The organism is Rhodopirellula sp. SH410 (assembly GCF_055811895.1).
Genome location: NZ_CM147949.1, coordinates 8,022,501 through 8,080,171 on the forward strand (window position 1 = coordinate 8,022,501; position 57,671 = coordinate 8,080,171).

36 protein-coding genes are annotated in these 57,671 nt (G+C 58.3%); 23 read left to right on the top strand and 13 right to left on the bottom strand.

What is annotated here, in order from left to right; translation table 11 throughout:
* Positions 1-167: 167 nt before the first annotated feature.
* From aspS to SH410x_RS29630, 5 genes are all read left to right on the top strand, one after another.
* Entirely contained in the window at positions 168-1,946 is a 1,779-nt protein-coding gene (gene aspS, locus SH410x_RS29610; RefSeq protein ID WP_473673380.1) for an aspartate--tRNA ligase, read from the top strand.
* Between the two features lie 106 nt (positions 1,947-2,052).
* Complete coding sequence (locus SH410x_RS29615; protein WP_473673382.1) at positions 2,053-2,679, top strand: peptidylprolyl isomerase; 627 nt, start codon at positions 2,053-2,055, stop codon at positions 2,677-2,679.
* Between the two features lie 7 nt (positions 2,680-2,686).
* Positions 2,687-3,154 carry a hypothetical protein gene (locus tag SH410x_RS29620; protein WP_473673384.1) on the top strand — a complete coding sequence of 156 codons (468 nt, stop codon included), beginning with the start codon at positions 2,687-2,689 and terminating at the stop codon, positions 3,152-3,154.
* A 387-nt stretch (positions 3,155-3,541) separates the two neighbouring features.
* A complete protein-coding gene (locus SH410x_RS29625) occupies positions 3,542-4,777 on the top strand; it encodes an acyltransferase family protein (protein WP_473677436.1) in 1,236 nt (411 codons plus the stop codon).
* A gap of 256 nt (positions 4,778-5,033) precedes the next feature.
* Positions 5,034-5,867, top strand: a complete 834-nt coding sequence (locus SH410x_RS29630) for an OmpA/MotB family protein (RefSeq protein WP_473677437.1) — start codon at positions 5,034-5,036, stop codon at positions 5,865-5,867.
* A 130-nt stretch (positions 5,868-5,997) separates the two neighbouring features.
* Here the strand turns inward: SH410x_RS29630 and SH410x_RS29635 are convergent, their stop codons facing one another.
* From SH410x_RS29635 to SH410x_RS29650, 4 genes are read right to left on the bottom strand one after another with little or no spacing between them, the layout of a single operon-like run.
* Positions 5,998-8,874, bottom strand: coding sequence for a protein kinase domain-containing protein (locus tag SH410x_RS29635; RefSeq protein WP_473673386.1), 2,877 nt, complete (start codon positions 8,872-8,874; stop codon positions 5,998-6,000).
* Positions 8,861-9,520: an ECF-type sigma factor gene (locus SH410x_RS29640; RefSeq protein WP_473673388.1), complete on the bottom strand. Its 660-nt coding sequence runs from the start codon at positions 9,518-9,520 to the stop codon at positions 8,861-8,863. The genes SH410x_RS29635 and SH410x_RS29640 overlap by 14 nt, the downstream gene beginning before the upstream one ends.
* Positions 9,520-10,515: a CAF17-like 4Fe-4S cluster assembly/insertion protein YgfZ gene (gene ygfZ, locus SH410x_RS29645; RefSeq protein ID WP_473673390.1), complete on the bottom strand. Its 996-nt coding sequence runs from the start codon at positions 10,513-10,515 to the stop codon at positions 9,520-9,522. Before ygfZ ends, SH410x_RS29640 begins: the two co-directional genes overlap by 1 nt.
* A 5-nt stretch (positions 10,516-10,520) precedes the next feature.
* A complete protein-coding gene (locus SH410x_RS29650; protein WP_473673392.1) occupies positions 10,521-11,681 on the bottom strand; it encodes an LOG family protein in 1,161 nt (386 codons plus the stop codon).
* Between the two features lie 350 nt (positions 11,682-12,031).
* On the opposite strand from SH410x_RS29650, the gene SH410x_RS29655 reads away from it, so the two are divergent.
* The 3 genes from SH410x_RS29655 to SH410x_RS29665 all read left to right on the top strand — a co-directional run bounded on the left by SH410x_RS29655 (position 12,032) and on the right by SH410x_RS29665 (position 15,872).
* Positions 12,032-12,616: a hypothetical protein gene (locus SH410x_RS29655; protein WP_473673394.1), complete on the top strand. Its 585-nt coding sequence runs from the start codon at positions 12,032-12,034 to the stop codon at positions 12,614-12,616.
* Positions 12,617-14,542, top strand: coding sequence for a DEAD/DEAH box helicase (locus SH410x_RS29660; RefSeq protein WP_473673396.1), 1,926 nt, complete (start codon positions 12,617-12,619; stop codon positions 14,540-14,542).
* A gap of 280 nt (positions 14,543-14,822) precedes the next feature.
* Positions 14,823-15,872 carry a ThuA domain-containing protein gene (locus SH410x_RS29665; protein WP_473673398.1) on the top strand — a complete coding sequence of 350 codons (1,050 nt, stop codon included), beginning with the start codon at positions 14,823-14,825 and terminating at the stop codon, positions 15,870-15,872.
* A 76-nt stretch (positions 15,873-15,948) separates the two neighbouring features.
* Here the strand turns inward: SH410x_RS29665 and SH410x_RS29670 are convergent, their stop codons facing one another.
* The 3 genes from SH410x_RS29670 to SH410x_RS29680 all read right to left on the bottom strand — a co-directional run bounded on the left by SH410x_RS29670 (position 15,949) and on the right by SH410x_RS29680 (position 22,660).
* Positions 15,949-17,436, bottom strand: coding sequence for a DUF1501 domain-containing protein (locus tag SH410x_RS29670; protein WP_473673400.1), 1,488 nt, complete (start codon positions 17,434-17,436; stop codon positions 15,949-15,951).
* 61 nt (positions 17,437-17,497) lie between these two features.
* A complete protein-coding gene (locus SH410x_RS29675; RefSeq protein ID WP_473673402.1) occupies positions 17,498-20,638 on the bottom strand; it encodes a PSD1 and planctomycete cytochrome C domain-containing protein in 3,141 nt (1,046 codons plus the stop codon).
* A 429-nt stretch (positions 20,639-21,067) separates the two neighbouring features.
* Positions 21,068-22,660: an aldehyde dehydrogenase (NADP(+)) gene (locus SH410x_RS29680; protein WP_473673404.1), complete on the bottom strand. Its 1,593-nt coding sequence runs from the start codon at positions 22,658-22,660 to the stop codon at positions 21,068-21,070.
* Between the two features lie 103 nt (positions 22,661-22,763).
* On the opposite strand from SH410x_RS29680, the gene SH410x_RS29685 reads away from it, so the two are divergent.
* A complete protein-coding gene (locus SH410x_RS29685; protein ID WP_473673406.1) occupies positions 22,764-23,735 on the top strand; it encodes an RluA family pseudouridine synthase in 972 nt (323 codons plus the stop codon).
* Here the strand turns inward: SH410x_RS29685 and metX are convergent.
* Positions 23,723-25,597: a homoserine O-acetyltransferase MetX gene (gene metX / locus SH410x_RS29690; RefSeq protein ID WP_473673408.1), complete on the bottom strand. Its 1,875-nt coding sequence runs from the start codon at positions 25,595-25,597 to the stop codon at positions 23,723-23,725. The two genes, SH410x_RS29685 and metX, sit on opposite strands and share 13 nt — an antisense overlap.
* A gap of 3 nt (positions 25,598-25,600) precedes the next feature.
* Positions 25,601-26,920, bottom strand: coding sequence for an O-acetylhomoserine aminocarboxypropyltransferase/cysteine synthase family protein (locus tag SH410x_RS29695; RefSeq protein ID WP_473673410.1), 1,320 nt, complete (start codon positions 26,918-26,920; stop codon positions 25,601-25,603).
* A gap of 356 nt (positions 26,921-27,276) precedes the next feature.
* Between SH410x_RS29695 and SH410x_RS29700 the strand changes: the two genes are divergently transcribed.
* Positions 27,277-28,851: a prenyltransferase/squalene oxidase repeat-containing protein gene (locus tag SH410x_RS29700; protein WP_473673412.1), complete on the top strand. Its 1,575-nt coding sequence runs from the start codon at positions 27,277-27,279 to the stop codon at positions 28,849-28,851.
* A gap of 184 nt (positions 28,852-29,035) precedes the next feature.
* Here the strand turns inward: SH410x_RS29700 and SH410x_RS29705 are convergent, their stop codons facing one another.
* Complete coding sequence (locus SH410x_RS29705; RefSeq protein ID WP_473673414.1) at positions 29,036-30,607, bottom strand: aspartate:alanine exchanger family transporter; 1,572 nt, start codon at positions 30,605-30,607, stop codon at positions 29,036-29,038.
* Positions 30,608-30,987: 380 nt separating this feature from the next.
* Here SH410x_RS29705 and SH410x_RS29710 point away from each other — a divergent pair, with 380 nt between their 5' ends.
* The 5 genes from SH410x_RS29710 (at position 30,988) to SH410x_RS29730 (ending at position 38,577) form a co-directional block, all read left to right on the top strand.
* Complete coding sequence (locus tag SH410x_RS29710; RefSeq protein WP_473673416.1) at positions 30,988-32,502, top strand: YeiH family protein; 1,515 nt, start codon at positions 30,988-30,990, stop codon at positions 32,500-32,502.
* A gap of 5 nt (positions 32,503-32,507) precedes the next feature.
* On the top strand, positions 32,508-34,499 hold the full coding sequence (locus tag SH410x_RS29715) for an ABC transporter ATP-binding protein (RefSeq protein ID WP_473673417.1): 1,992 nt from the start codon (positions 32,508-32,510) through the stop codon (positions 34,497-34,499).
* 75 nt (positions 34,500-34,574) lie between these two features.
* Positions 34,575-36,653, top strand: coding sequence for a redoxin family protein (locus tag SH410x_RS29720; protein ID WP_473673418.1), 2,079 nt, complete (start codon positions 34,575-34,577; stop codon positions 36,651-36,653).
* A 145-nt stretch (positions 36,654-36,798) separates the two neighbouring features.
* Entirely contained in the window at positions 36,799-37,686 is an 888-nt protein-coding gene (locus SH410x_RS29725) for a dienelactone hydrolase family protein (RefSeq protein WP_473673420.1), read from the top strand.
* Between the two features lie 294 nt (positions 37,687-37,980).
* The gene (locus SH410x_RS29730) at positions 37,981-38,577 is read left to right on the top strand and encodes a thioredoxin family protein (RefSeq protein WP_473673422.1); all 597 of its coding nucleotides are present in this window, start codon (positions 37,981-37,983) and stop codon (positions 38,575-38,577) included.
* A gap of 144 nt (positions 38,578-38,721) precedes the next feature.
* On the opposite strand, the gene SH410x_RS29735 is transcribed toward SH410x_RS29730, so the two are convergent.
* Positions 38,722-40,122, bottom strand: a complete 1,401-nt coding sequence (locus tag SH410x_RS29735) for a S1C family serine protease (protein ID WP_473673424.1) — start codon at positions 40,120-40,122, stop codon at positions 38,722-38,724.
* A 460-nt stretch (positions 40,123-40,582) separates the two neighbouring features.
* On the opposite strand from SH410x_RS29735, the gene SH410x_RS29740 reads away from it, so the two are divergent.
* The 8 genes from SH410x_RS29740 to SH410x_RS29775 all read left to right on the top strand — a co-directional run bounded on the left by SH410x_RS29740 (position 40,583) and on the right by SH410x_RS29775 (position 54,714).
* Positions 40,583-46,264 (top strand): cadherin domain-containing protein, encoded by a 5,682-nt coding sequence (locus SH410x_RS29740; protein WP_473673426.1) that lies wholly within the window; start codon positions 40,583-40,585, stop codon positions 46,262-46,264.
* A 52-nt stretch (positions 46,265-46,316) separates the two neighbouring features.
* Positions 46,317-47,189: a ThuA domain-containing protein gene (locus SH410x_RS29745; protein ID WP_473673428.1), complete on the top strand. Its 873-nt coding sequence runs from the start codon at positions 46,317-46,319 to the stop codon at positions 47,187-47,189.
* A 521-nt stretch (positions 47,190-47,710) separates the two neighbouring features.
* Positions 47,711-49,789, top strand: coding sequence for a S46 family peptidase (locus SH410x_RS29750; RefSeq protein WP_473673430.1), 2,079 nt, complete (start codon positions 47,711-47,713; stop codon positions 49,787-49,789).
* A gap of 268 nt (positions 49,790-50,057) precedes the next feature.
* Entirely contained in the window at positions 50,058-51,590 is a 1,533-nt protein-coding gene (locus tag SH410x_RS29755; RefSeq protein WP_473673432.1) for a phytoene desaturase, read from the top strand.
* 94 nt (positions 51,591-51,684) lie between these two features.
* A complete protein-coding gene (locus SH410x_RS29760; RefSeq protein ID WP_473673434.1) occupies positions 51,685-52,362 on the top strand; it encodes an ABC transporter ATP-binding protein in 678 nt (225 codons plus the stop codon).
* 76 nt (positions 52,363-52,438) lie between these two features.
* Positions 52,439-53,326 carry a DUF58 domain-containing protein gene (locus SH410x_RS29765; RefSeq protein WP_473673436.1) on the top strand — a complete coding sequence of 296 codons (888 nt, stop codon included), beginning with the start codon at positions 52,439-52,441 and terminating at the stop codon, positions 53,324-53,326.
* A 352-nt stretch (positions 53,327-53,678) separates the two neighbouring features.
* A complete protein-coding gene (locus SH410x_RS29770; RefSeq protein WP_473673438.1) occupies positions 53,679-53,867 on the top strand; it encodes a hypothetical protein in 189 nt (62 codons plus the stop codon).
* Positions 53,868-54,030: 163 nt separating this feature from the next.
* A complete protein-coding gene (locus tag SH410x_RS29775; RefSeq protein WP_473673440.1) occupies positions 54,031-54,714 on the top strand; it encodes a transposase in 684 nt (227 codons plus the stop codon).
* Positions 54,715-55,119: 405 nt separating this feature from the next.
* Here the strand turns inward: SH410x_RS29775 and SH410x_RS29780 are convergent, their stop codons facing one another.
* Together SH410x_RS29780 and SH410x_RS29785 are read right to left on the bottom strand one after the other, a co-directional pair.
* Positions 55,120-56,475, bottom strand: a complete 1,356-nt coding sequence (locus tag SH410x_RS29780; RefSeq protein WP_473673441.1) for a Gfo/Idh/MocA family protein — start codon at positions 56,473-56,475, stop codon at positions 55,120-55,122.
* A gap of 244 nt (positions 56,476-56,719) precedes the next feature.
* Entirely contained in the window at positions 56,720-57,649 is a 930-nt protein-coding gene (locus tag SH410x_RS29785; RefSeq protein ID WP_473673442.1) for a dihydrodipicolinate synthase family protein, read from the bottom strand.
* Positions 57,650-57,671 lie beyond the last annotated feature (22 nt).

The following is a 57,671-nucleotide window of genomic DNA, read 5'->3' on the forward strand; positions in this document are numbered from 1 at the left end:
CGTTCGTGTCATGGGTGTGTTTGGTGGCCAAGTTGACTGCCCTTTTCTCATAAACGCCAGCGGGTACTCTGAGCTCGCCGGTGTGGCGCTTGCGGATTTATGGTTAGCGTTTATTCTACGCGTTGATTTCTGGTTCAATTTCCCTCTGTTTTTTCGGTTTCCTCGTCGTGCTTCGTACCCATACCTGCGGCCAACTCCGCAAATCCGATGTCGGTTCGCCTGTCACCCTCTGCGGCTGGGTCGAGAGCAAACGCGATCACGGCGGCGCCGTTTTCATCGATTTGCGAGATCGTTACGGTCTGACGCAGGTCGTCATTGGTCCTCCCGAAGCGGGCGAGGCCATGATCGATGCAGCGGGCCACGTTCCCAACGAGTCCGTCGTACTGATCCGGGGTCAGGTGGCCGATCGGCTTGAAGGGAAAATCAATACGAAACTCGAGACGGGTGAAATTGAAGTTCGCACCGAGCATTTCGAGATTCTGTCGATTTCGCAGACGCCGCCCTTCACGCCGGGGCAATCGGTATTGCCCGGCGAGGATTTGCGGCTGAAGTATCGTTATCTCGACCTCCGCCGCAAAGAGATGCAGGCGGGATTGATCCGCCGCAGCGAGATCATCAAGTGCATGCGGGATTACTTTGCCGAGCACGACTTCATCGATGTGGAAACCCCGATTTTGGGACGCAGCACGCCCGAGGGAGCACGCGATTATCTCGTCCCCAGCCGAGTGCACCCGGGCAGTTTTTATGCGTTGCCGCAATCGCCCCAGTTGTACAAGCAGATTTTGATGGTGGCCGGGTTCGATCGCTATGTGCAAGTCGCCAAGTGTTTCCGCGACGAAGATTTACGAGCCGACCGCCAGCCTGAGTTCACGCAGCTCGACATGGAAATGTCGTTCGTCGACGCCGATGATATTATTGGGTTGATCGACGGCTTGGTTGCCAGAACGGCGAAACAGGTGCTGGGCAAAGACATCACACTTCCGCTGCCACGGCTGACGTACGAGGAAGCGATGCGGCGGTTCGGCAGCGACGCACCCGATTTGCGATTCGGTTTGGAGATTGTCGACGTCACTTCGGTAGCGGCAAAGACGGAGTTTCGCGTGTTCCGCGGCACCGCTGATGCGGGCAAGTTCGTTCGCGGCATTCGCGTCCCCGGTGCGGCCACGTTGTATTCGCGGCGTCAAATCGACGAGTTGACCGGATATGTGCAACAGGATTTCGGTGCCAAGGGGTTGGCCTGGTTCCGTGTCGAAGACGACCAAACCTTGTGGAGCCCGATCGCCAAGAATTTCACGCCTGAGCACCTGGCGGAAATTCGTGATTTGATGGGTGGCGAACCTGGCGATTTGCTGATGTTCTTGGCGGACTCTTGGGAAGTCACCTGCAAGGGTTTGTCGGGGCTTCGCAAGCGACTTGCCGCGGAACTCAAGCTGTACTCGCCCGGTGACTTGAATTGCAGTTGGGTAACAGAGTTCCCGATGTTCGAGCGAGATGAAGAGAGCGGTCGCTATGTTGCGATGCACCACCCCTTCACGGCGCCGTTGGCCGAAGACCTCCCGCATTTGAAGGAATCGCCTGAGAAATGCCGTGCCCAAGCCTACGATCTCGTGATCAACGGTAGCGAGGCGGGCGGGGGCACGATCCGAATCCACGACAGTGAAATTCAATCGCAGGTTTTCGAGTTGCTCGGCATGGACGAAGAGACGGCCCAAGACCGCTTCGGTTTCTTGCTCGACGCACTCCGGTTCGGTGCTCCGCCGCACGGCGGCATCGCCTTGGGAGTCGATCGCTGGGTGATGTTGTTCGCGGGACTGGACAACATTCGCGAAGTGATCGCGTTCCCGAAAACGCAGAAGGCCGCCGACTTGATGACTCAGGCACCGGGCGAGGTGGATGCAGCCCAGCTCAACGAGCTGCAGCTCCGTACTGTTTCGGTGAAAACCTAGTTGGGTTGGAAGCAACGTGGATGATCTGGTAAATAGGGAGATGATACGATAGAGCAGTCCCAGTGTTGGGACTGCTGATTGCACCCCTCCGGAGATATGTCCTAAGATGGTTTACCGTAATTTCACGTTCATGCTGGTCGCGCTGTTCGCATCCGCATCCTCGTTTTGCTCGGCCCAGGCACCCACGGCCCAGGCATCTGATGCCACCAAGGCCGAGGTGACCAACAAGGTATACTTCGACGTTTCCATCGGCGGCGAACCTGCGGGGCGGGTCGTCATGGGCTTGTTCGGCAAAGACGCGCCTAAAACGGCCGAAAACTTTCGCGCGTTGTGCACCGGCGAAAAGGGCGAAGGTAAGTCGGGAGTGCCGCTCGATTATGAAGGCAGCGCGTTTCACCGAGTGATCCCAGGTTTCATGCTGCAGGGCGGCGACTTTACCGCCGGCAACGGAACGGGCGGCGAAAGCATCTATGGTCGCACCTTCCCCGATGAGAATTTCAAGCTCAAGCATTCCACGCCCGGCTTGCTCAGCATGGCCAACGCGGGACCGAATACGAACGGATCACAGTTCTTCATCACGACAGTACCGACCCCCCATCTCAATGGCATGCATGTTGTCTTTGGACGTGTGATCGAGGGCATGGATGTGGTGAAGAAGATCGAAGCCCAAGGCACGAACTCCGGTCGTCCCCGCAGTCTGATTAAGATCACCGAAGCGGGCGAGCTGAAATAGTCACCCGATGAAACCAGCATCGATCAGCGAACTCAAACGGGCACTCGCCCCGTTGCCGCGTGAAGAATTGCTCGATGCGTGTTTGCGATTGGCCAAGTTCAAGGTCGACAACAAAGCGTTGTTGACCTATTTGCTGTTGCAGTCCGGCGACGAAGCGGGTTATGTCGATGAGGTTTGCGCTGAGATCGACGAGCAATTGCCTGCCCATCGGTTGGTCCACAAGAAGACGCTGCGGAAGATTATCCGCACCATGGATAAGTGCATCCGTTTTTCAGGCGACAAAGAAACGGAGCTTCAAATCCGGATTCACTTCTGCCGCGAGGTGACCGATCGTGATTTGCATTGGGGCCGCTGCCGGGTGAGCGAAAACATGTATTTCGCCCAGCTCAAGAAGATCGAGAAAGCGCTCGAGAAGCTACACCCGGATCTGCAGTACGATTTTCGGCAGCAAATGCAGGGGTTGGATCGGCGGTAGCTGCGGCCATCGTCCCGAGCCGGCGGCCTCGTTTCGCTCTGGTTCTCGCGGGGATGCATGGTGTAGAACATCTGGCGAGCGGTGGCTTGTAGTTGGTCTCTTTGAGACCGGCATCCGAATTGCCCCACAAACATTAGTGCAGCGGACTTTTCAGTTTTCCGAAACGACAGCCATTTTGGCGTTCGCGGCCTGTTCCAGATTTCGTGCACGCGTGACTCCAGTTTGGCAACGGATATGCCTCCTACTGCTTCGATTCGAGACCCTCTCATGTCGCGGGAGATGGGGGGGGTGGATGCATCGGACCGGCGGAGCGCGCGGTCGACAATTCCCGTATCGGACGGGCGGAGGGGTCGGTCGCCAAGGATCTCGGCTCAACATTTTGCGGGGATTGATGCGCTCCGCGGCTTGGCAGCGGTCGCGGTGGTGCTGTTGCACGCTTGTGTGCCATATGCTCGGCCATCGATGGCGGGGTTGAGCTGGAGTGTTCAGGACACCACCAGTGGCGCGGTCACCGTCCTGTTCTGGGCCATTGAGCTTGTGGTCATGCCGATTTTTTTGGTGATCGCAGGATTCTTTGCCGCCCGCAGCATCTCGGTATGCGGTGGTTGGCCGGTAGCGATGACTCGGCTCCGGCGGTTGGGCCGGCCATTGATGTTGGCGATGATATTTCTATTGCCGATCGAATTCTACATCTGGATGCTGGGATGGCTCGCCGAGGGGATGGTTTCGCTACACAGCATCCGTCGAATCAAGTTTGAAGCGGGAATCGATCGCAATTTGTGGGGCCTGAGCCATCTTTGGTTTTTGCAGTACTTGATTACCTACACCGTCGTTTTGGCGGCCGCGTGGCCGCGGCTCCGCAGTTGTTCGGGGCGCACGATCGTTCGCTATGGTTTGCCGGTCATGTTTGTCGCGGCGGTCATCTCGTTAGCGATGCGTCCCGAGGTGGTGTGGGGATTCCAGCACTCGTTTTTGCCAGTCTTGTCGAAGTGGGTGTACAGCGGCGCGTTTTTCGCTGCGGGCGTGTTTTGGTTTCAACTCGATCCGCGGTTGGTTCGGATCGCCGCGAGCGGCCAACGATTGCTCGGCCCTGGAGTGTTGTTGAGTGGGGCGGCAGTGAGCATGGGGATTTGGTGGTTGAACGCGGCCGGTGATTCTCAGGTTTGGTTGTCTGGCGGCTGGGCAGATTCGTCCGCGATGAGCGTCTCGGCTACGCAGACTGCTGGGTTTCCGATTGGAGGCGTGTGGGTTCGTGGCTGCCTCGCGCTGTTGACTGTCGCTGCGGCGACCCTGATGACGTTTGCACTGATCGGGCTGGCATCGACTCGCGTGCGTCCGCTCGGGCCTGTGCTGTCGTCGTTAGCGGCCGGCTCGTTCTTGATTTATCTGTTGCATCATCCCTTGGTCAGCTTGGCCCATATCGCGGCCAAGTTCGCGTTGCCGGATGTTTCACCACTGGCAAAAGTCACGCTGGCGACGACGCTAGGGGTGGCCGCCGGATGGTCGGTGAGTTGGCTGGTCGTACGCCGTCGCGAGCGGTTCTTGGAGCAGGCCGACGAGATTCGTTCGATCGAGTTCCCACGTGCGGATGCGGTGGGCGAGCGAAGGAGCAGGGCGGCATAGCGGTCATGGGAGTGGATCCCTATGTGACCACCATCGTTTTCCGGCATAACGCAGTATTCGTTTGATTCTCTGGTGTGTCGGCACGTGCTCAGTCAATGAGCGGGACAGATCGCTATTGTGACGAAATCCAAATTTTGTCTAAAGTCCGTTTGTGTTCGAGTTTTTCCTTTCCAGCCGGCTCGCAGTCATGCGTTTGAATCATCCGCGCACTACGATACTCCCGATGATCGAGCGGTCACCTCGCGTGCATCGTTCGATGGTGGGTCTCGTCGCGCTCGGTGTCTCTGCGATGGCGTTCTCGATGATCGTGGGATGCAGTCAAAACCCCTATTTGGCCACTGGGGGTGGGGCCTCGGTTTGGCAAGCGCCGCCCCCTGGTAGCGAGTTGACGGCGGTGCAGTCGCAAGTCGCTGAATTGAATCGACGCGTCCATTTACTCGACGACAACAATCGGCAGTTAACGACACAGTTGGCCCAGAGTGAACAGCAGGCCCAGGTCTACCGAGACGAGTTGAAGCTCGTCCGAAATCAGCTTGCCGATACCGCCCAGCAATACGAGGCGGCCAGGATCGCGGCGAGCAATGCCCAGAGCTCGGCGCGCAATTTCCAAGCGTCTGCCCAACTTCGTGGTGGTGCCACGATCCGTGCCAATACGAATTTGACACAGCTCGCTGGCCGACTTCAGTTGGGCAATTTGCAGGTCCAGCCGGATGGTGAGGTCATTCGAATCATTGTGCCATCGGACCAATTGTTTGCTCCCGGCACCGCCCAGCTACAACCCCAATCCAGTGCTGTCCTCGATCCGGTCGCGGCCCAGTTGCGATCGATCTTCCCGCGGCAACGCATTGGGATCGAGGGGTACACCGACAATTCGCCCATGTACGGCGGCGCCGCAGGCAGCCCGCATCAACTCACCTCCGCTCAGACCTCTGCGGTGCTCGAGATGCTAACGCGGCGCAGTGGGTTGCCGGCCGATCAGTTATTTATCGTCTCGCAAGGCGCGAACAATCCGCGTGGCGACAATGCCAGTCCCACAGGCCGGGCATCCAACCGGCGGATTGAATTGGTCATCTATCCTGAGACGTTCTAAGCACCGGCGTGCAAGTCAGCTAGTCTTGATGAGCTAGCGGCGTGTTGATTTTGTGAGCCGAGGCGCGTGAGCCGGCCGGGTGGCTCGTGTTACCCGATGCCTCACGGCATGCCTCTCAATCAACAGCCTGCTAGACGAAACGCAGAACGCTATAGGTCTCGATGGCTTGTTCGAGTTGCCTCAGCGGCTTTGCTGCGGGGTGTTTGCAGATCACCAGTGGCAGCATGGGCAATTGGGCTGCGATCAGCCGCGCGAGCAATTGTTCGGACGTTTCGTCACTCACGAGATCAGGGTGGCGCAGCTGCAGAATGGCAGCGTTGATGGTCGGGCCAAAGGGACCGTAAGGCAGTTCACCGATCCGTTGCTGGCGGGCGGAATAGTATTCCGCCGCATTCTGGGTTGGTTTCCACTTCAAACTGGGGTCCAGTTTCGCGGCCTCGGCGAGATTCCCCGATTGCTCGTGCATATCGATCAACAAACCGCGAGGAAAGTGTTCGTCCTCGCTGGTGACCGTTTTTCCACCCAACAAACCGGTTGCGGATTGGATTGCTCGATCGTTATTCCCACGAAACCACTCGGCGCGTGCCAGTTCGGTTTTTAAGAACCAGGAGGTCGGATGCCGTCCGACCGCCCACCGCATGAATTGCAACGCTCTGAATTCCTCAGACCGAATCAGACTCAGCCAAGCGGCTTGATGATGGATTTGCCAGTGGTTGGAACTCGCTGGCGTGAGGGCACTGAGGGTTCTCGCCGCGTGGTCGAAATCGGCAAGGATTTGATAGTCCAGCATCGCCTGGGCCAAGAGGGCATCTCGATTATTCGGTGCCAGCGACAGCGCCCGAGCGGTCGCCTCTTGGCTCAGTGCGATCAGCTCGGTGGCACGCTGGTCATCGACGCGAGCGGCCAAGCTGATCGCCGTCAACGCGATCCCCGCGTGGGCATCGGCGTAGCTATCGTCGACGGTGGCGGCGTGTTCGAAGCACGCCAACGCCGTCTCCATCGCTTTGACCGTATCCGGGTTGGACAATGTTCGACCTTTGATGAGACAGCTAAACGCCTCCGCTTTCTTTCGGTGTGGATGTTCACTGCTCTGGGCGAGTTCGCGACCGATCGCATCCGCAATTTTCTGAGCGAGGGCGGATTGCTCGATCAAGTTATCACCGGCTGCGGTCGACAGCACAAAACCCTCGAGTAGTTTTCCGGTCGTGCCAGAAACGATGTCCACGTTCACGGTCATTTTTTGTCGTGCGGGATCTTGTCCCTGCTCCGAAGCATCGGGCGTGGCCAGTGCGAACGTTCCGGAAACCAGTGCGTCGACTTCGAGCCGTTTGGCCATCTCGCGAAAATCTTGAGGTTTCGCCGCCGTCAAGGAATCGTATTTGGGCACCGTGATGCCTTCGAGCCGCGAGAGTTCGTTGGCAATCAGTCCCGAGAGCAAGTCGGATTGATCGATTTGCCGATCAGCGGCGGGGCGGTCGTCATTGACCTCGGCGCTCGCACCGGTCGATTCAAAGCGGAGCACTCCGAGCGATCGAATCGAGCCCAATTCGCTGCCCCGCGTCTTTGGCAGAAGTGCGGCCCCGATCGCCCCGCCGACCACGGCGCCGCCGACCATTTCGATCAACCGCCGGCGACTAATGGCAACAGGATCTCGCGCCGCTGCATCGGAGGAACCGGCACCGGGCAAGTCGCGTTGCAATCTCGCCAGCACGTCGGCCGCGACCGGTCGCGAGAGCGGTTCCTTGTCCAGCATGGCGAGGATCAGTTCCGATAGGACGGCATCTTCGCGGCGGCGGGCGGGGTCTGCAAGCGGCTGCTTCTCCAGTACCGCCGCAAACCGTTGCGTCGCCGTTGCACCGGAGAACGCAGCCCGGGAGAACATGGCTTCAAAGAGCACGCAGCCAAGCGAAAAGATGTCCGCTGCTGGCGTGATGACGCCACCTCGTGCCTGTTCCGGGGCCATGTACCCCGGCGTGCCCAAGATCATGCCGATGCGAGTTGACGAATCGCTATCGGACAACAGTTCAGCGATCTGGTCGCTCGAACCATCGCCGGTCTGTTCCGTTTCGCTCTGAAAGCGGCTGGAGCCGACACGGGAGAGGCCAAAATCAAATAGTTTTACGCTCGAACCGCTTTCCGTTGCACCGCGTTGACTGACGCGTTCATTGTCATTGCCTGAACGTTGAGGATGGGGACGATCCATCACCATCACGTTTTCAGGTTTGATGTCGCGGTGGATCACGCCTTGAGCGTGCGCAGTCACGAGTGCATCGGCGAGTTGAATCCCCCAGTTCCGGACCTGCTCCGTCGAAACGGGATCGTCCGCGATCCGGTCCGGGCGCATCCGTTCGAGCAGCGTTTCGCCCCGCAAGTGTTCCATCACAACATACGGCATTCCGTCGTACACACCGATGTCGAACAATTCGACGATATGCGGGTGCGTCAAACCCGCAACGGCTTTGGCTTCGCGTTGGAATCGTTCGATTAGTGATTGCGATTCACGGCCATGGAGCGATAGCATCTTGATCGCGACACTACGGTCCAATCGCGTGTCGGTGGCACGGTAGACGATCCCCATGCCGCCACGGCCGAGCACGCTGGTGATGAAGTAGGGTCCAATTCGGTCACCCAGGGTCGGTAACGCGACCGCTTCCGTGGTGGACCTTGGTTTTTCGTTGAGCACCTGGGTGAGGGCTGCATGAGTGGGCTCATCGCCGGCGCCTGCCGGAACCGTGCTCTTGCTTTTGCTAAAGTTCACTTTGGCAGCATGGCTGATCAGCGCTCGGTCGCGCTGCTCACGCTGCAATTCCTGGACAATCGCATCGAGCTCGCGGCGTAGCAGCATCCTGTGCTCGCCGCCATAATTTTCGACGATGGTATCGATCCCATCGACCACGTGTTCGCTGTCAACGCCTTCGTGCAGTGAATCGCGCAATCGAGATTCAAACTCGAGACAAATCGCATCGAGCCGCGCAAGTTCGCGAGCGGGCAAGTCACCGAGTTCCATCGTTGTCCTCTGCGGATTCACGCTGTTCGGACCACGTTTTGCGGATCAATTGCAAACGTCGTTCGACGGCTCGTTTACTGATTTCCAAGCGGTCTGCAATTTCGTCGACGAGATAACCATCCATTCGCATTACGGCAATTTCTCTGAGTTGGGCATCGGGCAGGTCGTCGAGCAACTGTTCGCAGGCTTCGGCCAGCTCCGCCCGCACATCCGGTCGCATGGCATCCTCGCCTCGGCCTTGGGAGCCCATCTGTTCCATCCCACCGGCGGCGAGCTCTCCTTTGGAATCGAGGAAAACGGACTCGCCCCGCACATTGCCACCGCCCCGTTTTTGTCGGGTTTGACGACGCAGGTGAGCATGTACCTTGCGGCTGGTCAACGTGATCAACAACCCCCACAAATTGTCGGGACCGGCAAGATCCGGGAATTGATCGCGTCGCACACCCGCGATGAAACTATGGAACGCAGACAAGGCAATATCTTCTTCGTCGCTGGTGCGGCGAAGATTCTTCGGTAGTCGCGCACCCGCCAAACGCACGAGCGGTTGGAAGTAGCGTTCCCATAAAATGGTGGTCGCCTGTTCGTCTCCGCCACGAACTTCGTCGAGTAACTCCGCAAACTGTTCGAGCGATAGGTCCGTTGACATTATGCACGCTCGACTTTGGCGAAAAACGGTGTTTCAGCGATCGTGCCGGTCGCTTCGCAACCGGCCTCAAAATGACTGCGACGGGCAAACCCCAACGCCAGCACGCGGGTGCTCTCTTCGCCGCAAAGCAGTTCGTGGGCCACGCTCGTCAAGCGACCGACGGGCTTCTCGCCGCCCGCAAATAGCTTCGTGTCCACCGCTGGAAGCGTCCCGGAGGGGAGGTCCGCGATGGACCACAGGACCAGCTTTTTCTGTACTTGACCGAGGGCGTCCAAGCGGGCAATCGTTTCTTGCCCGAGATAACAACCCTTGGTGAAGGAAATAGTTTCGGTTTCGCGATTGACTTCTTGAGGCAAATGCGAGTCATTGAAATCGGTTCCGTACCACGGATACCCCGCCGTCACGCGGAGGGCGTGATACTTCTCGGCCGCATCCTGAGCGTTGACCAGTTGCAGTAAATCAGCGTTTTCGATGGCTGTGGACTGTCGTAAATGGTCCGCGGTGTCCTCCGCCGACCAGCCGTCCGCGGTCGCAGCGAGGACCAACCTCCCGCATCTGCCCTGCGGCGTGTCGACCCACGGCACACCATAGCTTGGCAGACAGGTGCCCGGCTCGCCAAGATCCTGAAACGCTAGCGGCTCAGCAATTCGTCGCCCGGCAACGAGGTACGGCTGGACTTGATCATCGAGGATTTGCGGTTCGGCTTCTTCGCGAATGGTATAGCGATCGATCTGAGCGGCGATGACGTCGGATTGACCTGGCGCGCCGATCAAACGGTACCCCTGATCGGTGCGAAACACCAACACGTGCCCAATGCATTTCCCTTTGACGTTCGTGATGAAGGTTTCGGCGCCTGGTCCATTGACCTGCAATGACTTCACTTCGTTTGTCGTCAAATTGTGCAGAATCGCCGCGGCGTCTTTCCCGACGAGATCGAGTACGCTGAGGGCCGGCAGTGGCAATATCAAACTGGGATCGTTCACATTTGTACTCATGGTGATCAGCGTGCGGAAATCGTCGTATTGCTGGTCAACGGATGACGACCATTGATATCATCGATCAACATTCTCAGGCGTCCGAGCGAGCGACGATTGAAACGGAAGACCAACCGAGGGAAGGCGGCGAGTTCTTTTTCGCCGGACTCTTCGGGGAGCGGTTTGCGCAATTCGAATTTGCCCGAAACGAGGATGTCAGCAAATTCGGTTTGCAGATGCTCCATGTGCTCGTCGCTCAGGGAGGTTCGCAATCGGAGCACCAGCTCATCGCGGACATACCGCATCGAATGATACACGTTGTAGAACGTCAGCAACTCATCGACGGCTTCGTCGACCGAGTTGGTCACCTTGTACAGCGATTGGTCACTGGGGCTAATCATGCCGTTGCCCAAAAGTTGTTTTTTGAAGAACTCACCGACATCGCTCCAGTAACTGCCCTCGGGATGATCCAACAGCACGAGTGGGATCATGGTTTGTTTGCCGGTCTGGATGAGCGTCAGCGTTTCACAGGCTTCATCGAGCGTCCCGAAACCACCGGGCAAACACACCACACCGCTGCATTCCTTGACGAACATTAGCTTACGCGTGAAGAAGTACTTCATCGTCACGAGTTTTGGGTCGTTGAGGATGTATTGATTGGCCCCCTGTTCGAAGGGGAGCATGATGTTCAGCCCCATCGAGGCATCCCGACCGGCACCCTGGTGCCCGGCCTCCATGATACCACCCCCGGCGCCGGTAATGATCATCCAGCCGTGAGCAGCCATTCGGCGGCCGAGATCGACGGCAGCTTGATAACTCGGATGGTCGGGTGCGGTGCGGGCCGAACCGAACACGGTGACTTTCCGCCGCCGCCGATAGGGGCGAAAAACCTGGAACGCATACCGCAGTTCTCGCAGCGTTCGGGAGAGGATCTTGATATCGCCCCGCGCCGTTTCGTCCTTTTCGAGTCGGTCGATCGTGTGCCGCATCATTTTGAACAAATCCTGCGAATCGACTCCCGAAATCGGCTCGTCGGCCGGTTGGGGGCGATGCAGCTCGTCCTCGCCGATCGCCTCGCTCGGCAACCGGTTGATCTCCTCCTGGGTATCCTTCGGCGTCGATCGGCGGCCGCGCTTGGAGGAGGGGAGCGGCTTCGGGCTGGAATTCGAGTCAGGCAAGCGATTCATAAGTAGTTCTTTCAAATTCGTCCGCGTATTCAGTTTCCCCGGGGCGATTCTACCGGGATTGCCGCACCAGCTACAGACGCACGGACTGAGTTTAAGGCGGGCCGCCAACTTAACGATTGAGTGAAAAGTAGTGGATACGCAGCCCGGCGAAGATTGAACTGAGAAAACCCCCCAATTTCCTCGATTTTCACTGGACTTCTCGAAACTCCAATCCGAGGCTCAAGTTTGACCGAAATCGGTGCCGATGGACCTGATAGTACCGATGAGGCAAGAAATCTTGTCGGTGCTGACGAGCAGCGAGGAGGGAACCTCGCTGACGCACCCTCACCCCACGGGAACGACAACCAGGTATGGGATCAAGCAAGGACGCCGCGGCGGCCACCACGATTGGCTACTATACGACCGTACAGTCCGAACGCACCGGCTGGACAGGGGGGCTGCTTGTACTCAATGGTACAGGCAGGCCGCTCGAATTTCAGTGTACCTTACCGATTCGTCCCTCGCGGGCTCACGAAATCCTGTTCGGCACGACACTTCCTCAGCATCTGATCAGCGAGGTCATTGGACCCACGCTGCTGCAGAAGTGTCGTACCCCGATCTCGCTATTGTGCTGTACCCAGGCCGAAGCGATATCGCTGCAGGAGCATCTGCCCGCCAAAACCAATGCGGCAGGTCATGCGAGCAGTGCATCGACGATCGTTGCGATCGTTCAAGATGAAAATGACGAGGCGTCCAGTCGTGCCAATCGGCAGGGGCTGGCCGGACACGACCGGGTCACGCTCGGAAATGCGACGCTGTGGGTTGCCGCCGAGCTCGTCGAAGCGGCGGAGCAAATCGCTGCCAATCTCAGCGACATCGTTGACACCTGGGAACCATTCGAGCGCATCACCGAAGCGATCCGGGAAGCCCAGAGCCAGATGGCGAGGGCTTCTTGAATGTGGTTTTCGGCTAAAAAGACGCCTGGGGACACTCCCGCACCGGAGTCGTCCGGATTGTCCACCGAGGGTGCGGCAAAACCGTCGCTGGCCCGCCCCAGGCTGACGTGCGAAATCGACACGACGCTGAGTTGGTGCGGGCATCGCGATGAGGCGTTGACCGTCGACGATCAGGCGGGCGATATCGAGATATTTCAATCCGGTGGGTTTGTCGTCCACACCCAGACGCTCGTTTGCCCGCCACTGCAAACGACGAGGGTGCCGATCAAGTTGCCGCCGCTGCGAGCCAAGACGAACGGGTTTCTCTTTCCCGAAGCCGCGTCGTGGATCCCCGTCACTCCGCCGCAAGACAAATCCGCCGTTGCGGGCCGGATTGGAGCCACCGACGCGGCTGCCGATCCCGAGGCAAAATCACGTAAACGCAAGCCCGGCAAACACACGCGGATCAAACCACCCAACGACATCGTCAAACTTCAAGATCGGTTGTACTACCTGCTCCAGCCACCGCTGGATCTGCTCGTCGGTAGTGGCCAAATGAATTTTCCTTTCGAGCCGTTTCCTTATCAACTCGATGGGATCGCGTTTCTCTTCCCGCGGTACGCCTGTGTCCTCGCCGATGAGATGGGGCTCGGGAAAACCATGCAGGCAATCAGCACGATGCGGATGCTGCTATGCAGCGGTGAAATGCGCAACATCCTGCTGGTCTGCCCGAAACCACTGGTCAGCAATTGGTTGCGTGAGTTCAGCGTCTGGGCACCCGAGATCCCCGTGATGGCCATCGAAGGCAACGCGGCCAAACGGGAATTTCAGTGGCGGGCGACGAATGCCCCGGTCAAGATCGCCAACTACGAACTGTTGATGCGCGATAAAGAGATCGTTCTCGAAGGCGGACTGCACTTCGACCTCGTCGTGCTCGACGAGGCGCAGCGAATCAAGAACAGCAACAACACGACCAGCGAAATCGTTCGCGCGATCCCCCGCACTCGATCGTGGGCTCTGACGGGCACGCCTGTTGAGAATTCGCCCGACGATCTCGTCGGCATCTTCGACTTCCTCTCGCCCGGTTACTTGACCGCCGGGATGCCGCTGCCGCAGATGGCCAGGGCCGCGAGTGACTATATTCTTCGCCGCACCAAAGACATGGTGCTCGAAGATATGCCACCGAAACTGTTTCGTGACGCTGACATCGACCTCACGCCCGAGCAATGGTCACGCTACGAATCCGCTGAAACCGACGGCATCATTCATTTGGAAGAGCTCGAAGAGTCCCTGACAATCCAGCACGTCTTTGAGCTCGTTTTACGGCTCAAACAAATCTGCAACTTCGATCCTGTCACCGGCGCGAGCGCGAAACTGCAACGGCTCGAAGCCGACATGGAAGAAGTCGCAGCCAGCGGTCACAAGGCGATCTTGTTCAGCCAGTGGACGAAGACGATCGAGAAAATGAGACCCGCGATGGAGCGTTTTGGCGCCCTCGAGTATCACGGCAAGATCCCGCACAAGAAACGTGAAACCGTCATCGACCAGTTCAAGAACGATCCCAAGTCACGGATCATTCTGATGAGTTATGGGGCCGGCAGCGTCGGTTTGAACCTGCAGTTCTGTCGTTACGTGTTTCTGTTCGACCGCTGGTGGAACCCCGCGATCGAGGATCAAGCGATCAATCGGGCGCACCGCATCGGCGCCGCCGGCAGCGTCACGGTCACGCGGATGATGGCTGCGGGGACCATCGAACAACGCATCGCGGCCGTGCTCGATAAGAAGCGTGAAATGTTTGATGCCCTGTTCGCCACCCAACACGCCGATGACGAGCGGATCACCGCGCCGGCGAGCAACAGTCCACTGTCGCGAACCGGTGGACTCAGCCGTGACGAAATCTTCGGCCTCTTCGATCTCCGCGCCCCTGGCGGCAAGAAAGTCGCCTAGCTGGGGCGATCACGGATCCCACCGGCTCATGAGCCGGGCGCCGGCCGCCGGGCGTGAGGGGCGCCGGGCGTGAGGGGGGGGAATTGGGATTGGATGCACAGGACCTCTTCACCCGAGTATCATGTCCGTTGCGATCGCAGTGGATTTTGCGATCGCAGTGGATTTTGTGAGCGGACTCATTGCGTGGGCCGCGTGCGTCACCCAGGTCGATTTCATCGGCAGCTCGCAAAACCTCCTCTGCAAAGAAACCGCTCGCCTTCCCCTCACCACCAAAACCATTATGAGAATTGCTCTCCTTGCTGTCGCCGCGTGTTTTGCCTTTATCGGCAGCGTCTCCGCTGACTACAAACCGCTCGTCTATGAGGGCACCTCGGGGGTCGGTCACGGCAAACACATCGTGTTCCTCGCCGGTGATCATGAGTATCGATCCGAGGAATCGTTGCCCGCACTCGCCCGCATCCTGGCTAAACGCTATGGATTCAAATGCACGGTGCTATTTGACATTGATCCCGATACGGGTGAGATCGTGGCTGGAATGCCCGCGAATATACCGGGTATGGAAGCACTCGAGACCGCCGATCTGGCCGTCGTGTTTCTCCGTTTTCAGAACCTGCCTGGGGAGCAGATGAAGCACTTTGAGGACTACCTCGAGCGTGGTGGCCCGGTAGTCGGTTTGCGAACCTCCACGCACGGCTTCCGCATCCCTGCGACGAGTGAATTCGCTAAGTACTCCTATGACTCCAAAGTCGATGGCTACGAACTCGGGTTCGGTCACCAAGTCCTCGGTCAAACCTGGGTGGGCCATTACGGAAAGAATCATGTGCAGAGCACCCGCATCGAGATCATCGACGCGATGAAAGACCACCCGATTTTGCGAGGCGTCAAGGATGTCTGGGTGCAAGCGGGTGGCTATGTGGGAGAACCCACCGATGGTGAGATTTTGACGATGGCCCAACCGCTCGACGGCATGACAGCGGACTCACCCGCGTCGAAAACCCAGCCGCCGATGCCGTCGGAGTGGACACGGACCTATCACAGTGAATCCGGAAAAGATGGCCGTGTCTTGACGTCACTCTACGGCACCCCCGAGGACTTGACCAATGACGGATACCGTCGCATGATCATCAACGGCATCCTATGGGCCGTCGGACTGGAGGACGACATCACCTCGGACATGAACGTCGACTTGGTCGGCCCCTTCCATCCCAACACGTTCGGCAACCAGACGCATGCCCGGGGTATCCATCCCCAAGACTATGCTGGTTACGACAGTCCCATCCCGGCCCACAACGACATCGGGAAGCCTGCTGCGAAGAAGCGGAAGAAATAAGGCTCCTTTGGCGGGAGACGTAACGTGAAGGGTTGCCAACGAGATCGTAGGGCAACACGGACGTGCTGCGTGAACCTTACACGAGAATATCGTTGACAACGTCGCCATGCACATCCGTCAAGCGGAAGTCACGACCTTGAAAACGATAGGTCAACCGCTCGTGGTCGATGCCGAGCAGGTGCAACATGGTCGCGTGCAAATCATGCACGTGCACGGGATTCTCCGTAATATTATAGCAGACCTCGTCGGTTGCTCCGTACGTCAATCCGCGTTTGATCCCGGCACCAGTCATCCATAAGGAGAAGCAGCGAGGATGGTGGTCACGGCCGTAGGTCTCGGCGTTGAGTGCCCCCTGGCAATACGATGTCCGCCCGAACTCCCCGCCCCAGACCACGAGCGTATCATCCAGCATGCCGCGTTGTTTCAAATCGTTGATGAGCGCCCGCGTTGGTTGATCCGTATCGTGACACTGGCCAGGCAATTGCTTGGGCAACGTAATGTGTTGGTCCCAGCCCATATGGAACAGTTGCACGAACCGCACATCGCGTTCGGCCAACCGCCGGGCGAGCAGGCAGTTGTAGGCATAGGTCCCACGTTTCATCACGTCGGGCCCATAACTATCGAGCACATGCTGGGGCTCGTCCGAAAACTCAGTCAACTCGGGTACTGAGGTTTGCATCCGATACGCGAGTTCGTATTGTTTGATCCTCGTACTGATTTCCGGGTCGGCAAACTCGTCGAGTTTGTCTTGATTGAGCCTGGCGAGATCGTCGAGCATCCGGCGCCGCGCAGTACCATCGAAACCCGCCGGATTGCTCAAATAGAGGACCGGATCTCCGACACTCATCAATTTGACACCGGCGTAGTTGGACGGCAAAAAACCGCTGCCCCACAAGCGATCGTAAAGCGGTTGGCAGTTGGGGCGTCCGGTTCCCCGCGATACCATCGTGATGAAGGTAGGCAGGTTATTGTTGAGCGTTCCCAATCCATAGTGCAGCCACGACCCCAGGCTCGGCCGCCCGGGAAGCTGGTTACCCGATTGAAAGAACGTCATCGCCGGATCATGATTGATCGCTTCGGTATGCATCGATCGAATCAAGCAGATGTCGTCGGCAAGGGTCGCGATGTGCGGTATGAGCTCACTGCCGAGTTCCATGCCACATTCGCCATGTTTTGCGAATGAATAGCGGGTCCCGGCCAGCGGGAACGTCTTCTGGCCGGCTGTCATGCCCGTCACGCGTTGGTTCATGTCGACGTAGTCGCGAAGATCCTTTCCCTCATGCTGCTGCAGCGCGGGTTTGTAGTCAAACAGTTCTTGCTGCGATGGTGCACCGCTTTGAAACAGGTAAATGACCCGCTTCGCTTTGGGCGGGACATGATACTCGCGCATGGTCCCGGTCGGCGGTGGGATTTCCGAGGTGGGCGCAATCGCTGGTTCCGCAGCGATTCCCGTATCGCCACCCAGTATCGAGGCCAGTGCTGCGATGCCAACACCGGACGCCGAGCGACCGAAGAATCGGCGCCGAGTGAGGTGCAATCGATGGTCGTGCAGGAGGGTATTCATGTGACGGGTTACCAGGATTTCAAGAAATCATTGTGAATGGTGACGCCTGCGCCGCGGCGGGCTATTCAATACAGATGAACTCATCCAAGTTCATGATCAGGTGAGCGGTCGCAGTCATCGCGGCATGTTCGTTGGCGTCGAGCGGTTCATCACGGGATGATTCACCAACGGTTAACAGACTCGTCGCTTGCTTGGGGCGGGACGCGTAGTACTCGCGGAAGTACGCCAGATTCTCTTCGAGCACATCGAGGGTCCTGTCGCTCGGTGGATGAACCAGGGCTTGCTGGTACATGCTCGCCAGACGCTCTCGATCCTCTACTTTTGAATCGTGCAAGGTGTTCTCGGCCAGGTGCCGCGCCGCCTCAATGAACGTGGGATCGTTCATCAGCACGAGCGCCTGCAATGGCGTGTTGGTACGGCGAACACGAACATTGCACACCTCTCGGCCCCCAGCATCAAAGATCGTTTGCCGAGGTGGGTTGACCGCTCGTTTCCAGTATGAGTACATGCTCTTACGATACAGGTTTTCGCCAGAATCGGTGTTGTACTCCGTGCCCACATTCGCCGCCACGACCGCCCATAACCCATCGGGTTGGTACGGTTTGACAGACGGGCCACCCAGTTTTTCGGACAACAGTCCACTGACTTGGAGCGCCACGTCACGAATCATAAAACCGTCGCCACGGTAGCGAGGACCATGGGCGAGTAGTCGATTCCCAGGGTCAATCGAGTTGAGTTGTTCGTTGGTGAGCGACGATTGTCGATAAGTGCGACTGGTCACGATCAAGTCGTGCATCGCCCGCATGTCCCATCCCGACCGAATGAATTCCAATGCCAACCAATCCAATAACTCAGGATGACTCGGTGGTTCACCTTGTAGGCCAAAGTCTTCTGTCGTCTTGACGAGGCCGGTGCCGAAGTGGTCCTGCCACATGCGATTAACAATCACCCTCGCGGTCAGTGGGTTTTCATCGGACACCAACCACTCAGCAAGTTCCAGTCGATCGTTCGGTTGCGGTGAGTCATCATTCGCCAATAAGGCGTTGGGTACTCCGCGGGGTAGCGACTCGGATTGATCGGCCGCGTCGTAGGCACCTCGGTCCAATCGGTATGCAGGGGCGCGTTCGCCCTCCTTTTCGTTCATCACCATCACGGTAGCGCGGGGGATGCCTCGATCACTGAATTCCTTTTCCACGGCCGCTTTCTCAGCGATGGCCGCACGCAACGCGGGGTCAATCGATTCATAGTGCGATTTGATGTCGTTGCGTTCGCGTTTGGAACGCTTGTCAGCCGGTTTGCGAATCGCCGCCAGCATCTTGCTACCTAAGCCGAACGACTTCGGCAGCCCGCCGTCGGGCGACTGTGTTAATTTTAACTGCAGTTTCCCGATCGAATGGCCTTCATAATCGCCACCAAAGTACAGCTGCACCGTGACCTTGTCCGATGCCTGCACGGCAAGCGGTTTTGCGAAAGAGGCAACCGCTTGCACGGGTTCCGGTTCGACGCCTGATCCGAATACCGCCCAGCCCGATTTTCGATCATCGTCAATGGCATTCGCAACGGGGAACCCGTCTTGTTCAAAACTCGCCGCAACGGATGCAATCTCGATAGGTTGCCCATTGAGCAGCACTTTCCAATCCGTCAGTACGAAGTTCCCGTTGACGCTCGGCGCGAGTTGCCGTGGTTTCGCGAACCGGTCGTCCGGCAACGCTTCAATCATGATTGCCGATATCGTTGGGTCCGCAGCGCGGACGTCAATTCGGTAGGTCACGTCGCGTGAATCGCTGCCTGTAAACGACAATGACTGATCACGGTTCTGTTCCAGTTGGCCCTGGCCATCGAGTTCATGCGAATCAATCTCTCCGACGGTCCATGCGTTGGATTCCTCGCCGAGTTCATCGGCCAGCGACTGCTCCCACCCCGCCATCCGCTGGTTCAGCATACTGCGCGCCGCCGCGATTGAGTTTTCCGCTGCTTCGCGTTTGGCGATCAAGTCTTCTGGAACGCTCATCAACGGGGAGTACGACTGCATGGTGGGATTGGCACTCGTACCGGGGCCAATGCCGCGTTCGCCAATGTTATTGAAGTAGGCGTAGAGCGAAAAGAATTCTCGTTGGCTGATCGGGTCAAACTTGTGATCGTGGCACCGTGCACAGCCCGTGGTGAGCCCCAGCCAAACGGTTGACGTTGTCTCGACGCGATCGATCACGTTCTCAACGATAAACTCTTCGGCGAGCGCGCCTGCTTCGGCGTTCTGGCGATGGTTGCGGTTGAACGCCGATGCCAGACGTTGGGAGTCGGTCGCGTTGGGCAGCATATCGCCGGCGACTTGCTCAATGGTGAATTGGTCAAACGGCATGTTCTCGTGGAACGCCTGAGTGACCCAGTCTCGGTACGGCCAATTGGTCCGTCCATTATCGTTCTGGTATCCGTCCGTGTCAGCGTAGCGAGCGGCATCGAGCCAACGCAGACTCTGCCGCTCGGCAAAAGCCATCGAGCTGAGCAATTCATCAACGGCGGCTTTGTAGGCATCATCCGTTGGGTTGGCCAGGTAGCGTTCCTGCAGAGACTGAGGCGGCAACATCCCCGTGAGTGTTAATGCGACGCGTCTCAATAGCGTCTCTGGATCTGCTTCCGGTGATGGCGACAAACCCGCCTCGTCCAGTTTCTTGGCGACAAAGGCATCAATCGGGTTCTCCATCCATCGTGAGCGCATCTCGCGACCCCACTGGGCATTTTCCTGCAGATGCTCGAACACATCCGCCGGGGGACTTGTGTGCTTTGGCGCCGTGAAGGCCCAGTGTTCGGCGTAGGGGGCACCTTGCTCGATCCACGCATCCAAGATGCGTTTGTCAGCATCGCTGAGAACGCGGTTGCTGCCCGGCGGCGGCATTCGATCCTCGGGATCCGATGCGTGGATGCGAGTGTGCAATTCACTGGCATCGAGATCGCCCGGCACGACGGCCGCATAGCCACCGAGATCCGCGAACAGATTCTCCTCGGTGTCGGCGCGGAATGCCGAGTCCTGATTGTCGACGTCCGGTCCGTGGCACGGAAAACAACGATCTGAAAGAATCGGCTGGACCTGGAGATTGAAGTCTACCGTCGCCGCCACTGTTGGTGGTTCTGCCGCACCGATGTGCATGAACATGGATGTCCACACGACAGTGGACACGAACGCAACGGCAGAAGAACGAAGCATCGATGAAACTCGGTACAGGGGCGAAGTAGGTTCTGTGGTCCCAATTCTACTCAATAAGGCTCGGGAGCAGGGCGCCAAATGGGCGAGTTGATCTCGTCAGTGTGCGATCTGGGTGCGACCACGGCGCTGCGAAACCAGTCGCTCGGAGATGATTCGCTGCCGCTCAATCTCGTTGCAACGGCGAGTGAGTCAGCCGTCTGGGGGATATGCGTCCTGTGCGAACCTCTCGGTCAATCGCTGGTCCTTGGCGATCGAAGATGAGCCTGAGCTGTTTGAAGAAAACAGGGGAGAAGAAACAGGGGGGGCAGCCACCGCGTTAAGCCAAGAAGGGATGGCGCGGCGAGCGGGAGTAGCACGCATGCTGCTGTCCCCGACCGAATCGCTCGCTCGGGACAATGGTCCCAAGCTACGTTTTCTGGGGCGACGTGATCACACGGCTCCGCCACGCCACTGGCCATCGATCAACCGCTCGGATTGCTCGGATGGCGCCGCGTCTTTTAGCAAACAGGGCAGGCGTGATGCACGAATGTTGTCAAAGCTCGTGAGCTTGCCAAACCGCAGGATCGACGCTGGGATCCCGACGGCGGTGAAGCCCGGGTGCCCGGTGGCTGGATACGGGCCGCCATGATTCATCGCGGGGCTCACCGCCACGCCCGTAGGCATTTTGTCATTGAGCAGTCGACCAACCTTGGGCTCGAGCGCGAACGTGATTTTTTCAACATCCGCCTCGTCGCCGTCGCCTTCGACCGAGTAGACGCAGCCGGTCAGGTTGCCTTCGAGACAATCGATCACGCGACATAACTGTGTCACGTCGTCGGCAACCACCATCAACGAAGCGTTGCCGAACGCCTCGGTTTGAAAGCCCTCAGGGTCGTTGAGAAACGCTCCGCCGTCGACGCGCATCAGTGTATTGGCGACGGCGCAGCGATCTGACTCGGGTTCGCCACCACCGGTCAAGAGTTGGGCACCCAGTCCCGTCAGTGTTTTCACGCTCTTGCTGAGCGAACGAGCCACGGCGGGTGAGAGCAGCGTGCCTGCGGCCGTCGACCCATACCGAGCTTGCACGGCAGCGATGAATTGATCCGTCTCAGGACCGGCCACGAGCATCACGATTCCAGGATTGGTGCAGAACTGTCCCGCTCCCATCAACGCGCTGCCGACAAACTCGTCGACCATTTTCTCACCGCGTTCTGCTAGCGCTCCTGGCGTGATGACCACCGGATTGACGCTGGAGAGTTCCAAGTAGATCGGTTTGCCGGCCCCATCGGCAGCGGTCTTGAGGGCCAGTCCCGCGTGACGGCTGCCGGTGTATCCGGTCGCGCCCACGCGTGGATCAGCCACCAGTCGCTCGCCGTCGGCGTGGCTGGTCCGGTAGATCAGTTGCACGGTCGCGGGCGGCAGACCACTTTCGATCACCGCTTCGTAGGCAAGTTCGGCGAGCAGTCGTGTGGTTTCCGGATGGGAACTGTTTGCTTTGCCAATGACGGGGTTTCCAGCGGCGATGGCGGCTGCGAAATCACCTCCGGAAACGCTGTTGAAAGCGAATGGGAAATTGTTGGGGCCAAACACGCAGACGGGGCCGAGGGGGCGATAGCACGACCGGATGCCCGCCTTGGTATCGATCGTCGGTAGCGCCCAGTTCCCACTCCGACAGGCTGCAGCGGCGGTGCGAAGTTGGTTGCTGGTGCGCGGCAGTTCGACATCTGCCAAACGGGGCGAGCGTGCCAGGCCGGTTTCCGTAAAGGCGGATTCCACCAAGGCATCCTTAGCGGCCTCGATCTTGTCGGCGTATCGTTCCAGAAACTCCGCAATTTTCGCTGCCGGCAATCGCCGCAGTTCCGCCGCGGCCTCGACCGCTGCATCGAGCGCCGCATCGCAGTCCTGCCAGTCGCTCACCGGGAATGCGGCCTCGAGAGTCGCGTTGCAATTGGGGTTGGTCGCCTGAAACGACGATTGTGATGCGGCGTCACGCCACGATCCGGCAATCAAAACAGGGCGAAGATCGGTGGGGGTGATAGTCATGGCGGAAACTCAATTTCGAGATATTGCGAGATGAACAGCGACGCTCTATCGTCGATGATCTGCGAGTTCTCCTCAACCGGGCTAGCGGCCTGAAACGCAACGCATGAAAACCATCCGATTCGACCCGCTACCCGGCTGTGTGCCGTATCGCAACGAGCGTCTGATGCGGGTGCGGCAGGCTCAGACAGGATTTTCGCTGATTGACTTTCTGTGCGAGTTTCACCCGCCCACGCCGCGCGTGAATTGGCTGGACTGGATCGCCCGCGGTGAAATCACGATCGAGGGACGATCCGTCAGCGCCGATGCGCCGGTGACCGCTGGCGAGCGTTATCTCCATGGCATGCCTGATTACATCGAACCGAAGGTCAACGCGGTCGTCGGAATTATTTACGAAGATGAAACGCTGCTTGTTGTCGACAAGCCCGCGCCCCTGCCGGTCCATCCGAGCGGTCGCTTCAATCGCAACACGCTTTCGGAATTGCTGGGTCAAATCTATCCGGACGATTCACTGCGAATCGCTCATCGTCTCGATGCGAATACGACCGGCGTGGTCGTGTTCTGCCGCACACCGGCGGCGGCAGCAAAAGTACAGCCGCAGTTCGAACGTCGCCAAGTGAAGAAGCAGTATCTCGCTCGCGTTCAGGGGCACGTGCCCTGGCAGGAATATCACTGCGATTTAGAGATCGGTGACGCGAAATGGTTCGGCAATGTGCAGACGGCGGGAGCTCGCGTGACGCACGCGAGCGGCCTGCCTGCTGAAACGTCGTTCCAGTTTCGCCATCATTCCGATGATGGAACCACGCTGTTGCAAGTCATGCCAATCACCGGTCGCACGAACCAGATTCGCGTGCATGCAGCTGCCATCGGTTTTCCGATTGTGGGCGACCCGTTCTACGCCCGGTCGCCTACCGAGAGATCGGAGCGACGTGGGCGTCTGACACAAACGCTGGGAGTGGACGAGCCGCCGATGTGCCTGCATGCCTGGCGGATTCGCTTCGTCCACCCAGCGACCGACCAGCCAATCACCTTTGAGAGCCCGCCCCCGGTCTGGGAGCAACGGGATCATGCGCGGTGAATTTCGAGCACTGCCGTGTCGGCATTCAGGTTGGGGTCGTCGTCGACATCGATATAGCGAGCTTGGCTGACGTCCCAGTAGATTTCGCGATCGATTGTCACGCCCATCTCGATCAACAGGTCGTGCACGTCGGCGATTGTGGGGAATCGCCGGTTGGGTGTGTTGTGCCAATCAAAATCAAACTCACCGGCCGCTCGCGGTGATCGCCCGCGGGTCACGTAGTCCTCTCGCAGCACGCGGTAAGCAAAGTTGGGAAAGCTGATGATCGCTTTCTTGCCCACACGCAACATTTCCTCCAGGAGTGCGACGACGTTATCGACCGCCTGCAGCGTCGCGTTGAGAACGACCACATCGAATTGGTTATCAATGAACGCGGGCAGCCCATTGTTGAGGTCGTAATCGATCACGTCGAGGCCGCGCATCGCCGTCGACAAGATGTTCTCCTGGGCGACCTCCACCCCCATCAAACGCATCGGTATGCCAGCGTGTCGATCACGGATCGCGGCCAACAGTTCGCCGCATCCGCAACCGAGGTCGAGCACACTGTTGCCGGCAGGGATGATCTCTAGAATGGACTCCTCGGCAACGGTGAGCTGCACCGGAGACTGGCCCGTCGACACCGCATCGCTTGTCGGGATGCTCGCACCTCGCTGTTCGGCCGAGGGCCGCAACCGCTCTTGCACGAGCGGTCCATAGGTCGCCATGTCACGGGCGATCAGGAACGCATCATGGCCTGCATCGGAGGTGATCTCCGCGTAGGTTACGCGTTTATCCAGTGCGGTCAGTGCATTGACAATTTCACGTGATTGGGCAGGGGGAAACAGCCAATCGCTGCTGAAGCTAACCAGCAGGAAATCACAGGTGCACTCGTCAAAGGTCTCCATCAACTTCAGGCGGTTGCCGCCCAAATCGAACAGGTCCATCGCCATCGACAGGGTGATGTAACTATTGGCGTCAAAGCGTGTGGTGAATTTCTGGCCTTGATGGGCGAGGTAGGATCCGACGCTGAATCGCTGCTCGAAATCGGACGCAATGTGCCGCGGGTCGTGCCGGTCGGGATCAAACTTGGCTTCCATCGCCGCGACGCTCAAGTACGTGATGTGACCGAGCATGCGAGCGATCGCGAGCCCCGTGACGGGCCGGTTCGGGCGATCGTAATACTGGCCGGCATGGAAGTGCGGATCCGTTTGAATCGCGTTGCGAGCGATCACATCGAACCCCAGCGCTTGGCTGGTCAGTCGCGGCGAGGTGGCGATGGCGATGCAGGTGTGCGTGCAATCCGGATAGCGACTGACCCACTGCAGGGCCTGGTGGCCGCCGAGTGAACCGCCAACGATGGCCCGCCATTTCGCAATCCCTAGATGATCGGCCAATCGCCGTTGGACCTCGACCATGTCGCCGATCGTAATCCGCGGAAAATCCGCCCCATAAGGCCGATCATCCTTTGTCGACGGAGGGGGCGCCCCCTCGGGAGTTGGCTCTGCATTTGCTCCATCCTCACCCCGCAGGTCACCTGGGCCGGTGGTGCCCCGGCAGCCGCCGAGCACGTTGGGGCAGACCACAAAGAAGCGATTGGTGTCGATCGACATGCCGGGGCCGATCAGGCCATCCCACCAACCGGGCTGGTCGTCGGCGTCATGGCGGGCGGCATGCGAATCACCCGAAACGGCGTGACAGACCAGAATCGCATTGGAGGCGTCGGCATTGAGCGTCCCCCAGGTCTCGTAGCAACAACGGATCCTGGGTAACTCGCCGCCTCGCTCGAGCATCAAGGGCTCATCGAACCAAACCGTCAGCGCGTGCGAGAGCGGCTCGTCGCTGCGGAGGTCATCGGTGCTGGAATCCTCGTCGCTCAAAGACATGCCCTATGCAGTAGCCGCGGCCAAGGCTTGTTTCAGGTCATCGATGATATCAGCACTGTCTTCGATACCGATCGACATGCGGATGTATTCCGGGCTCACACCGGCACGTCGCTGCTCGTCTTCGGTGAGCTGTTGGTGCGTGGTGCTGGCGGGATGAATCACGAGCGTTTTCGCATCGCCAATATTGGCCAAGTGCGAGCAGAGCTTGCAGGAGTTGATGAATTTCTTACCCGCTTCGGCACCACCCTTGATGCCAAATCCGAGGATTGCACCCTTGCCGTTGGTGAGGAACTTTTCCGCGTTCGCGTGATGCTTGTGCGACTTCAATCCAGGGTAGTTGACCCACTCCACCGCGTCGTGACCATCGAGGAATTCGGCGATCGTCATCGCGTTTTCGCAGTGGCGTGGCATCCGCAGGTGCAGCGTCTCGACACCCATCAGGGTGAGGAACGCGGCAAACGGGCTCATCGCCGCTCCGGTGTCACGCAGCCAATGCGTGCGGATGTGAAGGTTGTAGGCGATGTTGCCCATCGGACGCAGGTGCTCTTCAAAAACCGCACCATGATAGGAGGGCGATGGAGCGCAGAACTCAGGCCATTTTTCCGGCTGGTCGGCCCACTTGAAGTTGCCGCTGTCGACGATCGCACCGCCGATGTGAACGCCGTGACCGCCCAGGAACTTGGTCGTGCTGTAAATCACGATATCGACGCCGTGCTCGAAAGGCCGCAGCAACATCGGCGTCATGACCGTGTTATCGCAGAGCACCGGCAGGGCACCGTGAGGAGCCGTGTGGGCGGCGTCCGTGATCGCTTTGAAATCGGGGACGTCATTGCGTGGATTGCCGATGCTCTCCATGTAGACGAGCCGTGTGTTCTCGTCGACGAGCCCGTGAATGTCTTCGGGTTTGTCGGGATCAAAAAAGCGAACTTCGATGCCGAGATTCTTGAGCGTTTGCGAGAACAGTGTCCACGTGCCACCGTAGAGCGACGTGCTGCTGACGATGTTCTGGCCGCTGTGGGCGAGTGTTAATACGGCTGCCGTGATCGCTGCTTGGCCCGAGGCGAAGCACAGTCCGGTGACGCCGCCTTCCATCGCCGCCAACCGCTTTTCCAAAACGTCCACCGTCGGATTCATCAATCGACTGTAGATGTTTCCGAATTCAGTCAGCCCAAACAACGCCGCGGCGTGGTCGGTGCTGTCAAATTGGTAGCTTGTCGTCGCATAAATCGGCACCGCTCGCGATTTGGTCGTCGGGTCAGCGACCTGCCCGGCATGGAGAGCTTGCGTGGCAATGCGATGGTTGTCGGTGGCGTCTGCAGACATCGATGGTTCGCGAGGGCTTTGAGGTGAGGAAAAGGTCCAGATGGGTTCTTCAATTCGAGCGATAAACTAGCAGATTTGCAATGCAGTCGGTAGCAGGCACGAGCCTTGCGACACCATCAGATCGCATCGATTCGCACCGAAATCGCCTCGGATGGGACAATGTGTTTTGTTGGTGGGGGTGGTGAACCCGTCGGGCGAGATGGGTACAAACGCGCGCCGATCGCGTTTTTGACTTAGGATACGCCCATAAACCTTATCCTACGGGGCACGCGTCACCTATACTATTTTGATACCGTTCCCGAATCCCCCCTTCCCGCGTTTCCGTCAACACTCACCGTCCCCATCGGATTCCCTCTATGTCGACCACGACGGACCCCGAACTGCCCGACTTGGATACGCTGCTTGCGGCGCATCCACCCGCCGACGAGGAGCGTGAGGAAGAGCGCGAAGAGAACGGTTTTCCACCTCGGCGAGGCGGGTTCCTCAAGGAGGCTCCCGCTTGGCTGATCAGCACGTTGGTTCACGTTGCGATCCTGCTCGCTCTCGGTTTGGTCACGCTCGCCGATCCGGTCAAGCTGGTGAATGTGCTCTCGGCGACCGCGACAGGGGAGGAGGGACCGGAGATCGAAGAGTTCACGATCGAGGAGATTGACCCCGGTGAAATCGAAGTGGTTGAGGAAGTCTCCGAACCGGTCGAGGTGGCCGAAGCGATGGAGATGACCGAACCGGTCGCGGTGGACGTGCCGATGGACATTGCCGCGGTGCCCTTAGATATCTCGGATCTGGCCTCACAGATGGCACCCACCTCAATGAGCCTGCAAACGCTCGCGTCGGTGCAGGAATCGGCCATGGACAGTCGCTCGGACCAGATGAAGAAAAAACTATTGCGAGAACTTGGCGGCAACTCCGCCAGCGAGGCGGCAGTCACCGAAGCGCTTAAATGGCTGGCACTGCACCAGATGCGTGATGGACGTTGGACGTTTGCTCATAACCTCGTCTGTAACAATGCATGCGGGGACGCGTGTGAGCCCAACCGAGCGTCCGCGTTCAACGCCGCAACCGCGATGGCATTGCTGCCCTTTCTCGGGGCAGGGCAAACGCATAAATCGGGCAACTACCAAGACGTGGTGCGGCGTGGCCTGCAGTACCTCATCCGCAGCGGCAAGCCAGGCACCAAGGCGGGGTTGGCCGTCCTGGACTTGAGCGAGTCCGCAGGCAACATGTATTCACATGGTTTGGCCGCGATCGCACTGAGTGAAGCCTATGCGATGACCGGCGACCCCACGCTCGCGGTGCCCACGCAAGCGGCGCTAAACTATATCGTCGCTGCGCAGTGTCGCGACGGCGGTTGGAAGTACCGTTTTCAGGATCCCACTGGCGGTGACACGTCCGTCGTGGGGTGGCAGATCATGGCGCTCAAGAGCGGGTACATGGGGCACCTGATGGTACCACCCAAAACCATCCAAGGATCACTGCTGTTTCTCGATAAAGTCCAGTCCAATGGCGGATCCAGATATGGATACAAGACGCCTGACACCAATTTAAATGCCTCCATGACCGCAGTGGGATTACTGTGCCGGATGTACACCGGTTGGGAAAAGAACAACGAAGCGTTGCAGCGAGGTGTGGCCGATCTCGCGAAAATCGGTGTGATCAAAAATGACATTTACTACGATTACTACGCCGCTCAAGTCCTGCGTCAAACCGGCGGTCCGGAATGGGATAAATTCAACGCCGAACTGCGTGATTGGTTGGTCGAGACCCAGGCTCAAGAGGGCGGGGCGAAAGGCAGTTGGTATTTTGACAGTGCCCACGTATCCAACGCCGGCCGACTCTGCATGACTTCGTTCGCCACCATGATTCTCGAAGTCTACTATCGCCACATGCCGCTGTACTCCCAGCAGAGCGAAGAAGACGACTTCCCGTTATAAGCACCTGCGAATGAGTTCTTGGATAGAACCCCGCTAGGAACGAGCGGAAAATAAGTGGCCGAACGCTCCGCGGTCGGAATGGTCGACCGCGGAGCGTTTGGCCACCACCGGCGTCGGCAAAACCTTTCGAAATGAGCCGATGGGCGTTCGCTCCGGTTACCGCGTGAAACGCCGAGTCGTTCGACTACAGAAGCTTGACCAGCAGCGGGGCTGCGATCGTAATCAGGACCAGGGAGACGGGATAGGCAGCAATGTAGCTGGTGACCGGTTCACTCGAATCGGTGGAGCTGGTCAGGGCGGCCAGTCCCGGCGTTGAAGTCATTCCGCCACAGGCCGCCCCGAGCGATTGCAGTCGCGACAATCCGAACAGGTAGATCGCCATCAGGTAGCCCGCGGCGAGCGGCAATGTCGCGATCGCGACCGCAGCGATGCACAGAACACCCCCTTGCTGCTGAAGCACAGCCCAAACATTCGCACCAGCCTGGACGCCGGCATCTGTCAAGAAAAGGGCCAGTCCACCTTCGGTCATCAAGATCTGGGCCGCCGGCGGAAACGACCCGGTGACAAACCCAATTCGGCGGAAGTGCCCGAGGATCAAACCAACACACAAGGGGCCACCGGCAGTACCAAGTGATGCCGAGACGCCGCCCAGCTGAATGGACATTTGACCGACAACCAGGCCAATGGTGAGGCCGAGTGCCAGCGAGAGTAAATCGGTTTCGTTGAGTGTCCGCGGGCGATGGCCGACCACTTTCAAGACCCGGAGAAGGTCCGCAGGCTCGCCGACCAAGGTGAGCGTGTCACCGAATTCGATTCGCGTTTTTGATGATGGAACAAACCCCTGGTCGATCCGGCGGATGCGAGTCACGGTGACTCCGAAGCGGGATCGCAAGCGGAGCTCCTTCAAGGTGTGTCCATAGATGTCCGGCGAAGTGACAACGACATCCTTGCGTTCACGCTCTGCGTCGAGCACAACGTCTTGGAGATCGCACAGCACGCCAAGCGTCTCGGCAACGCGTTGTCCCTCTTCGTGCTGTCCGACCAACATCACGCGATCGCCCATCGCGAACACATAATCTGAGGGGGTGGGACGCCACCGCTGATTCAAGAAAACACGAGATATTTGGCAGGGTAAATCCGCGGATGCGGCCACTTCACTAGGCCGTTTTCCAGCAACCCCCGGATTCGCAACCTCAACGACATGGCGTTGGATGTTCGTATCCTCTTCGCTGCGAGGGCTCGCCTCTGACTCGGCCGCTGACGTTGGAGTTTTTTTCAGCATTACCTGAACAAACAACACGATGATCGCGATCCCGAACGGATAGGCAACGCCAAACGCAACGGCGACCTGGTCTGGTTCGGCGACCGCCTCGCTGGCGGCACCGAGCGCTGGGGTGCTGGTCATGGCCCCAGCCATCAGGCCCGCAGCAATATCGGCGGGCAAGCTAAATAATTTTGCGCAGATCCACGTCACTCCCACGCCGGTCGTCACCATCACCGCGCCGAGTGTGGCCATCACTCGAGCGCTCGACGCGAGACCACGAAAGAATGTGGGGCCCGCTGCGATGCCGACGCAGTAGACGAACAGCGCCAGGCCCAACGTCCCCAAACCTTGGGGGATCTTGACGCCCAGATGACCAGCAAACAACGCGACAAACAGAATCGAGGAGGTTCCGATCGAGATCCCGCGAACCGAGACTTTTCCTAAGCCCAAGCCGAGAGTGATGATGACAAGTAAGGCGAGTAAAGGATCCAAAACAGCGTTCCTGCGTGATGAGGGTCAGTGCGATTGACCACAACATGGATACTCATTGGAAGCGGGAATGTATACTCGCGGTGGGGCCAATGTCTGTTGCTCGACCCTCCGCACGGGGCGTAGGGTCGTTCCGAGGCGCAAACGGCGAGCGATTCTCTCGGTGCAGCTTGCTGCGACGAATGGACGGGGCAACGAGCGGGATATCGGTGCCCCACCCGCCTCGGTCGGAGTGATCGACCACAAAATCGGGCCGTCTTCTTCGGCTCGTTCCTGCACAGACGCGGACGGACGCTGCCTGCCCCTGGGCGGTCGACCATGGCGAACCGTGATCGATCTTGCTAATCTAGCGACATTTCATTCGATGTCACGAAGTATCCACCATGTCCGAAACCACCCCACCCGTCGACGATTCCCAACCGACGAATACGACGCGAGATTCTTTCTGGAACGAAGACCTGCTCGCGATTGTCATTGGGTGGACCATTCTGTTGGTTTCGCTGGCCAGCGTTCGTTTGGTCACGACGGTCCCTGACACCGTTGCGGCGGGGGTCACCGACACGAGCCCGGTTGTCGAGCCGGAGACCGAAGCGACCAATCTGCTCGCCCCATTTGTCGGCAAGCCCAGTCGCTGGTACGGCGATCCCGTCGACGCATTTCGCAAGGAAATCAAATCGAAGAAGGTTGCCGCGGATGAGGCGATCGCCGAGGAGCCGGGGCCCCCTCCTGGGCCAACATTTCAGCCTGAGCTATCACGACTGACCGGGACGCTTGGTGCGGGGCTGATCATTGGCGGCCTGTTCACGCTCGTTTTATTACTAAGCGGAGGCCGCGCCCGAGAATTTATGCTCGGTTTTCCCGCTGTCTTTCTACTTGCCGTGCTCTCCTACGTGATGGCGGGGCAGGCGGTCGTCAGCGCCTATAACCTGGAATACGCATTATGGGCACTCGTCGTGGGGTTGGTGATCAGCAACACGGTTGGGACGCCGCAGTGGATGCGTGGTGCCGCACGCACCGAATTTTTCATCAAAACGGGACTCGTGCTGCTGGGCAGTGAGATCCTCATGAGCCGCTTGCTCGCACTGGGCCTACCGGGCGTCTTCGTCGCTTGGGTGGTCACCCCGATCGTACTGATCACAACGTTCTGGTTCGGCCAGAAGGTGCTCAAGATCAAATCGGCAACACTCAATATGGTCATCTCGGCAGACATGTCCGTGTGTGGCGTCTCGGCGGCCATCGCCTCGGCAGCGGCCTGTCGGGCTAAGAAGGAAGAACTCTCGTTGGCGATTGGGATGTCGTTATCGTTTACCGTCATCATGATGGTCGTGATGCCAGCGGTGATTCGGTTCACCGGCATGGATGAGGTGCTCGGTGGGGCCTGGATGGGCGGCACGATTGATTCGACCGGGGCGGTCGCCGCGGCGGGCGAGTTTCTCGGCGATCGCGCCCTCGAGGTGGCCGCGACCATCAAAATGATCCAGAACATTCTGATTGGCGTCGTCGCGTTTGGTATCGCGGTTTTCTGGACGACGTACATGGATCGCGACCCCAATTCAAAAATCAATGTGGGCTGGTCCGAAATTTGGTTGCGGTTTCCCAAGTTCATCCTCGGGTTCATCATTGCGTCGATCGTCTTTTCGCTGATCGCTGGATTCGCCCAAGACGGTGCACTGTGGACGGGAGCCTCGATTGGTTTCACCAAGGGGCTGCGAGGTTGGTTGTTCTGTTTGGCATTCGTCAGCATTGGCTTGGAAACCAACTACGCGGCAATCAAAGAGAACTTGAGTGGCGGCAAACCGTTGCTGCTATACGTCTGTGGGCAATCCTTGAATTTGGTGCTCACTCTGGCGATGGCGTACCTGATGTTTAAGGTCGTGTTCCCCAACGCCGGACAGTAAACGGCATGGCAATTTCCCCGAGTCGTCGCCGGTTCAACGACTATCGAGTGACCGTTCGAGAACGCCATCGCAAAGGTGCCGCGCCGCTGCCGCATCACCACTCGTCGCCACACGGTAGCTCGGAGGGCGATGGTTCGCGGCAGGCGCGCAGCCAGAAGAAAATCGGTGATCGGACTCGCTCTTTCGTCGAACTTTTTGCGGCGTTTTGGCAGCTGATTGCCGGTCACCGGGGACCGATTATCGCCGCACTCGGGTTTTTGAGCGTGGGGATCCTGATCCGCTTGATCCCTCCGCTGGGAACCAAGCTCGCGATCGATTCCGTGCTGAACCAGCCCGCCCGGCCGCTGCCGGAATGGTTGCTGCGAATCCCCGGCGCCGCAGAGGTGCTCGGCGATCCGACCGCCTCGCCGATGCGAACGCTCGTGGCCATTGCGATCGTGGTGACAGTGTTGACGGCGATCGGCACGATTGTGAATCTGATCGGCCGGTGGCTGGCGACGAAAACGGTGAACAAGGCTCAGGTCTCGATTCGCCGTCAGGTATTTGACCACGCGATGCGTCTGCCGCTGCATCATGTTTATGCGATGAAGAGCGGCGGCGTGGCCAGTTTGATCCGCGAGGACGCGGGGGGTGTCGCCGACCTGATCTTCAGCATGCTGTACAACCCATGGCGAGCGATCATCCAGTTCTGTGGTTCACTGGTGATCTTGATGTTTGTCGATTGGAAGCTGATGCTCGGCGGAATGCTGCTGCTACCGGTCGTATGGGTCACTCACCGGACGTACATCAATCGTATCCGGCCGCTCTTTCGTGACGTCCGCAAACAGCGCCAGCGGATTGATAGCGGTGCGACTGAAACGTTTGGCGGCATCCGCGTCGTTCGCACTTTCTCACGCTCTCGCACCGAATCATCACGCTACGTACGCGAAGGTGATTTCCTCGTCCGCCAACAGCTCTTCACGTGGTGGTGGATGCGTACGATCGAAACGATTTGGGAAGTCGTGATCCCGCTGGCGTCGACCGGTTTGCTGCTCTACGGTGGCTACCAGATCATCGAGGGGCAGCTGACACTGGGCGACTTGATGATGTTTCTCGTCTATCTGACGATGCTACTCGATCCGCTCGCCACGCTGGCTGGCAGCGCCGTCACGTTCCAAAATAACCTCGCTGGGCTCGACCGCATCCTCGATGTCCTCGACATTGATGAAGAGTTACCCAGCCGCGAAGGGGCCGCTCGTCTGGCCACCCAGACCCGCGGCGGCGCGATCTCGATTCGCAACGTATCGTTCCACTACCCGGGCACAGACACCCCTGTGCTGCATGATGTTACGTTCGAAGTCGCAGCCGGACAAACCGTCGCGTTGGTCGGTCGCAGCGGTGCTGGCAAGACAACGCTGACGAACTTGATCGCTCGGTTTTACGATCCCACCTCCGGCGAAATTCTCTATAATGGCGAGGATCTTCGCGACATCCAGCTTTCGAGTTACCGATCGCTGCTGGGGATTGTCGAGCAAGACGTCTTTCTGTTCGACGGCACCGTTCACGAGAACATTGCCTATTCGAGACCGAAGGCGGATCGCAGTGATGTCGTTGCTGCTGCGGTTGCTGCGGCTGCCGATGAGTTCATCAATAAAATGGAGCAAGGCTACGACACGGTCATCGGTGAGCGGGGTGTGAAACTGTCCGGCGGCCAGCGACAACGACTCGCGATCGCGCGGGCGATCTTGGCCGATCCGCAAATACTCGTCCTTGATGAAGCCACCAGCAACCTCGACAGTCAAAGCGAACGCTTGATTCAAGCCAGCCTATCTGAACTGCTTGAAGATCGCACCGCGATCGTGATCGCGCACCGACTCAGCACCATCGCAGGAGCGGATTTGATCGTTGTGCTCGAAGACGGCCGCGTCGTGGAGACCGGCACGCATGCCGAACTGCTGGCCCGGGGAGGCCATTATCAGGGCATGGTCGACCTGCAAATGAATCAATCGACAGGTTGACCCAAGGGCACGTCCTCCCCCTGTTTTTGAGCGTCCACGCGGAAGTTTTTTCGTTTCCCGAGTGGCCATCGCCCCGTGTGGGCACGAAACGGTGACGGCAAACTGCGATTTTCGGAACTGATCTTGATCTTTGGTCGTCGCTACGGGGATGATCGGGATTGTTGTCTTCGCGGCGCTTCGGTGCTCACTTCCCCGGCCAAGAAAAAAGTATCCTCAGTGATGGACGTTCAGACGATTTTGCCAACACAATTGCGCTTCCAAGCCAAACGAATGTGGTTTTGTGCGTTGTTCCTGTTTTCCGCCTCGCCGGCCTGGGCGGCACCGCCTTCGGCTGCTGCGGCCCTGGGACTGAAACCTGTGCAAGACGGTGTCGTTTACGAACTGGTAGCAAGCGACCAAGTCGATCGCTGCACCGTGCGCGACATTGACCGCAGTGACTGGTCGGGCTGGGAGGTCGTCGCCGCCGACGGCACGATGCTGAGACGGTTTGCCGATACCAACGGCGACAAGAAAATCGATTTGTGGAGTTATTTCCAGTACGGTGTCGAAGTCTATCGCGACGTCGACGTGAACTTCAACGGCAAGGCTGACCAGTACCGTTGGATGGCGACCGGCGGCACTCGCTGGGGGATCGATGCCAATGAAGACGGCACGATCGATAGTTGGAAAGTCATCTCGGCCGAGGAGACAACGAGGGAACTGATTGCGGCGTTGGCGACACAGGACGCGACCCGCTTTATCGTCCTCTTAGCATCCCCGGCGGATATCAAGGCTGCAGGCATTGGCGGTGAAATGCAAGAAACGCTGAATCGAAAAGCAGCCCGGGCGGCGGCTAAATTCAAGGAGTTCGCGGGATCGCAAGACGCCGTGGACCCCCAAGCGAAATGGTTGCAATTTGCCGCAACATCTCCCGGACTGATGCCCGCCGGTGAGGGTGGGTTTGAGAAAGACGTCGTGGCTTATGAGAACGCCGTAGCCATGTTTGAATCAGGCGACCATTCGGGACAGCTGCTCGTAGGCTCGATCATGCGAGCGGGTGATGCGTGGAAGTTGCTCGACCTACCCGTGCTGGCAGAGAAAGGCGAACCGATCGCTCAGGCGGGAGGCAATTTCTTCACGCCGGGCGGTATGTCCGCGGGCACAGCCTCCGGCTCGAGCGCTGGAGATACAAAAACTCAGATTCTCGTCAGCAAACTCGAATCGATTGATTCGGCGATGGCGCAGACGACAGAGATGAAAGCCTTGGCGGTGCAGAACCAACAGCGTGCCGACGTCGTTGCCAGCTTAATCGAGGCCGCCACCACACCTGAAGAACGCGACACCTGGACCCGACAGCTCGTCGATACGGTCAGCGTTGCGGTGCAGAGTGGTGCGTACCCGGAGGGGCTGGAGCGACTCAAGTCGCTCGCCAAGTCGCTGGGGCAATCTCAAAGCCCACAAACCGAAGCGCTGCGTGCTTACACCGAGTACCAATTGATTGGCACCGAATACATCTCCCAGCAGGGGCCTGACGCGGACTTCGCCAAAATCCAAGAGTGGTGGTTGGGAGAACTCAACGAATTCGCTTCACGCCACCCGCAAGCTCCCGAAACGGCCCAGGCGAAATTGCAATTGGCGTTGAGCAAGGAGTTCGAAGGCCAAGACGAAGAAGCCCTGAAGTTCTACAAACAAGTCGTGACCGATTTTCGCGGCACGGATGCTGCCGAGCGAGCCGCCGGAGCCATGGTGCGTTTGCAATCGGTGGGCAAAGAGGTTGAGCTGGAAGGCATGACGATTCAAGGCAAACCATTTCGGCTGAGCCAGTTGCGTGGCCGTCCCGTCGTGCTGCACTACTGGGCGACATGGTGCGAACCCTGCAAACAGGACATGAAACGGCTGCGCAGTCTGCAGGCTCGCTACCAGCGTGCTGGGCTGCAGATCGTCGGTGTCAATATCGACAATTCGCGTGAGCAAGCGATCGCATTTCTGAAAGAGACCTCGCTGCCATGGGTTCAGTTGTACGAAGACGGCGGTCTCGAAGGCAGTCCGCTCGCCAAGCAATTCGGCGTCCAAACGCTGCCCACCATGATGCTGATCGACAGCAAGGGACGCGTCGTTCGCCACAACATTGGCGAAGCCGAACTCGACGACGAGCTCGCCGAACTTGTGAAGTAAAGTTTGACGGTATAATGAGAGTCACCTTTCGCTCGGCGAAAGGTGCGTGGAACGCTGCTTTCACGGGGGACGTTGACTTCCTTGCGAAGCGAGCGCGACGATCCTCATTTATCTATCCGTTGATCCGAATTGTGTGAGAACGTCCATGAATCGCAAACAAGCCTCTGAGTTCGACCAAGAAGTTCTCGACCTGTATGACGATTTTGCTCACGGCAGGCTATCCCGCCGTGACTACGTCACCCGTCTGGCGAAATTCGCTGTCGGCGGTGTGACGGTGCAAACGCTGCTCTCCAACCTCAGTCCCAACTATAGCTGGGCGCAGCAGATCGATCCGGGTGATCGGCGAATCCAAACGGAAACGATCGGCTACGCATCGCCGCAAGGTGCTGGTGAGATGAAGGGTCTGATGGCGTGGCCGGCGACGGGAAACAAATTCCCTGCCGTGCTCGTCGTTCATGAAAACCGCGGGCTCAATCCATACATCGAGGACGTCACACGCCGTCTCGCGGTCGCCGGATTCCTGGCGTTTGCCCCGGACGCGCTGACGCCCTTGGGAGGCTATCCGGGCAATGACGACGAAGGTCGGTCGATGCAGTCCAAGCGAGATCGCGAGGAGATGATGCAAGACTTCATCGCCGCCGCGAAATTGCTCGACACCTATCCACTGTCAACCGGCAAGGTGGGCGTGGTCGGTTTCTGTTACGGCGGCGGCGTTGTCAACGAGCTTGCCGTGCGGCTTCCCAACATCATCGACGCGGGTGTGCCATTTTACGGTAGCCAACCGGGGGCCGATGAGGTGGCTAAGATCAAGGCACCGCTGCTGATCCAAAACGCGGAACTCGACAAACGCATCCTTGCCGGGGCACCTGCATTTGAGCAATCGCTCAAGCAGAACGAAGTGCCATTCGAGGCTCACGTGTATCCGGGGGTCAACCATGGATTTCACAATGACACGACGCCTCGCTATGACAAAGCAGCTGCTGAGTTGGCATGGCAGCGCACGATCGCGTGGTTCAAAAAGTATCTCGCTTAGGATCGAGCGGAAAATTTGTGGCCGAACGCTCCGCGGTCGGAATGGTCGAACGTGGAGCGTTCGGCCACAATCTCAGATCGTGATTTCGCGCTCGTTCCATAGCCACCGGGAACGGGTCGGCAAAGTGGTTACGCTCGCCCGAACGTGGATCCCACGCTCGGGCGACGGTCGCGACATAGGATGATCGTTGCCTGTCGCGCGGTTGCGTGCAGTGTTACACTGGCGTCGTTTCACTCACGGGAGTTTGGCTACGGCGAGATTCTCTTTGGTCCCCCCCGAAAACGACAATCACTCATGGTTCGCACTGCTTCGACGATGATGCCACTGGGCACCGCGGCTCCCGATTTCTCGCTTCCTGAGACCGATGGCGATACCGTGTCGCTGGCGGATTTCAAAGACAGCAAAGCGCTGTTGGTGGTGTTCATGTGCAACCACTGCCCGTACGTCAAGCATGTGGCCGAGCAGCTCAAGCTGCTCAGTGACGAATACATGCAGCACGGCGTTGGCATTGTCGGCATCAATAGCAATGACATCGACAAGTATCCCGAAGATAACTTCGCGGCCATGGCAGCGGAAAAGGCGGAGCGGGGCTATGCGTTCCCCTACGCCCTCGATGAAGATCAATCCGTGGCGATTGCCTATGGTGCGGCCTGCACGCCTGATTTCTTTTTGTTTGACGCCCAGCATCGTTTGACGTATCGGGGTCAGCTCGACGGCAGCCGTCCAAAATCGGGTGCGGCCGTGACGGGTGTGGATCTCCGCGCTGCCCTTGATGAGACGTTGGCCGGGCGGACCGCGGCGATCGATCAGAAACCGTCGGTGGGCTGTAATATCAAATGGAAGTCTGGTAATGAACCGGCTTACTTTGATCCCACTGGCAGTGCGAACTGAGCAGCGTGGCATCGGCTCGACGCCGCTGCCACTTAGCATCGCGTGAACAACAAGTGACGAATTTTCCCATAGCCACCGTCGCCAGACGGTGGGCCCCCACGCTCTGGCGAGCGTAGCTACGTCAGTTTTTCTTCACCCGATGCATTAGGGCATTTGCTTCAGCGTGACTTCGGTGCGGTATCGTTTTCCGTCACGGAGAATCACCATCTCGATGGGCTGCTCGGTGGCGGCCATGCCCACACGGGCGACGAGGTGGTCGTCGTCTTCGATGCGATAGCCATCGAAGTGCAAGATGATGTCATCTTTTTGCAGCCGCGCGGTCTCGGCGGGCGATCCCGGCCGGACGTTCTTGACGCGGGCGCCGCCAAATTTCAAGTCGTTCTCACGATAAACGTCCACGGCCATGTCGGGGCTGACCTTCATCGATGCATACTGGCCCGCTGCGCTGGGAAACTCGGTAGCGGCGAACTCGGGATCGAGAGTCACGCCGAGATAGCCGCGGCGGAGTTGCCCGTGAGCGATGAGTTCCTCAGCGACTCGAGCGGCCATATTGATCGGAATTGCAAACCCAATTCCCTCACTGCCACCACTGCTGCTGGCGATGGCCGTATTCATCCCGATCACTTCGCCACGCAGGTTTAGAAGTGGCCCGCCGCTATTGCCGGGGTTGATCGCGGCATCGGTTTGGAAGAAATCTTGCAGGTCGATCCGCTCTTCCCCCAATGATAAATCGCGTCGTCCTTTGGCGCTCATGATCCCAAAGGTGACCGAATGGCTGAGGCCGAAGGGGCTGCCGATGGCGATCACGAAATCGCCAATTTGCACCCGATCGCTGTCCGCCAACCGTGCGGCGGGCGGCAGTGGCTGGGGCGATGGCAGCGGGCGTCGGCCCGCGTCGCCAGCGGATCCCGAGGACACCGCTAACTTCATGACAGCCACATCCGTACTCGCGTCCATCAGGATTCGTTCGGGACTCCACCGTCGCCCATCACTTGTCCGCATCGTGATCTGGTCGACCGTGGCACCATGGATCACGTGACGATTGGTCATGACCCAGCGATCACCAGCGATCTCCAGCACCACACCGCTGCCGGCCTCGTCGTAGGACTCTGACGAGGCACCTTTGCCCGTTATCTTGTGGGCTTCGATGTGGATCACGCTTGGTTTGACCAACTGTGAAACATGCCGGACTAAATTGCCCAGCCGGTCAAACTGGGCGACCTCCTCGGCCAGTTCGCTGAACAACTGGTCTCGCTGGATGTCTGCCTGGCTGCGACCGGCGATGCTTCCGAGGCTGGCCCGGGGCACCGGTTCGGTGCGGGAAATCGGTCCCGGCCGATAGAACGATTCGTCGGTGTGGATGGGGCTGGTTCGCGACAGCGAGCTACCCGGATCTTGTGCGGATGCCAATTCGCAGGACGCCGCGCCGCAGGCGATGAGCATGGTCGCTGCCAAGGCGACGGCTCGTTTTTGACGGCCCGAACCGTCTCGGTGGATCAGTGCGGGTAGGGTGGTGCGTTGGCGCATGTGGTTCCAGCTCGGCATCGAGGCTCTTTCCAGCAAAATGAACCCAGACTCGTGGGCCGAGTCGCGGGATAGCAGATTGTAGGCATCGTCCACCTGGCTAGGCCAGCTTTGGAGATCACTTGGGACGAGGCACAACGGCGAAAACCCGTCTAATCGGACCACGAAATGACGTGTACTCACGCGATTGTTCGCTAAATGCCGATCTTTTCTGTTGTTACAGATGCTCTGGATATTTATCCTAGGAGGACTAGGACCCTGTCCGGACAGGGGGCTGGCGGTCGTGACAGCGGGGCTGAGCTCTCTCCAGGATGGGTTGTTAGCAGTTTTTTCTATTTTATTGACAGGAACCTTTTGGGGTATTGGGCATCCAAAAATCACGCCACTTCGTTGGGGCCTTTGTTTGGAAGCTCGGTTCATCGCCGTTCCTTTTCGCTTGGTCGCTGGGCTTTGCCGCGCGCTTTTTGGACTCTTTTCCGTTATGAAACGCTTCACTTCGACTCCATTGCGAGATTGGTTGGTTGGTTCTCGCACCGATGAAACTGCCGGCGGATTGTCGGCGGCAGCACGCCGACGCCGATTAGCTCGATCGGTCACCGGTGCCTCGAATCAGCGAGGTAGGAAGCGGCGGGTTCAGCTTGAAAAGCTGGAATCACGCCATCTCATGGCGGTCGTCAGCGGCGAGATCTTTCTCGATGTGAACCAGGATGGCCTCCGCCAGGACGTTGAAACGGGAGCCTCCGACGTAAGTGTGTATTTGGATCAGAACTCCAATGGGAAGTTAGATGCCGCCGAGCCATCGACGTTGACCGATGTCGATGGCTTCTATTCCTTTCCGACGCTCACCGCGGGTGACTACCAAGTTCGAGTGAGCCCTGCGCCCGGATTTGTGCAGACCTCGCCGTCGGTGACCTTCGGCTGGAACGACACGGTCGTCCAGGATGACGATGGAGAATATTTCCGCGCCGCCCAACTGTTTAAGGTCAATGCGGATGGCGAAGTCGAATCGATCGGCCAACCGACGAGCAATCGGATGGATGGATTGGCGCAAATTGGCGACCATTCCCTGGTTGGCATCGACACGCGAACCAACGAAGTCTTTCGCGTCGATCCTTTTACGGGCGAGCGTTCACGCGTCGCGGAATCGAATTTAGACATCGTGGGCGGTTTGGCGTACGATCGTGTCGGGAACACGGTGTACACGCTGGTGCGAGGCGATTCTGACGCGACGAACCGTACGCTGGCACGGATCGACGTGAATACGGCTCGCACAACACTGATTGGAAATGGCTATTCAGGGCTGAATTCGGTCAGCGATTTGGCGTTTGATCCTGTCAATCGGCGCGTGATTGGTTTTGATAATAGCGACGATGAGTTTTTCGCTTTTGATATCAACGGCATCGGACGAACGATCGCGCGGGCGAGCTTCACCGGGATCGATGCCAGTTCCATGGCCTTGGCGACTGCCGATCAACTCGAAAATGTTCTGCCCGATGGGCCGCGCTCGACATCGACGTATGTGTGGATGTTTGACGCCGACGACAACAATCGGACCTCCACTCTGTTGGTGGAGATTCCCGACGCGGTGGCCAATGTTGTCGAAACCGCAGTGGTGAGAGCATCGATTAATGTCGACGCCCCCGTCCGCCCGGTGGCTCTGACGCGGAGCACGATTGGCAATAATGCACGTGACATCACGCTGACCCAGTTTGAGTCTCGCAATAATGTGAACTTTGCGATCGCGCCCGATGTGATCGGATTTCGGCTCGTGCCCAGCAAGCCCTTGACCGGTGCTGGATCGCTCGGCCAAGAAGGTGCGACCGTCGTCGGTGGAGCGATCGATGAGGACTTTGTCGAAGTCACGCTTAATCGCCAACCCGTCTCCGATGTGACGCTGAATCTATCCTTGTCGAGTGGCCTGGGCGGCGATCCTGGGGTGCTGCTCGATGTCGATCAATTGATCTTTACGCCGGACGACTGGGCGACACCTCGCCGCGTGCGGTTGACGCCGGATCTCGCCAACGAGGTCAAGGTCATCACGCCGAGCACGTTGACGGCGACGGTCAGCGCTGCGACGTCGGATCCACAATTCGTCAATCTGCCCGCACAGACGTTGCCGGTGCGGGCGCTGCCGGCTCTCGACGAGGCGGAATTTGACACTCCCGTGATCAGCGAAATCTTGGTCGAAGGCCGATTCACCGCCGCCGTCTCACAGACGACTGACCAATACATTGAATTGCGAGGAAAGCCCAACGAAGTATTGCCAGCGGGAACCTATTTCGTCGTCCTGGAGGAATACAGCAGCCAACTCGGTGAGATCAATACGGTCATCGACTTGAGCGGCCAGTCATTCGGCAGCAACGGTTTCCTCGTTCTCCTGCAAGGCGCCAACTCATACGACACCGCTTTCGGCGCGAACGTTTTGCAGAGCGATCTGACGGGATTCAATGGTCTGCCCGGCGGGATCTTTTCCAGTGCCCAGTCGGACGGTTCGATCGACACGGTCTTTCGCGATGCCAGCTATTTCCTGATTCAATCAGACACGCCACCCGTCGTCGGTGATGACGTCGACGCCAACAATGACGGGTTCATCGATTCCGATAGTAACGCTGCCGACTGGGGCACCTATGACGCGGTGGGGATGCACGATTTTACGCTGAATCAAGCGTCGTTTGCACCGATTGTCTTCATTGGAAACGCTGCGAATGACCATCCCATCGTCGAACGCAACAGTCGGGGGCAAACGATCGTGACCATGGATGGCTACGGCTATGCAGGGCGCGTGGGCGATTCCATTGGCAGCGATTACGAGGACTGGGTCTCCGGCACGATGCAAGATGTGGCTCCCGGTTTCTGGGGTGGCGAAGCGGATCCGGACGGATTGTTTGAATTTTCGGACAACCAAGTCAGCTATCCCGCCCTGTTCGACCATGCGCTCGATCACATCGGCGAAAGCAATTTCGTAGGCGGTGTCCGCGGTCAGATTTCGCTGCTGCCTTCCAATGGCGACATCAATGCTGGCACGCCCGCTGACACGACACTGCCGGCCGAAGGCGTGACCGTGTTTGTCGACACCAACGGCAACGGTGTCCGTGACAACCTGCTGTATGTCGTCGAGCCGGATGATGCCGCACCACCTTTCGATATCAATAATCCGGCCCCCAATGACGCTGAGTACCCGCTGACACAGTTCTATGATGGTGTCACGATTAGTTGGGATCGAGCCGGTGGCGCGATCGTTAGCGACGACATCGTTTCACGCCGGCAATTGATCGGCGGTCGCCCGGTTGGCAACCGAATCTTCAGCGCGGGGCCCTTTGACGAGTTCTATACTTCTAACCACTTGCGATTCGATTTCTTTCGGCCGATCAGTTCGGCATCGATCGATGTCATCAATTCAAGTTCCATTGGATTTGTGTACGGGCGGCTCGATGCGTACAACGCGGCTGGCGATATCGTGGCCACCTCGCTCAGTAACGCCGTCAGTGGCAGTCGTCGTGGTAGCGTTACGGTGTCCGCGCCGGGCGAGCAAATCGTACGCATCGAAGCGTACGGTGACGATAGTTTCAACACGAACTCATTCAATGTGAGCTTTGACTCGTTGAGTTACTTGCAGCCGGAGCCGACCGCGATCACGGATCAGAACGGTATCTACGAGATCAGCGGGTTGTTTCCAGGTGACTACGAACTCGCCGTCGCCGGCACGGCCGAAGTCGCCAATTTGCTAGCGACGTCGACGGAACCCTTTCGCATCACCAAGTACGAGAACTTCTTCTTCAATAGCGAGTTCCGCCCCAATACCCTGCCCACGTTCCCCGATGGGGAAAACGTCGTTTTCATACTCGATGAAAACCCATCGGTCGGCAGCGTGGTCGGGACCGTCAACGGATTCGATGCCGACAACAGCGGCTTGACGTACGAGTTCATTGGCGGCAACAGCGTGGGGCTCGAACTGGTCACGCTGCCTGACTTCACCGCCGAGATCCGCACGACGGCCGACGCGGATCTGGATTTCGAGACCGAGCCCGTCCGAGTGCTGACCGTCCGCGCCACCGACGAACTCGGTGCCAGCGCTACCGGTCGTATCACCTTGCAACTCAACGACATCAATGAAGCACCGGTGATCTCTGACGCGGAACTCTCCGTTCCTGAAGACGCGGTCGCAGGCCCCACCACGGGGACCGTGATCGGACGCATTGATGCTGTCGATCCTGATGCCAACGCGGATCAACGGCTCACCTATACGGTGATCCCGAGCACCCCCGATGCCTTCTTTGAAAACGACGGTTCGCCATTTTTCTCTGTCGATGAACTCACCGGTGTGGTTCGTTTGACCGCTCCGTTGGATTTTGAGTCCACCAGTCTATTGGTACTTCGCGTCCACGTTAGTGACAACAACACCGCGCCAGGACAAACACCGGGCGTCACCATTGCCGACAAGATCATTCGCGTCTCGGATGAAAATGACCCACCGCAAATTGTCACGACGACCTTTAGCGTGCCCGAGTCAACGGTCGGTGAATTGGCGTCTCTGGAAGCCCTGGATCCAGATGACGGCCAGAATCATACCTTCCAACTCGTCAATCCAAGCTCGTTGTTGTCCGTCACGCCGGCCGGCAAAGTGGTCCTCAACCCGGGGCAAAGCCTGGATTTTGAAACCGCCCCACGCCTCCAGTTTGACGTTTCCATCAGCGATAACGGCAGCCCGCCGCTGGCCACCACCGCAACGATCGTTCTGAATGTACTAGATGTCAACGAACCCGCGGTGCTCAATCGACGCGACAATCAAAATAGTCCGGCGAGCGAAAACCAGCCCGGGCTGTTGATCGCAACCTTGTCCCTTGTCGATCCGGAAGGTTCCAATTCCGATTACGCACTCGAACTCGTGCCCGGCTCAAGTTCGGATCTGTTCCAGTTCGATCCGCTCACCGGTCGCTTGAAACTAGCCGACGGCGTGACCCTTGACTACGAAGCGGCACCGCGGCATGACCTCACTTTTGAAGTCATGGATCGGACCGGTCAGCTGCCCACCTCCATGCAGTCGTTCCGCGTCTACGTCGGAGATGTCAATGAACCAGCCTACGTGACGACCCAGAAAATCTTTGTTTCCGAAGTGCCTCACCCCGGTGACGAAATCGGACGCATTGGCGTCGTCGATCCCGATCCAGGAATCCCCGGCAGCAGTTTGTCTATCGAGATTATCGGTGGTACGGCGCAGCAGTTCTTCGAGTTTGAATCGGCAGCAAATGCACCCAACAAACCCGTCTCGCAGGTTGACCCGTTCTTACTGAAGATCCGTGGCAACTTTAATCTCGCGGCCTTCCGAGCGATCGATCCTGCGACGCTCAACCTGCAGGTGCGAGTCTCCGACGGCAATAGCTCGACGGTGCAACCCATCGACGTGCAGATCGAATTGAACGAAGTGAACGAACCGCCGGTATTCAACCAAGCGCCCCTTGCCAATACCTTCGATGGCGAACGCATCGTGACCGGTACTACGTTCCGATTGACCGTCCCTGAAGACATCGCATCGGATCCCGAAGAGGGTGATTTCCTGTTGCGAATCGGTCAAAAAGTACGCGACGAGAACGGTGATTTGGTGCTTGATGACGGTGGTCGAGTGAAACTGAAGCTGCCCACCTGGCTGACGTTCAATCCCGACACGCTCGAACTGGTCGGCCGGCCGGGCGGTGCCATTCACGGCAACGTCGACCTCGTCATCCGCGCTCTCGAAGTCGGCCCCTTTCCACTGTCGGTCGATCATGAGTTCAGTCTACCGGTCTCGCCCCTGCAGAACTCGGTGAATCCGTACGACGTGACGAACGATGGCGAAGTGACTTCACTGGACGCGCTGCGGATCATCAACTTCCTCAATGAATCCGGGGCGTCCGTCGCCTCGACCGGAAGCCTCTCCAGCAATCTTGTCTATCTCGACGTCTCCGGCGACGGATTCGTGACCGATCTCGACGCCCTGCAAGTGATCAACGAACTCAATCGTTTGGGCGATATCGAGACGGCACCGGAACCGTTGCCACAGGTGATCTCGCCGAGCAATTCCGATGACGCCGTACCTCGTGTTGACGATGGGGTATCATCTCTCGATAGCCAACGCGCCCGCGAACAGGCCATCGACGCCGTGCTCGGTCAGTCTAACCTGTTCTAGGAATGATCCTCTCGTTGACCACAGTCCTATCCTCACAAACTAATTCACGAACATGAAACTCACCTGCCACTGGCTACTCTCATTAGCCGTTCTGTCATCGCTCGGGTTGAGCGGTGCCAACGCCCAAGACGCTGCCACCCAATCGTCGCCATTGAAGGTGCTATTGGTGGCGGGGGGGTGCTGCCACGACTATACGACTCAGTCGAAACTGCTCAAAGAGGGTATCGAGTCGCGAATCAATGCGGACGTGACGGTCGCTTTCAACCCGGAGCAAACGACGAGAACGACCTTTGAAATCTACGAATCCGACGATTGGGCGGAGGGGTACGACGTCGTCGTGCACGATGAATGCTCTGCCGACGTGACGGACAGGGCCTATGTCAAACGGATCCTAGCGGCACATCGGAACGGTACGCCAGCGGTTAATTTGCACTGTGCCATGCACAGCTATCGTTGGGGCGACTTCAGAAATCCCGTCGAGCCCGGAGCCGACAATGCCGGTTGGTATGAAATGATCGGTCTGCAGTCGACCGGCCATGGACCCAAGTTCCCAATCGACGTGACCTATACCGGCAACCCGATCACCGCGGGACTCGAAAACTGGACCACGATCAACGAAGAGTTGTATAACAATGTTCGTGTTTTCGACGGTACGACGGCGCTGGCCTCCGGCAGGCAAACCGTTCCACCGAACAAGGGGCAACTCAAGAAGGACCCAAATGCCAAAGGGAAAATTGCTGAAGCCGTGGTCGTTTGGACGAGTGCGTACGGCCCGAACAAGACCAAGATCTTCAGTACCACGCTCGGCCATCAAAACGAAACGGTTGCCGACGCCCGATACATGGACCTGGTCGTCCGTGGCCTGCTGTGGTCAACAGGAAACCTGACCGAGGACGGCAAACCGGTCGCTGCCGTCGCCAAATGATGTCAGGATCGAGCCGAAAATATGTGGCCGACCGCTCCGCGGTCGGTTTGGTCGACCGCGGAGGGGTCGGCCACAATTTAGACAGTAAATTTTCGCTCGTTCCTAACGAAGCCCGTAACGGGACGCGGCTACTGATAACGGGACCCAGCTACGGAATTGTTGGGGACGTGTGGGGCAATGCTGGTTGCAAATCTCCTTCACGTCCCCGCTAGCTGTGCACGTCCCCGCGAGCTATTCGAGACGGCTGAAACGCTATCTGCCCCGAGGCTCCCTCGAAGGTCGGTCCGTCATTTGAAAAGCCGCCCCACGTAGCGACAGCCAACTTCTCATTTCGGGGCTTCCGCAGAATCGGTGGGCCGCGACGCATCCACGCAGACGTCCTCGAGCAAAGCGTCGTGGAACGATGTGCCCATACCCATCCAAACGGGATCCGCCGGGGCTGTTCCATCTGTAGGTGAACCCGGTATTTTGAGATGCTCGACTGATGATGATTTTTTGTTCCCAAAAAGAGAGTCGTTTGCATGTTTCGCCGAATGTTTGCATCCTTGTCACTGGCGTCCACTGTGGTCACTGCCTCGCTACTTTCGCCCGTCGCCGCCCGCATCCACGCTGACGAGGGCATGTATCTGTTCAACGACTTGCCGCGTGAACTGCTGAAAGAACGCTACGACTTTGATCCGTCTCAGAAGTGGGCCGATGACCTGCGGCTCGCCTCGGTGCGATTCAATTCCGGTGGTTCGGGATCGTTCGTCTCCTCCAACGGCTTGGTGCTGACGAATCATCATGTGGCCAGCGACACGCTGCAGAAAGTCAGCACAAAGGAACACAATCTGATTCGGGATGGGTTTCTCGCCAGTTCGCTCGACGAGGAGATCAAGGCACCTGATCTCGAGCTGAACGTGCTGATTGAAATTGTCGATGTCACGCAGCGCATCGATGAGGCCGTAACGAACAAGACCGATGCCGAGGCAGCGGCGAAGCAACGTCAAGCTGCGTTTAATTCCATCGAGAGTGAATCCTTCGACGACACGGGACTTCGCAGCGATGTCGTGACGCTCTTCGGAGGTGCTCAATATCACTTGTATCGGTACAAGAAATACACCGACGTGCGTTTGGTCTGGGCACCGGAAACGGCGGCCGCCTTCTTTGGCGGTGACGCGGATAATTTTGAGTACCCGCGATACAACTTGGACGCGACATTGATGCGCGTCTATGAGAATGACAAGCCGGCCGTGATCGATCACTTCTTGCCGTGGAGTTCAAAGCCAGTCGCTGACAATGATTTGGTATTCGTCAGTGGGCACCCTGGACGCACGCAGAGAATTTTTACCGTCGAAGCCTTGGAATATCTGCGTGATCATCGCTTGCCGTTCGTGCTGGATTATTTGCGGCGCAAAGAAATCTTGTTGCAGCAGTATCGGCTCGAGAGCGAAGAGGCGGCCCGACGCGGTCGAGACGAATTGTTTGGCATCCAGAACGCCCGGAAGGCTTACACGGGAATGCTCAATGGACTGCAAGACCCGCAAACGATCGCGGATCGTCGCCGCAGCCAGGATCGCTTAGTTGCCGCCGCGGCTTCGAATCCGGATCTGAAACCGCTGACCCAGGCTTGGCAAGAGATTGCGGAAATTCAAAAGGAAAAAGCCGAGCAGCTATCGCGATCCGTGTCACTGCGCAGCGATGTGTTCCAGTACGCGTTGTCAATCTTGCTGCTCGCCCAAGAGGATCAAAAGCCCAATGCCGACCGGTTGGCTGAGTATACCGACGCGAGTCGCGACTCATTGTTGACTCGGTTAACCAGCGAGGCGCCGCTCTACGACGATTTGCAACGGATCGAGTTGGCCGATGAGATTGCGTTGCTGTTGGAGCGACGGGGCATGAATGATCCGCTCGTCGTTGAGGTCTTGGCTGGGCGTTCGCCTCAACAGGTGGCCGCCGAAATTATCGATGGCACTCACATGGATGAATTTGCAACCCGCCGCGGTTTGATCGAAGGTGAACCCGCCGCGGTCTTGGGCAGCGACGACCCTGCCATGCGGCTGGCGCAGTTGATGGAACCTGAGTATCGGCGACTGCGTTTGATCGATGATCGACTCAGCGAGCGTGAGAAACAGGCGTATGCCAAAATTGCTCGTGTGACCACCGAGATCGAAGGCACGACGGGGTACCCGGACGCGACCTTCACGCTGCGATTGGCTTTTGGAACGGTCAAGGGTTACGACGAGAACGGATCATTTGTTGAGCCAACGACCGACTTCGCCGGTGCGTTCGAGCACGCCGCCGAGCATCAAGGCCAAGAAGATTTTGAATTACCCGAGTCGTGGATGAAGGCCAAGAAAGACGGCAAGATCGATCTATCGACCCAGCTCAACTTCGTTTGCACGGCGGATATCATCGGCGGGAATAGTGGCTCACCGGTTGTCGATCGTGACGGAGCCCTGGTCGGTTTGATCTTCGACGGTAACATCCAAAGTCTGACGAGCGATTATCTCTACACCGATCAACAAGCCCGTGCGGTGAGTGTTTCCGGTGTGGGAATTCGTCAAGCGTTAGAAACGATCTACAACGCCGAGGATCTCGCGGATCAATTGGGTCGGTAAACGGGACCATCCGTCGTTCGTGTCGCCAGACAGTGGACGCGATCACTCTCGTGACGCATCACGAGCCATCTTCCGGCGAACGCCGCTTGCATTCCTACGCAGCTTGGTTTTCGCGATGGCGTCATGACGTAGGGCCGGTTCCCAGCGGCCTGGCACTCGGGTCGAGCAGCCGGTGGGAACCGGCCCTACCCGACGGCTGAGCTGCGTCGGGATACGAATGTCTCAATTGAATCCATCACGACGTACCGAATACAAAAGAACAGGGAAGATGTCGAAAAAGAAAGTCGTGATTGTGGGCGCCGGCCCCGGTGGACTCGCCGCTGCCATGCAACTCGCCCAGGCCGGTTGCGATGTGACGGTGCTTGAACGCCGGGATCGCGTGGGCGGGCGCACGTCGGCGATCGAGCTCGATGGGTTTCGCTTTGATTGCGGGCCAACGTTCTTTTTGTACCCACGTGTGCTCGCGGAGATTTTTCAGTCGACGGGTCGGGACCTGATGGAAGAGGTGCCGATGAAGCGTCTCGAACCGCAGTACCGGTTGACCTTTGGCGGTCCCGCTGGCGGAGTGCTTGACTGCACCGCAGACATGGACGAGATGGACCGACAAATCGCGGAGTTCGCACCGCGCGATGTCGGGCAACTCAAACGATACATGGACGACAACCGCGTTAAACTGGCTAAATTTAGGCCGATACTCGAGTCGCCGTTCAGCTCGCCGCTGGATTTGTTGCGTCCCTCGCTGCTAGCGGCGGCCTCGAAGCTGCATCCGATGCGAAGTCTCGGCACGGAACTTGGGCGTTACTTTAGCGACCCTCGGCTTGTGGTCGCGTTCGCGTTCCAAGCCAAGTACTTGGGCATGTCGCCGTTCAATTGCCCGAGCCTGTTCAGCATTCTGTCGTTTCTCGAATATGAGTACGGCGTCTGGCACCCGATCGGCGGCTGCGCCCGCGTGAGCGAGCGGATGGCTGAGATCGCTCGCGAGATGGGTGTCGATATCCGGCTCAGCGAGCCCGTCGATTCGATTGAACTGGAGGGGAAACGCGTGACGGCGCTCCGCAGCGGTGAGAACCGTTACACCGCCGACGCCTTCGTCGTCAATGCGGACTTCGCAGACTGGATGACCAAGACGGTGCCCAATGAAATGCGTCGCCGCTGGACGAATGAGAAGATTGAGAAGAAGAAATTTTCGTGTAGCACGTTCATGTTGTACCTCGGCATCGAGGGCCGCTACGATGACCTGCCGCATCACAATATCCACATCAGCGAGACGTACGATCGCAATCTGCGTGAGATCGAAACCGATCATGTGCTCAGCGAGGACCCTTCCGTCTACGTGCAGAACGCGTGCGTGACCGATCCCAGTTTGGCACCGGAGGGCTGCTCGACGTTGTATGTGTTGGTGCCCGTGTCCCATCAGACCGAAAACATTGATTGGTCGACCGAGGCCGATGCGTTCCGTGAGAAGGCACTCGATCAGCTGGCCGCGATTGGGCTGACCGACATCCGTGAGCGTATTCGCGTTGAGCACCGAATCACGCCCGATGACTGGGTGAATGACTACGCGATCTACCAAGGTGCGACGTTCAATCTCGCCCACAATCTGGGACAGATGCTTCATCTGCGTCCGAAGAACCGATTCGACGAGCTCGACGGGGTCTACCTGGTCGGTGGCGGAACGCATCCCGGCAGCGGATTGCCGGTAATCTACGAATCAAGCCGCATCAGCTCACGGCTATTGCTGCAAGACCTCGGCATGTCCACGCAATTCATCGAAGACGCGGCCGGAACGCAGGGGAGGTGACGACCTCGCCCGCGTGATACTATGTTGATTGAGACGTTTGCCGAACCGCTGATTCTGCGGCGAGATGTCAATGGAATTACTGAGGGAGTGACACGTGTTAGTAGTCGAGAATCTGAGCAAGGCATACGAGAGTGTTGGGCAGCCACTTCGTGTTCTGGAAGACCTTTCACTCACGCTGCAGCCGGGGCAATCGGCGGCGATCGTGGGACCGAGCGGCAGTGGCAAGACAACACTGCTGCAAATTCTCGGTACGCTCGACACGCCCGATCAGGGCAGCGTGCGGATCAACGATACCGACCCCTTCGGCTTGGATGAAAAACAACGCGCTGTCTTTCGCAATCAAACGATCGGTTTTGTTTTTCAAGATCATCATCTCTTGCCTCAGCTGTCGGTGATAGAGAACGTACTCATTCCGGCGTTAGCCGTGGGTGCGGCCACGGACGCTCACGCCGAGCGAGCCCGATCGCTGATCGAAGCCGTTGGACTGAAGGATCGCAGCACCCACTTGCCCGGCGAATTGTCCGGCGGCGAGCGTGAGCGCGTGGCAATCGCGCGAGCCCTGTTAATGCGTCCTACGTTGATTCTCGCTGACGAGCCCACGGGCAACCTCGATGCCAAAACCGCGGCAGGAATCACCGACGTGCTGCTGCGTTTGCAAGCTGACGAGAACGCCGTGCTGGTCACGGTCACGCACTCGGAAACACTCGCCGATGCGATGCAGTACCAGTTTGAACTCGTCCAAGGACGCCTCGTCGAACGAGCGACTGCTTGATTGTTGTCATCGGTTGGTCAGGCATTCCGCCGGTCCAACGTCTATCATTGACTGGCTGAAAGCCTAGCCCACATTTATGTCGCAATCTCTCTCCCCTGAAACGCTGCAAAGCATCAAGCGTCTCGATTTGCGAGCGCGGATGGTGGTGCGTGGTTTTCTACAGGGGTTGCACACCAGTCCGCTGCAAGGATTTTCGGTTCAGTTCAGCGAACATCGACGATACAGCCATGGCGACGACCCAAAACTGATCGATTGGTTGGTCTACGCGAAAACCGATAAACATTACATCAAGCGTTTTGAGGCGGAAACGAATCTGACGGGGTACCTCGTCATGGACCTGTCGAAATCGATGGGATTCAGCGAACGTCAATCGATGACGAAGTTCGAATACGCGACCTGCTTGGCCGCCTCGTTGACCTATCTGATGACGATGCAGAAGGATCCGGTCGGATTGCTGACGTTTCGTGATAAATTGCGTGCGGTGTTGCCAGCCCGCAGTCGCCGAGGGCACTTGGGCGACGTGATGGCCGCCCTCTCGGCGATGACCCCCGACGGCACAACCGATCTATCGGCCAGTCTCGTGCAGGTCGCCGCCATGCTGCGGCATCACAGTCTCGTGATGCTGTTCTCGGACCTACTCGGCGATCCGGTCGAAGTGCTGGCGGCTCTGGGCAAGCTTCGGCACGGCGGTCACGACGTCATTGTCTTTCATGTGATGGACGAGGCGGAAGTGTATTTTCCATACGATGGCCCGGTCGAGTTTGAGGATCCCGAAACCGGAGAAGTGGTCACGGTTGATGCGACGGGATTTCGCGAAGAATACCTCAGCAGCGTCGAGGCGTTTCGCGAAACCTACCGCGAAGGCTGCAACAAGATGCGGGTCGACTATGTCGCGCTGGACACGAGCATGCCCTTTGACAAGGCGTTAGCGGAATACCTGCAGCAACGTCAGGCTCGGTTTTAGGGTCGCGGGTTTGCGAGACCGATTTCGCTTAGGCACCCTTTTGACGGTTTCGGGAACCGGTCGCTTGCAGGACCGAAATGCGTGTCCATCCTTGGTCGAGGCGATGGAAGCAACCGTTCGGCAGCGTGTCCGCCCCCCCCTCGTCGTCCCTGCCTGAAGATTACCAATCAATCGCCTAAGCAACGCGGGATCAGTAACTGGCGTAGTGGATCTTGTCAAAGATCCATCCGGAACAGGATCTTTAACAGACGCGCCCGACAAAAGTCTCATGCTACCAGCTTCTTTCGTGGGCGAGATGCGTTGCCTTTTGCTGTATGGATTTAGCTTTTTTCTTCGAGCGGTCGGTTAGTCAGTGAAAACCATCGAACTACCTACGCAGCAAAGACTTTTCGACCCGTTCGAGGGCGTCATCGGCGCCATGGGGCGAAAGATGATCGACAACGGATGGCAGGGCCTCCTTCGCGACGTGCTCTTGGAGCAGATGCCCATCGGCCTCGTCGGTGAGCATCTCAGTGACGATCAAGGACGACCAACCTTTTGAGTTGCACGCGATCATCGCGCTCCTTTGAATCCGTGACTTTCAAGGTTGGACTGTCCCCCAGGCCCACGAAGCACTGCTGTTCCGAACCGACATCCAATACGCACTGAACCTGGAGCCAAGCACCGAAGTCACTCAGCGAACCATTGAACGCTACATCGCTCGAATGCAAAGCAACGAGAAGATCAGTGAGGAGATCTTCGCAGGCGTTACCGACACCCTGCTGCAAAGCATGGAAGTCAAAGTCAAAAAACAGCGTCTCGATTCCACCCATGTGCTTAGAATACCAGGAACAATAAGTGACGGGTTTACCGTAGTGGATCTTGTTAAAGATCCTGTTCTGGATGGATCTTTAACAAGATCCACTACGCCAGTTATTGATCACGCGTTGCTTAGCGAGATGGCCAACTGCGCCGGTGAACTGGAGTCTTGCCCGGCTGGTCACGCTCCCGAGTCGACCAACTACAACGCCAAAGGCGACTACACTTTCGCACAGATGGATCCCGAGAAGTGCCAGCACTGTCCGCTGCTTGCACGCTGCCGCGTCCAACGCAATCGGGATAACGCGCAGCCGACCGGCCGCATTCAATTTGCCGGCAGTGCGGTTCGGGCCGACGCGCGTCGTCGCCACGAGCAGAGCGACGAGTTCCGCGATAGGTACCGTTGGCGGTCGGGTATCGAAGGGACCAACGGTTGCCTCAAGCGAATGATGGGCTTGGGTCGGCTCCGCGTTCGCGGCCACAATGCGGTGAAGCTTTCGATCCTACTGAAGCTGGCCGGTTGGAATCTGCTTCGAGCGGTGGCAATGCGCCGCCAGAGAAAGAATTCGCTCCAATTGGCCATTAACTAGGAAAAACAGGGGCAATAGGCGACTAGGACCACGGTTCATGTAGAGCCTGCGACTCCTCGACAGTCAAACCAGGGCCTCCAGAGATCCCCGGCTAAAAACTTTTGCACCACCAAAAAAAGTCGCCCGCAGCAAAGCCACCTAATGTCGGTCGCGTCTGTTAAAGATCCTGTTCTGGATGGATCTTTAACAAGATCCACTACGGTAAACCCGTCACTTATTGTGCCTGGTATCCTAAGGAACGAGCGGAAAGTTACTGTCTGAGATTGTGGCCGAACGCTCCTAAGCGGTTTGAACCCTCAAACCGGCCCGTGAGCGGTCGCCTCTTCGCTGTGCGGCGTTGAAGTGAGAGTGGGGCGTGCTGCGAATTGATGAACGAGTTTGGACGACTCGTCGGTGGTTGTTACGTCAAGAAGCACTTCCGGGATGCTGATACGGCTCTCGGTACGGTCTTTTCAAAGCCGCAGTCGCCTCGTCATCGCCGGGGATCGTATGCGTTTCGGGATCAAAGGCTAGGGTGCGGCCGAGCTGCATGGCGTTGTTGGCCATGATGCAGGACGCGCTACTGATATGGCCTTGCTCGATGTCCGCGACCGGCTTGCTGCGTTGATCGATCGCGTTGAGGAAATCTCGCAGGTGTCCGCGGATCGCTGACGTCACATGCAACTCCATTCGCCAATCTTTGGCATCGGTTTGGTCACTGGGGTATTGATCAAGCTCGATCACCGGCTGGCCGCTGAGTTTCTTGCCGCCGCCGTGCGGCTCGAAATCGTATCCGTTGACGCTGAGTTTGAGCGTTCCCTTGTCGCCATAGAGCACCGCAGCCCAGGGATATTTTGGGTCCGGCGCGCTGCCCCAGCTGCGGTGTGTCCAGACGACATCCAGTTCATCGAAGTCGAACGTGGCGGTTTGCGTATCGGTGATATTGGCGATCGATTGCGTTTGCACCTCGATACCGCCCACGCTGCTGATCCGTTGCGGCCAGCCGAGATCGAGTTGCCAGCGGACCAGATCGAGCATGTGGACACACATGTCGCCGACAATTCCGTTGCCGTACTCCATGAACGCGCGCCAGGAACGCGGATGAATGAGTTGGTTGTAGCCCCGCAGCGGTGCAGGTCCGGTCCAGGCTTCGAAATCTAAGTTCGGTGGCGGATCGATGATCGGTGGATTGGAGTTGGCCCGCATGTGGTAGTAGCAGCACACCTCGGCGAACGCGATATTACCGAGTAAACCTTCGTCGACGACGCGATTTTTGGCTTCGATCAAGTGCGGCGTGCTCCGCCGCTGCGTTCCGACTTGCACGACAGCATCATTCGCTCGAGCCGCATCGAGCATCGCTTTGCTTTCGAGCACGTCCACGCCCGTTGGCTTCTGTACCCAGACGTCGGCACCTGACTTCACCGCCGCGATCATCGCCAGGGCATGCCAGTGATCGGGTGTGGCAACCATCACAATATCGAGATCTTGCTCGGCCAGCATCTCGTCAAAGCGAGCGTAGGTCCGAGGTCGCTTACCGGATTTTTGCCGCGACTGCATGAGATCGGCGCACTCGTCCAGCATCGAGGAATCGACATCGCAGAGCGAGACCACCTCGACGGGCTCGATGTTGATCAGCTGCAGTAGGTCACATTTCCCATACCATCCACAGCCGATCAATCCGACTCGGCGAGGTTTGGATGTTTCAGCCGCATACGCGCCCCCGGCGAGTGTTGCTGCGGTGGTGGCGAGTGTGGATCCGGTTAAGAACGTGCGTCTGTCCATGGGAAGCCTGAATCGCGAATTCGAGGAAGGAGATGAGCCGGCATTGGAATGAAAGAGTGGCTTTCATTCTAGCAAAGCTGGAACTCAGCGTTGGGTTTTCCATCGTCGCCAGGGGGCTCTGTCCTTCTCAGCGGGCGAGGCTTCCGAGGGGGATCGTCAACGGCATCGGAGGCCTGGAATCTCACCGCCGGTCGACCGCGGCATGCGGCCGTTGCGAGGTCAAGATCCAGCGCAGGGATGCTGCTTAGGAGGTTGAGATGGCTTGCGTCAGCATCTCAAGAAGTCGATCTACTTCACTGCGAGTTTCCGCGTCGAGGTTCCAGGCATTCGGCTCGCGGCGGCGATCGGTTGTGAACAGACCTCGCTTCACCAGAATGTATTTCTCGATCGCTAGGAACCCATCCATTCCCGCCTGAAGCTGCAAGGCGACGATCGCGCTGATGGGGAAGTAGATTCGATACGCTGTCGTGTCATCGCCGGCTTTCAGAGCGTTCCACAATGCCACGATCCCATCGAGTAAGTCGGTGCCGGGCATGGTGCCAACGACGCCGCGGCGAAACGCATCGATCAATAGCATGCCGCCCGAACCGTCGAACATGCTGGCACGGCCATCGCTCGCGTCTCGAAGGTCGGACAGGTTGGGCCCGATGGGCGCGCCTTCCGGTTTGAAAAGGATTTTTTGCGGTCCATACTGATCGAGCAGACGAACGTAGAATTCCGTGGGGATCGACGCACCGACATAAGACGACGCATCCTGAACGATGAGCGGGACGGGCACGGCATCCGCCAATGTGCTGAAGTAGTCGTGAAGTGCCGCTAGCGGCAGCCGTGTGGTCACGGGGGGAATCGCCATAATCGCATCGCAGCCAGCTTCGACGGCCGCGTTTGCAAACGACACTGCCTGTTTTTTGCTTTCCGCCCCGACGCTCGCGACGACGACTCCGCGACCCGCCGTGATTTCCACAATGAGTCGATTCAGATGGATTCGCTCTTCCGATGTCAGCCGCAGGATTTCTGAAACCATGGCGGAGCAAACACCGTCGCTGCCTAACGTGAACGCCCAGTCGATTTGGCGCTGGAGGCTGTCGCGATCGATTTCATCGTGGACGTCAAACGGAGTACTTAGAACTGGGAAAATACCTTCGATGCTTGGTTTCATCGTCATGGTCTGCATGTTGGGTCGTCGATTGTTGGGA

Coding starts and splice junctions, on each gene's coding strand:
- SH410x_RS29710 (WP_473673416.1), top strand. CDS start 30,988: ATGTCCGAAACCACCCCACCCGTCGACGATTCCCAACCGACGAATACG.
- SH410x_RS29685 (WP_473673406.1), top strand. CDS start 22,764: ATGAAAACCATCCGATTCGACCCGCTACCCGGCTGTGTGCCGTATCGC.
- SH410x_RS29700 (WP_473673412.1), top strand. CDS start 27,277: ATGTCGACCACGACGGACCCCGAACTGCCCGACTTGGATACGCTGCTT.
- SH410x_RS29615 (WP_473673382.1), top strand. CDS start 2,053: ATGGTTTACCGTAATTTCACGTTCATGCTGGTCGCGCTGTTCGCATCC.
- SH410x_RS29750 (WP_473673430.1), top strand. CDS start 47,711: ATGTTTCGCCGAATGTTTGCATCCTTGTCACTGGCGTCCACTGTGGTC.
- SH410x_RS29715 (WP_473673417.1), top strand. CDS start 32,508: ATGGCAATTTCCCCGAGTCGTCGCCGGTTCAACGACTATCGAGTGACC.
- SH410x_RS29745 (WP_473673428.1), top strand. CDS start 46,317: ATGAAACTCACCTGCCACTGGCTACTCTCATTAGCCGTTCTGTCATCG.
- SH410x_RS29620 (WP_473673384.1), top strand. CDS start 2,687: ATGAAACCAGCATCGATCAGCGAACTCAAACGGGCACTCGCCCCGTTG.
- SH410x_RS29660 (WP_473673396.1), top strand. CDS start 12,617: ATGTGGTTTTCGGCTAAAAAGACGCCTGGGGACACTCCCGCACCGGAG.
- SH410x_RS29635 (WP_473673386.1), bottom strand. CDS start 8,874: ATGGAACTCGGTGACTTGCCCGCTCGCGAACTTGCGCGGCTCGATGCG.
- SH410x_RS29785 (WP_473673442.1), bottom strand. CDS start 57,649: ATGCAGACCATGACGATGAAACCAAGCATCGAAGGTATTTTCCCAGTT.
- SH410x_RS29675 (WP_473673402.1), bottom strand. CDS start 20,638: ATGCTTCGTTCTTCTGCCGTTGCGTTCGTGTCCACTGTCGTGTGGACA.
- metX (WP_473673408.1), bottom strand. CDS start 25,597: ATGTCTTTGAGCGACGAGGATTCCAGCACCGATGACCTCCGCAGCGAC.
- ygfZ (WP_473673390.1), bottom strand. CDS start 10,515: ATGAGTACAAATGTGAACGATCCCAGTTTGATATTGCCACTGCCGGCC.
- SH410x_RS29655 (WP_473673394.1), top strand. CDS start 12,032: ATGGGATCAAGCAAGGACGCCGCGGCGGCCACCACGATTGGCTACTAT.
- SH410x_RS29730 (WP_473673422.1), top strand. CDS start 37,981: ATGGTTCGCACTGCTTCGACGATGATGCCACTGGGCACCGCGGCTCCC.
- SH410x_RS29680 (WP_473673404.1), bottom strand. CDS start 22,660: ATGACTATCACCCCCACCGATCTTCGCCCTGTTTTGATTGCCGGATCG.
- SH410x_RS29740 (WP_473673426.1), top strand. CDS start 40,583: ATGAAACGCTTCACTTCGACTCCATTGCGAGATTGGTTGGTTGGTTCT.
- SH410x_RS29695 (WP_473673410.1), bottom strand. CDS start 26,920: ATGTCTGCAGACGCCACCGACAACCATCGCATTGCCACGCAAGCTCTC.
- SH410x_RS29735 (WP_473673424.1), bottom strand. CDS start 40,122: ATGCCGAGCTGGAACCACATGCGCCAACGCACCACCCTACCCGCACTG.
- SH410x_RS29630 (WP_473677437.1), top strand. CDS start 5,034: ATGGTGGGTCTCGTCGCGCTCGGTGTCTCTGCGATGGCGTTCTCGATG.
- SH410x_RS29725 (WP_473673420.1), top strand. CDS start 36,799: ATGAATCGCAAACAAGCCTCTGAGTTCGACCAAGAAGTTCTCGACCTG.
- SH410x_RS29670 (WP_473673400.1), bottom strand. CDS start 17,436: ATGAATACCCTCCTGCACGACCATCGATTGCACCTCACTCGGCGCCGA.
- SH410x_RS29765 (WP_473673436.1), top strand. CDS start 52,439: ATGTCGCAATCTCTCTCCCCTGAAACGCTGCAAAGCATCAAGCGTCTC.
- SH410x_RS29755 (WP_473673432.1), top strand. CDS start 50,058: ATGTCGAAAAAGAAAGTCGTGATTGTGGGCGCCGGCCCCGGTGGACTC.
- SH410x_RS29640 (WP_473673388.1), bottom strand. CDS start 9,520: ATGTCAACGGACCTATCGCTCGAACAGTTTGCGGAGTTACTCGACGAA.
- SH410x_RS29665 (WP_473673398.1), top strand. CDS start 14,823: ATGAGAATTGCTCTCCTTGCTGTCGCCGCGTGTTTTGCCTTTATCGGC.
- SH410x_RS29775 (WP_473673440.1), top strand. CDS start 54,031: ATGCAAAGCAACGAGAAGATCAGTGAGGAGATCTTCGCAGGCGTTACC.
- SH410x_RS29650 (WP_473673392.1), bottom strand. CDS start 11,681: ATGAATCGCTTGCCTGACTCGAATTCCAGCCCGAAGCCGCTCCCCTCC.
- SH410x_RS29780 (WP_473673441.1), bottom strand. CDS start 56,475: ATGGACAGACGCACGTTCTTAACCGGATCCACACTCGCCACCACCGCA.